Genomic DNA, 57,671 nt, shown 5'->3' on the forward strand with positions numbered 1-57,671 from the left:
CGTCACGAGTGTGTGCTCAGCGTGATAGAAATGCACAATCGGCATGGCGACATGCGCGAGCAGAACGGCGCCAATATACCAGCCCAGAAGTCCACCGCACACGCTGGCGACAGTAGCGATCGCTGCATATTGCCATGCCCTGCTTCGGTTGGCGAGAGCCATGGGAATCAGCAGCGTTTCCGGCGGCAGAGGGAACACACTGGCTTCGGCAAAACACAAAAGTGCAAGCCAGAAGGGGGCCTGGGGGCCGGCTGCGTGAGCTCGCACGCGGGCGTAGAGGCGGTCGAGCATGGCGGTATAGAGATCCTTTATTGAAAGCGGGTGCTGTCCGATGCCATCGGATATATTTCTCCGCAAGAGGCGTGCGCTACCCCAGGGGCATATAGGATTTATGTTAACCTGACGGACAAATTATTTTCGTAATACATCATTTATATATCAATATGAATTCATAATATTGCAACATGAAAAAAGTATAATTTGGTAAATTTTTTTATTTGTATAATATCATCTATAAGTTTGTTTTTGTAATAGTAAAAATATAATGCATTATTTATTATAACAATTACCCATTTCAGGACAGTATTTATTTTTTAACCTGTGCTTTCGGTGTTCGTTGAAGGCGAATGGATTATCTGAGCTGTGCATTTATCATTATTGTCATCTCCGTAATATCTGAGTTTTTTTGATTCATTCAGATCAATCAGAGCATTTATACAGCCGGCCTTAAGTTTTTTTTCAATTTATCGATTGATATTCAACTTTAAATTTATTCGGAACGAAACGTGTATCCGGCGCCTCACGGGTTCCTGGTTTTTTCAGAGGATATGGGTATCCGCAGTTTTGCAGGCGGAAAAACTTCAGTCGTTTCGGTCTGGCCTGGATCCAGTTGAACAAGACGAAGGGCGGTGTACCGCGATTTTCCAAACGGAAAACATGTGGAACGAATTTTAAGCCGTTTGTTGCCGCCGGGGACGACTAAAATTCCCAGTGTTGTGTATAATTGTAGACTATATTAAAAAGAAAGACATGATGTCCAAAATAACGCCATCAAGCCCTTACCGTGAGAGCAGATTCCGGATCATAATGGCGCTTGTGGATGAGATTGTTTCTCAGCATGGGTTTTGTCGGATTATCGATCTCGGCGGCACACCGACTTACTGGGAGACGGCGCCGGCTTTTGCGCAGCGCGCCGATATGTCGGTTCTCATAGTAAATCGTGAATATTTTACAAGTGACGATCCGAGGATAACCTGTATTGTTGGTGATGCTACTGATATGTCATCCTATTCAAAAAATGAATTTGATCTTGTTCACTCCAACAGTGTTATCGAGCATGTTGGATCACAGGAAAATATGGCGAAAATGGCCGAAGAAGTAATGCGCCTTGCCCCGGTTTACTACGTCCAGGCCCCAAATTACTGGTTTCCATATGAATTTCACACCCGGATGATCGGATTTCACTGGTTACCTAAGCGGTTGCGTCTGACACTTATGATGTATCGATCATGCGGGCATTATCCACGGGCCCGGTCACGGGCCGAGGCCCAGCAATATGTCGCCGATGCAAACAGTGTGACCTACCGGCAAATGAGACGCTTATTTCCCGATGCCGCCATTACAGGCGAAAAGTTTCTCGGACTGAACAAGAGCTGGATGGTCGTTAACAGGAGCCGCTGAGCAGACATGGAAGGGATTTATGTAATGTCCTTCTGTCAGTATCACGGGATACGTCTCTGTGAAACGGACTCACACGATTGTCGCATAATATATATTATGCCAACTAGACTGCTGACTTGAGGCTCTTCGACGCAGGTCAGGTGAAGATCACTAATGCGACTACCAACACTACCAGCAAGAAATATCGCAATATTCCGGCGATCACACTCATCCTGGTCTGATGGACAGATCCGGCCAGAGGCTACCCGACCTGCCCCCGATGCCGCAGCTTATGGTCAGCCAGCACGCAGGCCAGCATAGCTTCACCTACCGGAACGGCCCTGATTCCCACGCACGGATCATGCCGTCCCTTCGTTACTACCTGCACATCTTCGCCGGTCACATTCACCGACGGCACAGGGGTCAGCATCGAACTGGTTGGTTTCACAGCAAACCGGGCCATAATCGGCTGCCCGGTAGAAATCCCGCCGAGGATACCTCCCGCATGGTTCGCTTCGAACGCGATTGCCGTTCCATCCATGTGCATCGCGTCCGCATTTTCCGGTCCGGTATACGCAGCTGTCGCGAAACCGTCGCCAATCTCCACGCCTTTGACAGCATTGATGCTCATCAGCGCCGCAGCAATGTCAGAATCGAGCTTACCGTAAATCGGCGCTCCGAGCCCGGGAGGCACGCCGTCCGCCACAACCTCTACAACAGCTCCGACTGAAGATCCGGACTTACGAATCTCTCCGAGATACTGCTCCCACACCGGAACCATCGCAGCATCAGGACAGGAAAACGGATTATTCCCCACCTCCCCCCAGTCCCATCGGCTCCGGTCGATTACATACGGCCCAACCTGCACCAGTGCTCCCCGCACCCGGATTGTCGGTCCGAGCACCCGCCGTGCCACAGCACCCGCAGCGACCCGCATTGCCGTTTCGCGCGCTGAAGATCGGCCGCCACCACGATAATCACGAATGCCATATTTCAGATGATACGTCAGATCCGCATGACCTGGACGAAAGGTCTGTGCGATCTCACCATAATCCTTCGACCGCTGATCTGTATTCTGAATAATCAGCGAAATCGGGGTTCCGGTCGTCAGGCCTTCAAAAACACCGGAATAAATCCTGACCTCGTCCGGTTCCCTGCGCTGCGTCGTAAACGTCGATTGCCCTGGACGCCGCTGGTCCAGAAAAGGCTGAATATCGTCCTCAGTGAGCGCAATGCGTGGCGGACAACCGTCGATCACACAGCCGATTGCCGGCCCGTGACTCTCGCCCCACGTGGTCACACGAAACAGACGACCAAAAGTGTTATGCGACATCCCTCACCTTCTTCCCGTTCAGCCAGTCAGCCGAACCCGTCAGTCGCCGGCTACCGAAATATCCGGTGCCAGCGGGTTCTTCATGCCAACGATATGGTAGCCGCAGTCAACGTGGTGAATTTCACCCGTCACTCCCTTTGAAAGGTCGGACAGCATATACAGCCCGGCCCCCCCGACCTCTTCGAGAGCAACATTGCGCTCCAGCGGCGAGTTATATTGATTCCATTTGAGAATATAACGGAAATCACCAATCCCGCTCGCGGCAAGAGTCTTGACCGGACCTGCAGAAATCGCATTAACCCGAATTCCGTCGCGCCCCAGATCCGCCGCCATATAGCGAACCGAAGCCTCAAGGGCCGCCTTGGCGACGCCCATGACATTATAATGTGGCATCACACGCTCCGCCCCGAGATAGGACAGTGTCAGCAGCGAGCCGCCATTTTTCATCAGCGCCGCCGCCCGGGCCGCCACTGCTGTAAATGAATAACAGGAAATATCCATGGACGTCAGAAACGCCTCACGTGGCGTATCGACGTAGCGTCCGCGCAGATACTTCTTGTCCGCCCACCCAATGGCATGGACGACAAAATCCAGCGCACCCCATTCCTTTTCCAGAACAGAAAACGTCTCGTCGATAGCAGCGTCATCGGCAACATCGCAGGGCAGAACCAGGCTCGATCCGATGCTTTCTGCCAGAGGTCGCACGCGTTTACCCAGAGCTTCACCCTGATACGTAAAAGCGACTTCACCTCCCTGAGCCGCAACGGCCTGGGCGATTGCCCAGGCGATTGAACGGTCATTGGCCACACCCATGATGAGGCCTTTTTTACCCCTCATCAGGGTTCCGGTCACAGGATGTTCACCGGCGGAAGGGGAAGCAGCGCCTTCAGACATGCAGAAACCTCAACTGGCTGGAAAGATGACAAGATGGCACGGGTCGTTGCACAACCAGACAGCAGGAACAACCCCGGAAACGGGCGACAGGCCAGCGCAATGCACACGCACGCACCGGGCCACCCGCAGCCAGCAGGAGAAAAGCCATGACTACAGAAGCGACCGGCGTCACAACCTCCCCTCTGATTGACCTCTCCGCCGACCCGTTCGACCTTTTCAATGCCTGGATGACCGATGCAGAGGCCAGCGAGCCCAATGATGCAAATGCCATGACGGTTGCCACGGTCAGTCCGGAAGGCCGGCCTGACGCCCGTATCGTGCTGCTCAAGGGTGCCGACCGGAACGGCTTTAGCTTCTTTACGAACCTCGAAAGCCGCAAAGGTCATGAACTCGCGGCGACCCCGGCTGCAGCGCTTCTGTTTCACTGGAAAAGCCTGCGCCGTCAGATCCGTATCGAAGGCCCTGTTTTTCCGGTGAGCAAAGAGGAAGCTGATACCTATTTTGCCAGCCGTCGCCGGATGTCCCAGCTCGGAGCCATTGCTTCCAGGCAGTCCAGCCCCCTCCCCGATCGTACCATCTTCGAGCTGCGCCTGAAGCAGGCAGAGGCGAAATATGCTGGCAAACAAGTTCCCCGCCCGGAAAACTGGTCTGGTTTTCGTGTCAGACCAGATCGTTTTGAATTCTGGCAGGATCGCCCGTATCGCCTGCATGATCGGGCCATCTGGGTTACGCGTGGCAAAAACGCATGGGACGTTACGCGCCTCTATCCCTGAAAGTGATTCTGGGCGGGAACCCCGGTGTAACCAAATGCACGCGCAAAGCGTTATTGGCATATAGTTACCGCGATCCGGGTCGTGCTCCCCGCCAGCCCAGGTTTATCATCACGCCGGTCAGGAGAGAGCCATGAAAGAAGTCAGAAAAATACTGCTCCCCATCAGCAGCGCCCGAAATGCGGAAGCGGCTTTCGTCCTCGGACGTAATTTCGCCCGCCGTTTCAATGCCCATCTCGCTGTGCTTCACGTCAGCCCGGATGGCCGTGATATCGCTCCCCTCGCCGGTGAAGGGCTGACCGGCGGCATGGTCGAGGAGCTGATGTCCGCAGCGGAGCGCGAGGGTAGCAAGCGCACCCGTGAAGTTCACCATGCTTTTGAAATGTTTGCTGAACGCAGTGGAATCGCTGTTGTCGCACCACGAATCCCGTTTCCGCAGGAAGAGCCCAGTATGAGCTTTAACATTATCAAGGGTTCGGAAAGCGAAATCGTCCCCTGGCATGCGCGGCTGTCAGACTTCACTCTCGTCCCTCATCCGGATAGCGGGGATGAAGTTTCATCCTCAGAGGCTCTCCACGCCGTTCTGTTCGACAGCGGGCGGCCGGCTGTCATTGCCCCGCGCGCGCCCATGACGCACATGATCAAACGCGTCGCCATAGCATGGAACGGAACGGCTGAAGCCGCCTCGGCTCTGCGTGGGGTTATCGCCTGGGCCAGCACAGCTGAACGTGTCCGTGTGCTTCATTGCGGCGATTACCAGCGCCGTGGCCCTACTGCCCGGGAGGTGGTCGACTACCTTTCGATGCACAACATCACTGCTGATCGCGTCGAGTTTGCGCCAATCGATCGGGATGTTGGCCGTGGCCTTCTTGGTGCATGTCAGGATTTCGGTGCCGATATGCTGGCCATGGGGGCTTATTCCCACTCCCGACTGCGCCAGCTCATCCTGGGGGGCGTCACACGACACGTTCTGGAAGAAGCGACCCTTCCGGTGATCATGAGCCGCTGAGAGTATGACGGAGCATGAGTCGGTCACTCATGCTCCAGGTATCGTGACTCTGCCATCAGCCAGACGAAGAGATCAGGCATGTTCAGCTTCACTGAAGCTGAACATCCGTCACATGGCGATAGGAATGTTCGCCTGTGTTCCAGCGCCAGACAGAATAAGACGATGCGGTTCCTGAAAAACTCAGGTCATATGTCCCGCCATGCTGCGTCTGCAGCACACCGATGCCGGACGCCACTGTTCCTCCAATGACGCGATCAGATCCATCGACAAGTGTCACACGATAACCAGCACTTCCGAAACATACGCCGTGACTGCCGGTAAAGACTGCGCTCACATGTGTCAGCGCGCCATCGAGATGCAGATCCATAATGCGCGGAACCACCTTCTCTCCGCATGAGTTTTTATAATTCCCGCCTTGCTGCGTCAGGGACGTGACGGCGTGCAGAACATTTGCATCCGCTGCCGTTGCCGGGCGAGCCGCACTTTCTCCGAAAAAGCGCGTATTTCCGATCTGAGATTTATAATCCTGGGCATGCAGCGGCTGTCCGGACAGTCCGGACATCAGCAGCCCCACTAAAGTCATGTACTTCATCGTCAGCACTCCCGGCGATGAACAGATTGCATGGCCGGAACGCAGCTAAGCTGCACAATGCGGCCAAATCAGGACATAGTGCTGATACTCTTCGATTCTTAAGGACGTATCCGGGGAGCGGAATATCCCTGTGCAACCCACATGTACGAAAACCTGCATACTCGTTACACGGCCAGGCGTTGTCTCTCTGCTTCTTCGATATCTCAGGCTTTGAATGGAGGACGAGTTGCTCGAAATGGGTATTATCGCACAGAAAGGCAAAACAGATATGATGCCTGATTTACTACCGGGGCAGAAATGACAGGGACTTCAGCAGAACATTGCATTCGTCAGCCCGTGCTGTTCCTTCCTCATGGTGGTGGTCCATGTTTTTTTATGGACTGGCCAGGCTGGGGGAAACTTGAAGCTCATCTGCGCAGCATTGCGACCACGTTACCCCGCAAACCTGATGCCATCCTTGTCGTTTCAGGCCATTGGGAAACGGAAATCCCTGCCGTCACTTCCGGAAAGCTCCCCGAACTTATCTATGATTATTATGGATTTCCGGAGCACACTTACGATCTGAGATACCCGGTCCCGGGTTCACCACGGATCGCGTCCCGCGTTCGCGCCCTGCTCACCGCCGCAGGTATCCCGAATGTCGGGGATGATGTCCGCGGGCTCGATCATGGTGTTTTTATTCCCTTCATGCTGGCCTTCCCGGATGCTGAGATCCCGGTCGTCGAACTCTCTCTCGGTGCCGGAATGAGCCCGACAAAAGAACTGGCAGTAGGGCATGCCCTCAGGCCGCTCCGCGCCGAAAACATTCTTATCGTCGCTACGGGCATGACCTTCCACAATCTTCCTCAGTTTTTATCAAATGATCGCTCGACTGATGCCGCTTCCCGCGCGTTTGATGCCTGGCTCGTCAGTACCATCGAGGCTGCGCCAGACCTGCGCGATGAGGCGCTGAGGCATTGGGACAAAGCCCCTGGCGCACGCATCTGCCACCCGCGTGAAGAACACCTTCTACCGCTTATGATCGCGGCAGGAGCAGCCGGAACTGACAGGGGCCAGCAGTCCTGGCATGACATCATTATGGGCAAGGCTCTGTCAGGTTTCCGTTTCGGCTGACCGACATAATTTTTTTTACAACACAGAGTGAGCAGAAAATGAAAATAGCCATCCGCACCCTGACAGCCGCGACAATGGGCTTTGCTGTCTCTCTCGCAGTCGCGCAAGCCGCGCCAGTCCCTACCGACGTCCCGGGCGGCACCTATAGGGCCGATCCTGCTCACACCCAGGTCGTGTTTTCTGTTCTGCACATGGGTTTCACAAATTATACCGGCCTGTTTTCAGAAGGATCAGGCACTCTGACATTCAACCCTGCCCATATCACCAGTACAAAACTCAACGTTTCCATTAAAATCCACAGCGTCCAGACAACCAGCAATCATCTCACAGAAGAACTTAACAGCACAGACTGGCTCGACGCAGCAAAATACCCGACAGCTACCTTCGTGTCCTCAAAGGTTTTGCCGACCGCGTCAGGTGCCGCTGAAATTGCTGGTATTCTCACTTTTCACGGTGTTTCTCGTCCCGCCACCATAAGCGCTACCTTTATCGGCGCCGGAACAAACCCGATGAACAAAGCCTATACTATCGGTTTTGAGGGTACGACAAAAATCAGACGCAGTGATTTTGGCGTAAGTAAATATGTCCCGCTGGTCGGTGATGACGTCACACTGAAAATAGCAGGCGCCTTCGAAAAACAGAGCTGATTTCGTTAGCCGGACTAGTCGTGGTTCTGCCCGGATACGGGGCAGATCGCCCCCGAGCCTGTCCGGCACGTTTGTCTGTCAGTTAAAGAAGCTCCGCTTTTTACAATAGCCCCTTCTCAGCAAAACTTAGCCACTGGCCGTTTCCTACAATGATGTGGTCCCGAACTGTCAGTCCCAGCACTGCCGCAGCTGAGCTAACCTGCCGCGTCATCGCGACGTCGTCCGGAGACGGTGTCGGATCCCCGCTCGGGTGGTTATGCACCAGAATCAGCGAGGTAGCTTCCAGCTCAAGCGCCCGCCTCACAACTTCGCGCGGATAAACCGGCGTATGATTCACCGTTCCCCTCGCTTGCGCCTCGTCCGCAATTAACCTGTCATCAGGCCCCAGAAATAAAATCCTGAATTGCTCAATAACCTCTCGTGCCAGCACCGCCGACAGATACCCATAAAGTCGCTGTCGATCCGAAAGCACCTCACAGCCCTCCAGTGCTGCCCTGTGCAGTCGTAACGCTGCTTCCTGCATTACCCGGATTGCTGACAGCAGATGCGGGCCTATTCCTGCAATTGCTCGCAAGGCCTGATCCGTCGCGGCTAATGTCCCTGCAAAAGATCCAAACCGGGCGAGTAAAATGGTTGCCAACCCCTCAGCGTCTTCGTGCTTCGGCATTGCGAGATGCACCAGGTAAACAAGCGCCTCCCGATCATCAGCGGATAATTCATCTGACAGCAAAGCCTGAAGTGTATCAGACAACTGCAGCTGCGTGCTGCGCAATGACTGTTCCGACTGCGAGAAACTTGTCGACTTTGAAACCGTGGAAAACCGCTGACGCACCAGTTCGGAAGATATGCCTGCATCAGCAAACCCATCACTCCTCTTATCCAAATCCAGTGGATCCTTAATAAAAAATTGAGTAAATTCAGAATAAGTAGCTTTCCATATGTGGTTTGTTTCATCAATATTTATAAAAATAAAATAAATAATGTTATATAATTTATTATCATAAAAATTATAAATTATAAATTTTTATACAGTATTTATAACGGAATAACTTAAAGTATTATAACCCGCATATCTCACGGGTGAGATGGTCCCTGTATCTGGACAGGCATTGAGCCTGAATAAGCCTGGCTGTCGGGTTACGAGACGTCACTGGGACGGTGCAGGCGCGCACAACACCAGCCGTCCGGGCGGAGATTGCTGACAATGCCGTCGACTTCCTCAAATCTGTTAAAACTGCCTTTCCTTTCCGGATCACCCAGATCCTGACTGGCAGGAGCTCGTGTTTGACGGCGAACGCCTTCGAAAAAGCTTGCCGCGACATGAGTGTCAACCGGCGTCGACCCTATGCACAAACCAATGGAATGGTGAAACGCTTCAATGGCCAGAGGTGCTGCAGGTCTGTGTCGCCAGCCACGACCTGCTCAATGACTTCCGCTTCGCTTACAACCAGCGAAAGCAGCGTGTTCTGGATGGACTATCTCCCGTGGAACACATCGCTTCGTGGTTCGAGGAACATCCCCGATCCCGCAATCCTGATTACATGAAACCAGACAGTCAGGACATGTCGACAAAATTCTCGAATGCGCCAATGACGTCTCGCAACCGGACATTCTTTCAGTCACTCACCATGATCTGGCAAATGCAGATAAATTCAAAATCGATCCGGATAAAACTTAAAAATGTAACGCCCCGCCATAAGCAGAAAGCACTGCTTCGTGCATCGATTCAGAGATCGTCGGATGCGGGAAAATAGTCTCTTTCAGTTCTGCTTCCGTCAGTTCACCAGTCCTCGCGATAACGAATCCCTGGATCATTTCGGTAACCTCAGCGCCGATCATATGTGCACCGAGAAGTTCACCTGTTCTGGCATCAAAGACAGTTTTCACCAGACCTTCAGGCTCCCCCATTGCTATGGCTTTTCCATTTCCTACAAAAGGAAATTTTCCAACCCGAACCTCATAACCAGAAGCTTTAGCCTTAGCTTCGGTATAGCCCACTGACGCTATTTGCGGGCGACAATAAGTGCATCCGGGAATTTTTGTGGGATCAATGGGATGAACTGAGAGACCAGCAATCGCTTCGACGCACATGACAGCCTCGTGGCTGGCTTTATGCGCGAGCCACGGAGCACCCGCGACATCGCCGATAGCATAGACGCCTGGTTCGCCGGTTTTGCAATATTCGTCCGTCCTGATATGCGTCCGGTCGACAACGATTTTAGTGTTTTCCAGACCGAGTTTTTCGACGTTCCCGACGATACCAACTGCTGAGATCACACGATCGACGGTAATTTTCTGAGTTTCGGTCCTGGTCGTAACTTCGACGCTCACCTCATCTTTTGCCTTCGCCAACGGACCCAGCTTAGCATTGGTCAGGATCTTCATTCCCTGCTTTTCGAAGGATGCGTAAGCTAGTTTGCTGATTTCTTCGTCTTCGACCGGCAGGATACGGTCGGCGACTTCGACGAGCGTGACCTCCGATCCCATGTTGCGGTAGAAAGAAGCGAATTCGGTTCCGATAGCGCCGGAGCCGATCACAAGGAGACGGCGCGGCAGGAGATCCGGAACCAGAGCCTCGCGGTAAGACCAGACGAATTTACCATCGGGTTCCAGTCCAGGCAGAACCCGGGCACGGGCGCCGGTGGCGAGGATGACGTGCGCGGCTTTCAGCTCCGTAATGCTGCCATCGACCATGGTAACGGTGATTTTTCGTTTTTTACCATCAGTGCCGCTGAGTTTTCCAAATCCGTTGAAAACCGGCACTTTAGATTTTTTGAGCAGGTGCCCTACGCCGCCGGAGAGTTGTTTTGCAACCCCCCTCGATCTTGCAATGACTTTTTCAAAATCGAAGCGGGGATTGTCGACGGCGAAGCCGAATTGTCCGAGATCGTGCAGGAGATGGTTGATCTCTGAGGCCCGCAGCAGGGCTTTTGTCGGGATACAGCCCCAGTTCAGGCAGATGCCACCAAGGTGGTTACCTTCAACCACAGCGACAGATAATTTGAGCTGTGCCGCGCGTAATGCGGCGACATATCCACCTGGACCACCGCCGATAACAACCAGATCGAACTCGGTTGTGCTCATGTTTCTGCTCCTGCAGTCGTCTCTGGCTTCAGAGCGTAAACCATTCATACAGGTTCAGGCTCTGACACGTTATTATGGCGATTATCTTCTCAGACCACCAGGCTGATGGGGCTCTCGACCACGGAACGGAACACTGACATCCACTGCGCGGCCAGCGCGCCGTCGACAACGCGGTGATCGACCGAGATGGTTGCCGTCATCACCGTTGCGATGGCCAGGCCGTCGCCTTTGACTACCGGGCGTTTCTCACCGGATGCGATGGCGAGAATCCCAGCCTGTGGCGGGTTGATTATGGCGGAGAACTCGCTGATACCGAACATGCCCATATTGGAGATCGAGAACGATCCCCCCTGGAATTCTTCAGGTTTCAGCTTTCCGGCGCGGGCTCGGGAAACGAGGTCTTTCATCTCGTTACTGATCTCACGCAGGCTTTTCTTATCTGCGTCGCGGACAATCGGGGTGATCAGCCCATCCGGGATCGAGACGGCGACGGAGATATCCACGCCCGGGTAATGAACGATGGCATCCTGCGCGTAAGAGACGTTCATATCGGGGATGCGGCGCAGAGTGACGGCCGCGGCTTTGATCAGCATGTCGTTGACGGACAGTTTGAACGCGTCCGCGCCCTCGGCGGGAGACGCAGCGTTCAACTGGCTGCGAAGCGCCAGCAGGGCGTCGAGCTGCACGTCTACGGCGACGTAGAAATGTGGGATTGTGGTTTTGGCTTCCGTCAGACGGCGTGCGATGACTTTGCGCATCGACGACATCGGGATGGTGATCGCTTCGGGCGATATGGCGGCGGGTGCTGATGGCTGTGCGGATGGTTTCGCGGTGCCTTTTGCTTTTGCCGCTTCGACATCGTGTTTAACGATGCGACCGTTGGGGCCGGAGCCTTTGACCATAATGAGGTCGATACCTGCGTCTTTCGCGATCCGCTTTGCGAGCGGAGACGCGATGATTCGGCTGGCAGCAAGGGCTGTACCCGGCTTTACTGGCTCGGTTTTCTGCGAAGATGCAGCGGTCCCGGTTACTGCGGCAGGCACCTCGGGCAGGGCTGGGATATTCTTAGGTACAGCGTCTTTCGGAATTGCACTACCCGAAGCCATATCCGGCACAGCTTCGCCTTCCTCGACAAGGATGGCTATGGGGGTGTTTACCGCGACACCTTCGGTTCCGGCTTCGACGAGTATCCTGCCGAGCAGCCCTTCCTCGACGGCTTCCACTTCCATGGTCGCTTTGTCGGTTTCGATCTCGGCAATGACATCACCGGAGAACAGTTTGTCGCCCTCCGCTTTTAACCAGCGGAGAAGCTTGCCTTCGGTCATGGTCGGCGAGAGCGCCGGCATCAGAATATCAATAGCCATGACGTCCTCCTCAGACCAGCTTGCGGACGGCGTTCACGACCCAGTCGGGCTGTGGCAGCGCCAGTTTTTCGAGGTTGGCGGCAAACGGCATCGGCACGTCTATGCCGGCCACGCGGACGGGCGGCGCGTCCAGCCAGTCGAAGGCGTGTTCGATCACCTGCATGACGATTTCCGCACCGATGCCGGCGAACGGCCAGCCTTCTTCGACAGTGACCAGACGGCTGGTCTTTTTCACGCTCCCGACGATCGTTTCGATGTCCAGCGGACGCAGAGACCGGAGGTTGATCACCTCGGCATTAATCCCCTCCTCTGCCAGGAGATCAGCGGCGGCGAGCGCGGTCCCGACACTGATTGAGAAGCCGACGAGGGTAACGTCTTCGCCCTGGCGTTCAATCTTTGCCTTACCAATCGGCAGAATAAAATCGTCATCGACAGGACAAGAGAATTTCTGTCCATAAAGGATTTCATTTTCGAGGAAGATGACCGGGTTTGGATCGCGGATAGCAGCGCGGAGAAGGCCTTTGGCATCGGCTGCGGACCACGGCGCCACAACTTTCAGGCCGGGGACGTGTGCGTACCAACTTCCGTAACACTGCGAGTGCTGAGCGCCGACGCGGGCTGCGGGACCATTCGGGCCACGGAAGACGATCGGGCAGCCCATCTGACCACCGGACATATAGAGCGTTTTAGCGGCTGAATTGATGATATGATCAATGGCTTGCATCGAAAAATTCATGGTCATGAATTCAACGATTGGTTTCAGACCGGTCAGGGCGGCGCCAACTGCCATCCCGGTAAAGCCATGTTCGGTGATCGGCATATCGAGAACGCGTTTTTCACCGAATTCGTCGAGCAGACCCTGGGAGATTTTATAAGCCCCCTGGTATTGCGCGACCTCTTCACCGAGCAGAAAGACATCCTGATCCCGGCGCATTTCCAGCGCCATGGCGTCACGCAGAGCTTCCCGGACTGTAACCTCTTCAGTCTCGCCCCAGTCTTTTTCCGATTCCGATACTGATTTTTCCGGGACGGCTGGTGCTGTGGTGGCTTCAGGAGCAACTTTTGCTGGCCCGGACTTTGCGGGTTCGGCCGGTGTGGCACTGGCAGCTGTCTCGGGAACGGTTTCGCCTTCCTCTGTGAGAATGGCGATCGGCGTATTGACGGTAACGTTTTCCGTGCCTTCCGGCACCAGTATTTTTCCGATCACGCCGTCATCGACGGCTTCCACTTCCATTGTCGCTTTATCGGTTTCAATTTCCGCGATGACATCGCCTGGCGAAACGGCATCACCTTCCTTTTTCAGCCACCGGACGAGTTTGCCGTCCGTCATGGTGGGTGAAAGTGCCGGCATAAGAATCTGGACAGCCATAATAATTACGCCTCTACGAGCACGTCTGTGTAAAGTTCGGACGGATCAGGCTCCGGGCTCGTTTCTGCGAACTGGCTCGCATCGGCAACGACAGCCTTTACGTCTGTTTCAATTTTCTTCAGTTTTTCTTCCTCAATACCAGCGGCCAGCAACTCATTACGAACATGATCGATCGGGTCGCGCTTCTGGCGGATCTCGTCGACCTCAGTGCGGGCACGATATTTCGCCGGATCGGACATTGAATGACCGCGGTAGCGGTATGTGGACATCTCAAGGAGATAAGGGCCTTTTCCGGCGCGACAATATGCGACGGCTTCTTTCGTGGCGGTGTTCACGGCGGAAACATCCATGCCATCGATCTGCTTACCGGGAATGCCCCATGGTTCGCCGTTGCGCCATAGCTCTTTGGAAGCCGAAGCGCGTTCAACGCTGGTACCCATACCGTAGCGGTTATTTTCGATGACGAAGACGCAGGGGAGCTTATGCAGGGCAGCAAGGTTGAAACTTTCATAGACCTGACCCTGGTTCGACGCTCCTTCACCGAAATAGGCGATCGAAACTTCGTCGGTCCCGCGATATTTGTTTGCAAATGCGAGGCCTATTCCAAGGGCGACCTGGGCACCAACGATGCCGTGGCCACCATAAAAATTCTTTTCACGCGAGAACATATGCATTGATCCTCCCTTGCCGTGGGAGTAGCCGGTGGCGCGACCGGTCAGTTCGGCCATGACACCACGCGGATCCATGCCTGCTGCCAGCATCTGGCCGTGGTCACGATAGGAGGTAATGATTTTATCGCCCTGTTTCAGGGCAAGCTGGACACCAACGACGACGGCTTCCTGTCCGATATAGAGGTGGCAGAAGCCACCGATCAGCCCCATGCCGTAAAGCTGCCCCGCTTTCTCTTCGAAGCGCCTGATGAGAAGCATATCGTGAAAAGCATGCTCCAGTTCTGCAGTTGAGAGACCGGGATCGTTTCGCCCTTTATCGGTCACACTGGCACCGTCGTTCATTAACCGAGCTCCATTTACACACCGCATAAGAAACCCACAGACGCACCCGGAAAAAGTGTTCTGTCTGGTTTCCGTCTGAAATCAGCCCGACTCGCCGGGCGCCACGAAAAATCCGGACCGCCCCCCGGATTTTTGCACAAGACGTATATCTCCGATACGCATCGTTCGATCCAAAGCCTTGCACATGTCGTAAACTGTTAGTGCGCAGACGGTCACGGCCGTCAGCGCTTCCATCTCAACGCCTGTCGGACCAGTTGTTTTCGCCACAGCTTTAATTTCAATACCCGCATCATCCGGCTCAAGAGAAACCTTTAACGACGTCAGGAAAATCGGGTGGCACAGGGGAATCAGATCTGATGTTTTCTTGCCCGCCATCAGACCGGCAATACGGGCAACTGCGATCACATCACCTTTTGGGGTGTCGCCATTCACGATGAGTTGAAGCACTTCAGGCAATATGTCGATACGGCCACGCGCCATAGCAGTTCGCTCTGTGTCTGGCTTTGCCGATACGTCAACCATTACTGCGTTGCCGGCCGCATCAAGATGAGTCAACGACCCACCAGCCTGCATCTGGCTGACTGTGACTTTTTCTTGCGAACGAGTCATTATCGGACGCTCCGTAATTGCCGGTCGAAACAACTTTCAGCTGTTACCAAGCAGGGCCCGGAGAGCTTCACCAGGATCGGAGCTGCGCAGGAGTGTTTCGCCAACCAGAAAACCACTCGCACCGACATCGCTCAGACGTTTAATATCCTCATGCGTCTTTATACCGCTCTCCGACACAATAATCTTATCCGGCGGCACCAGCGGTGCAAGCGTAACAGTCGTTTCCAGGTTGGTCGTGAGCGTCTTGAGGTCGCGATTGTTTATGCCAATCAGAGACGTATCAAGCACAAGCGCACGATTGAGTTCTTCCTCTGAATGAACTTCCACAAGGACGTCCATATCCAGTCCTTTGGCGTGATCGACGAGTTCGGCAGCCTCCTCGTCTTTCAGAATAGCCATAATAAGAAGAATACAATCAGCACCGATCAGACGGGTCTCATAAACCTGCCATGGATTGACGATAAAATCCTTACGCAAAACCGGCAACTGGCAGGCATTACGTGCTGCGACAAGATCGTCGGTCGTTCCGTGGAAGCATGAGTTCTCTGTAAGCACAGAAAGACAGGCGGCACCGGCAGCTTCGTAAGAACGCGCGATAGCAACCGGATCATAAGGATCTCGCAGCAAGCCTGCTGATGGAGATGCTTTCTTAATTTCCGCAATCAGTCCGGGTGTCAAATCAGCTGTTTTTTCTTTCAGAGCACGCCCGAAGCCGCGTGGATGAAACTCAACCTCACGCGCTTTCGCCGAAATTTCTTTCAGATTCATCAGGGTCGAACGATGCGCTACCTCAATCCGTGTACGTGCCACAATACGATCGAGAACGTCCGGAGCAGATTCAGCAGCCGTGTAAGTAGCCGTATCCGGCACCTGAGGTGTCTCGTTCATCATGTTTCTATCTCGCAACCAGATGTGAATGACAACGTACTATGATTCGTGTGCTGCGTTTTCTGCCAGGGGCATCGAAGCAGCCTGACCGGTTACTGTCGATGCGAACATCTCCAGATTCAGCAACATGAGGTTTTATCTTCGACCGACGGTCTCACATGACGGGCACGGATCGCGTTAAGGACAGCCAGCGCGGCACCATTATCCAGAACATGCCCTGCTGACGAAACCAGTTCACGCAGCACAGCGGGGACAATGGCACCATCCTTCAAGAGCGCAGCATGCCCTGCTACATGAAGTGCACAAGCCGCATTCAGTAAGACAGTATCACGATAAGGCCCCATGGCCCCCTTAAGCAAAGCGTCAAGTGCGGAAGCATTTTCCACCGGACCGCCGCCTGCAATAGCTGAAACAGGAGCTTCAGGAAGCCCGGCCATATCAGGAGTGAGCATGATATTTAAGCGCTCACCATTTTCGAGTATCTCAATTCTGGTTGGACCAGCAAGCGTCACTTCGTCGACATAACCAGTAATCTCGCCGGATTTCCCGTCAGAAATTTCACCACAGACACACCAGACACGCTCCGAGCCCAGCTTTTGCAGGGTATCGACTATCGGCTCCATCCATTGCGTGGCAGCCACTCCGATCAACTGCCTTTTCACGCGAGCTGGATTGGCCAGAGGCCCCACGAAATTAAAGAGCGTTCGGATACCCAGAGCTCGTCGCGCCCCGGCTGCATGGCGCATGGCAGGATGGTGATGTGGCGCAGCCAGAAAAGCCAGTCGATGGTCACGCAGATCGGCGCCAAGAACCGTCGTGTCTGAATCCAGTGAAACACCCAGCGCCTCAAGGACATCGGATGCACCGGATTTCGACGACAGGGCGCGATTGCCATGCTTGGCCACCGGCACACCGAGTGCAGCCAGAACAAAGGCTACAGCGGTTGATACATTGAGCGTTCCGTGACCGTCACCGCCTGTTCCGCAGACATCAATCGTGCCAGGGGGCACGTCGTCCACGGATTTCATCCGGGCTCGCACGGCCTTTACGGCGCCAAGCAACTCCCCGGGACGTTCACCGCGCACACGCATAGCCATGAGCAAAGCAGATATTTGTGACTCGCTGGCCACTCCATCCATGATCAGCCCAAAAACCTCTTCCGCATCCTGCTCCGGAAAAATTTTTCCCGTCGCCGCAGCAGACAGAAATTCCCGAAACCGACGGTCGTCAGGCGCCGGACCAGCAGATCCGGACATCAGACTTTGACCCGATTAAAAGTCATCATCAGCTCAGGCTGCCCGCGACAGTTCACGCCACTGACGAGCAGCCGACATAAAGTTCTTCAGAAGATCATGGCCATACTCCGAAGCGATACTCTCCGGGTGAAACTGAACGCCATGCACAGGAAAATGGCGGTGCATCACGCCCATAATGATACCATCCTCCGTCCAGGCAGTGCGCTCAAGAACCGCCGGACACGTCGCCGGATCAATAACGAGACTATGATAACGGGTCGCCATGAACGGATCGGGCAACCCGGCGAACACACTGGCATTCTCATGAAATACGGGACTTAGCTTTCCATGCACAGGCCTGGGGGCCCTGACCACGTCGCCACCATAAACTTTCCCTATGGCCTGATGGCCCAGACAGACACCCAGCAGCGGAATCAGTGGACCGGCAGCCCGGATGAGATCACAGCAGATACCGGCTTCGTCCGGAGTACAGGGGCCAGGCGAAAGCACAATCGCGTCAGGCTTAAGCGAAAGCGCTTCTTCGACACTCAGCGCATCGTTCCGCCGGACATCGCAAACCTCACCAAGCTCACCGAAGTAGTGAACGAGATTGAAGGTAAAACTGTCATAATTGTCGATCAGCAGGATCATGACATTATGATGGCCTTCCCATCGGCTGCGGTCAAACCTTCCTGATAATCTGCACCGGCCTTTCACCCGTTCGTATGAGATCGCATCTATGCCCAGAAATGAAAAACAGCACCCCTCCTCTCCCACTTCCGGAATGAATGACACGCCTCGTTCAGCCAGCCATGAACCACCAGAACAATACTCTCCCCGGAGCCACCAGGGTCAGCGCCCCCGAATCTACCTTGCCGGGGATCTTGTCTTTCGCCCTGACGCGGATCGTCTCTTCATGGAGTTGAAAAAAATTTGCGCAGATGCCGGGCTCGAAGGGGTTGCGCCCCTGGATGGACAGATCGATCTGGACGGATCCACGCCAGGTTTTGAAACCACACTTGCGATTGTTTCAGCGGATCGCAGCCTTATGGACAGCTGTGACGCCGGTCTGTTTTGTCTCGACCCTTTTCGGCGCTCGGCGGACATGGACCCTGGTACGGCTGTTGAAATCGGCTACATGGCAGCGCAGAACAAACTCCTGTGCGGATACACTGTGGACGGACGATTTTACCCTGAGAAAGTCAGGGATTACTGGCGTGCGGCCTGGGGAAAGGAACTCAGGCCCCGGATGACGACCGGCGGCAGCGGCGGACTTGAAGATCAGGATGGCATTATCGTGCACTCAGAAGGCATGATACAAAATGGCATGACAGAGGGTTTCATTCGCCTCTCCGGCGGCACGATCAGCGTAGGTGCCACGCTTCCGGAAGCCAGTGTTCCCGCAGTAAAAGCTCTGGCGGCGGGCCTTCTCCGGGCCTGAATCCGACTCAGGCGCTCTTCTGAAGAATGGCAGCAAAAAAACCATCCGTCCCATTTTTTGCAGGCGTAAGAGACAACGTCGCGGAGCCACGAAACTGCTCCGGCACATCTTCTGTTTCAGGGGTCGCCAGTGAGAAGTCCTCATGACGTTTGAGAAATGCGTCGATCTGGTCGCAGTTTTCGGCGTCGAGGACAGAACAGGTTGCATAGACCAGCCGGCCACCAGGTCTTACCAGTGCAGCGGCACGGTCAAGAATCTGAGCCTGCTTGACTGTCAGTTCCGCAAGATCCTGCTCCTGGAGCCTGACGCGGGCATCAGGATTGCGTCGCCAGGTTCCTGTTCCCGTGCATGGCGCATCGACCAGAACACGATCGAAAGAGCCGGCACGACGTTTTGCCCATTTATCTCCTGCCGTTAACAAATGCCGTTCTACATTATGGGCACCAGCGCGGCGAAAACGCCGGACTGCGCCATCGAGACGAGGCGCTGAAACATCACAGGCTACGATATGCCCCCGATTTTGCATCGTCATTGCAATAGCCAGTGTTTTCCCCCCGGCGCCGGCACAGTAGTCGAGCACGCGCATTTCCGGACTGGCGCCGACCATCGCAACGACAAGCTGACTGCCTTCATCCTGAATTTCGACCAGCCCATCCCTGAACGCGGCGCTCGCTGTCACCGGAACCCTGCCTGACAGGCGGAGCCCCCAGGGTGACAATGGTGTCGGCTCTGCCCGAAGACCATCGCGCAGGAGCATCTTACGGGCCGCCTCACGGTCGCCCTGCAACGTATTGACCCGCAGATCAAGAGTAGCTTCCTGTCCGAGAGTTTCCAGTTCCTTTTCCAGCTCGTTGCCAAATTTTGTCCGGAGATGAGGGAACAACCAGTCAGGAACTTCAAGGCGGACAGCATCCGGCATGGCTTCCGCAGGCTCTGCCTTCGAGAGGCTTTCAAGAGCGTGCCGCTCGTCTGGCGTCAGTGCGCCCGGTGCAAAACGACCTTCAACGAAGGCTTGCGAAACGACGCCCGGGGTGACTCCGGTCAGAATCTGTCTCACCGCGATACGCAGACGGGGCGTTACCTCGCCTCCGACGTGCCCGATCAGCCATTCTGTCCGGCGCCAGTGACGCAGAGTATCCCATACCAGAGCGGAAATCGCACGCCGATCACCTCCACCGATAAAACGACGGTCACGAAAAAAGCTGTTCGCGACCGCATCAGCGGGCCGGCGTGGTGATGCGTCCATCTCCGTCAGCAGATCAATGGCAGCAGCAAGCCGGGCGGAGGGCGTCATAAATGATCCTGAGGTCCGAGAAACGAAAAGCCTGTCCGAACGCGCTGGTCAGACGCGTTCAGGAATGAACGATCAGTCGCGCCGGTAATTCGGCGCTTCGCGCGTGATCGACACATCATGCACATGGCTTTCGCGGAGGCCTGCATTTGTAATGCGCCGGAAGCGGGTTCTGACCTGTAATTCACCAACAGAACCACACCCTGTGTAACCCATTCCAGCCTTGAGGCCGCCAACCAGCTGATGAACCACAGCGCCCATGGCGCCCTTATACGGCACCTGTCCTTCGATTCCCTCCGGCACCATCTTCCGGGAGTCTTTTACTTCCTCCTGAAAATAGCGGTCAGCAGAGCCACGGGCCATGGCCCCCAGACTGCCCATGCCCCGATAGGATTTATAGGACCGCCCCTCATACAGAAAGACCTCACCAGGTGCCTCATCCGTGCCGGCCAGCAGTGACCCCACCATCACGACATCAGCGCCGGCACCGATCGCCTTGACCATGTCGCCGGATGTCCGGACACCACCATCAGCGATGGCAGGAACCCCCAGTTCGTGACATGCGGCAGAGGTTTCCAGGACGGCGGAGAACTGTGGAACACCGACACCGGCGACGACACGGGTGGTGCAGATTGATCCGGGACCAATACCAATTTTCACACTATCAACACCGACATCGATGAGGGCCTGCGCCGCCTCTGGCGTCGCGACGTTTCCGGCAATTACCTGAATCTCGCCATGGGAACTCTTGATGCGTTCTACGGCGCGGAGAACACCCGATGAATGACCGTGTGCGGTATCAACTACCAGGACGTCCACACCGGCTTCGATCAGCAGGCGGGCACGTTTATAGCCATCTTCTCCGACACCGGTCGCTGCCGCGCAGCGCAGGCGCCCCAGGCCATCCTTGACGGCAAGCGGGTGCGTGACAGCCTTATCCATATCTTTCACGGTTATAATGCCGACACATCGACCGGCATCATCCACCACCAGAAGTTTTTCAATGCGGTGCTTATGCAGAAGCTGCCGGGCGGTACCCGGATCCGCTCCATGACGAACGGTGACCAGATTCTCTCTGGTCATCAGATCGCTCACGCGCTGCCTCGGATCTGTGGCAAACCGGACGTCACGATTTGTCAGCACACCGACCAGCTTCTGGGACAGAGGCTCGACAACTGGCAGACCACTTATTCCATGGCTGCTCATAATGGCGCGAACTTCAGCCAGAGTCTGATCCGGTCCGACCGTTACCGGATTCACAACCATACCGGATTCAAACCTCTTGACCCGGCGCACCTGCTCGGCCTGCTCGGCTGGCTCAAGGTTTTTATGGATTACACCAAGACCACCCTGCTGGGCCATCGCAATGGCCATCGCATCTTCAGTAACAGTATCCATCGCTGCCGAGACCAGCGGGATATTGAGATCAATCGTGCGGGTCAGACGTGTACGAGTATCAGCGTGTGCGGGCAGGACATCCGATGCCGCGGGCACAAGAAGCACATCATCGAAGGCCAGGGCCTCGGTGATACGATCGTATAATGAACCTTTTGAAGCCATGGCACAGGACCCCTTTTTTGCGTGATGCGGGTATCCTGATTCCCTTTCCAGGGCGCCAGCCTAGCCCCGCATTCCCCGTGATCGGCAGACCTCTGCATCAGCAGCGCTGACGCAGAACGCGTCTCAGACGGAATGCGTGGAAACGAGCCTCAGGTTCCCGACCGTTGGCGCTTCCTCATAAGAGCAAGGGATACAGCTGACAAGGAAAACACGCATTTTTCTGCACAATGCAATCTGTTTTCCAGCTATAGTTAAAGGCCAGCCGCGCATGGCCAGTGCCATTTTCCGGAAGATTTAATGCTCTGGCTGTGTCACTTTAAAGAAGTATCCCGTTCACGATCAGAACGGACCAAAAAGCAATAACAGGGCAAACAGCCCGGACAGCGCCGGAGGGACGGTGTGACCACACTTCATCACAGCAGGAGCAGGCGCGATGAACCGACCCTGCCATCAGAACGCCCGGACGCGCTGATTGGTGTCGTGCTGGACACTGCGCTTGATCCCGCGACAGATGCCCATCCGGAGCGCCGAAAAGACCGGGAACAGGCCATTCTTGATCTGTGTCAGACCGCGCATTTTCGGCCTGAGGGCCTGACTGGTCCGTTCATTCTCCATATTTCAGTCAGCGGTCATTCAGGTCTCGTGTTCGATGTCCGCAATGAGGAGGATAATCCGCTTTACGCGCATGTCATTTCCCTTTCGCCCTTCGGACGCCTGATCAAAGACTACGCGCTGATGATCGAAAGTTTCGAACTGGCTATGGAAGAAGGCAATCGCACGAAGGTACAGGCCATCGACATGGGACGGCGAGGAGTCCATGACGAAGCCTCTGATCTGCTTATGGCGCGGCTCAACGGAAAAATTGCCATGGACAAGCCCACAGCGCGGCGACTGTTCACACTCATGTATCTGCTGGGCCAGAGACGATAACATTACGGAGCCACTGATCGCCGATGACAGATGCTGATCCCGGCAAAGAGCAGCAAACGCCCTGGTTCCCTGTCACGCTCCGCCTGGATGCCGCTTCAAAGGCGCTCATCATCGGAGGGGGCAATATTGCGGCGAATAAAACCAGTCTGCTGATAACAACTGAAGCGTCTGTAATGCTCATTGCCCCGGCACTGAATGAGGAGCTCACGCGGATTGCCGCAACGGGGCGTATCCGGCATCTTCCTGTTGCAGTCTCTGAGGACATTCTCAAAGAACACCTTCCTGGCAACCGACTGGTGTTCGCCGCGACGAACGACCGGGAAGTCAACCGCATGGTTGCGGCTATCGCTCGTGACATGAATATCCCTGTCTGTGCCGTCGACGACCTGGCGCCATCGACTTTCATCACACCCGCCATAGTCCGCCGCCCACCTGTTCTGGTCGCTATTTCGACAGCCGGTGCAGCTCCTGTTCTCGCCAGACGCATTCGTCAGCAGATTGAAGCACTTTTACCCGCACACCTGGGGCGACTGGCCCGTTTCATGCAGCGCATGCGGCCTTCAGTTGCCACCCTTCATCCGACAGCAGAAACCCGGCGACGGGTATGGGAGCATTTCCTGGACGGCGCCGGAAGTGAACAGGCACTTTCGGGTGATGATGTCAGCGCACAACATACGCTGGAGCAACTGGCACAGGGAAACACAGGAGAGGGTGAAGTCTGGCTGGTCGGCGCAGGTCCCGGGGACGCTGATCTTCTTACATTAAAAGCGCTGCGTCTCATGCAGAACGCGGACAGCGTGCTTTACGATCATCTTCTGCCCCCGGAGATCCTTGACCGGGTCCGGCGTGATGCCGAGCGGGTTTTTGTAGGCAAGCAACGCAGTGACCACGCCCTTCCGCAACCCGCCATCAACAACGAACTGATCCGCCGGGCACGGGCCGGTGAGCGCGTGCTGCGCCTGAAAGGGGGTGACCCGTTTATTTTCGGACGTGGTGGCGAAGAAATCGAAGCACTGATGGCTGCGGATATCCCTTTTCGGGTCGTTCCCGGAATCTCGGCAGCCAACGGATGCGCTGCAGCGGCCGGAATCCCTTTGACACACAGAGACTGCGCGCAATCCTGTCTTTTCCTGACCGGTCACGCCCGCGCTGACGGAACTCTCGATCTGCCATGGGATACAATCGCGCGCCGTGGCCAGACCATCGTAATTTATATGGGGCTTGGCGGAATTGCGATGCTCTGTGAACGACTGGTGCAGCATGGCCTGCCGCCGGACTGGCCTGCCGCGGCTGTGGAGAAGGGCACACAGCCGGATCAGAGAGTCATCGTGGCGGACCTGCGGTCCCTTCCGGAACGTACTGCTACGGAAAAATTTCGCAGTCCGTCACTGATTATCGTTGGGGAAGTTGTGCGTCATCGCGTGATGTCGCGCTCTGTCAAACCCGCCATGTCAGCGAACGCTGGCGGCGATCCACCTGAGGTTGTATAGCCGGATTATGCTCTCGCTTTCCTCTCTGACCGCCCTCCTTCAGGTCGTGCTGATCGACATCACACTGGCTGGTGATAACGCCGTCGTTGTCGGCCTTGCCGTCAGACGCCTTGATCCGGCTCAGCGCAGAATCGCAATGCTTGTGGGTATCGGTGCTGCCGCTGTTATACGGCTGGCACTTGCTGTCGTTGCCACAAAAATGCTCGCCGTCATCGGGCTGCGTTTTGCCGGCGGTCTTTTGCTGCTCTGGGTTTGCTGGAAAATGTATCGTGAGCTCCGGACTTCGGAAGCTCGACATGAGGACAGCGCTCCGGCACCTGGCGCTCTTCGCAGCGCCATCACGCGTATCATTATCGCTGACCTTTCCATGAGTCTGGATAACGTGCTCGCTGTTGCCGGCGCCGCTGGCGAACATATGTGGGTGCTCGTGTCCGGCCTCGCCATCTCGGTTCTGCTTATGGCAGTCGCTGCAACACTCATCGCACGTCTGCTCGACCGGTATCGCTGGATCGCCTGGATTGGCCTTCTGGTTGTTCTCGGTGTCGCCATTGAGCTTATCGTGGGCGGAGGCAATGAGGTTCTGGAACACATCACATGACGTGGTGCCGTTTTCGACTGCTTGCAGTCGCGACACTCGGCATCTCAGCATGTTCCGGCGCGCCGCAGGCGCAGCCTGCGGAATCAGCTGCAACATCGGCCTGGCCAACTGAACAGCAGGCAGAAAGTGCCGGACCGGTGAATGATGTTGCTGGTCGCCTGACCACCTGGCTTCAGCTGACCGGTCCGGTCGGTGCGCCTGTTCCAGCCCGGACATACGCAGATTTTCTGTCGACACGTCCGGTCTGGCCGCGATGGCACTTCATTGAAGCACGTTACCAGCAGGCCCTTGCCCGCGAACCTGATGATACGGCTGCCGCCATCCTGTGCAGGAGACGCCCCCCGGTCAATGCCGCAGCGCTGAAGCGTTGTACCGACGTAATCGGTGCAACCGCGCAGTTGCGATCAGCGGCGCGTGCTGCCTGGCGCGACGGAGCTGACAGCATCACGGATGCCTCACTCCTGCAGTCCATGTTTGCTCCGGACCTTACTACTACGGATAGCTGGGTACGATTTGAACGGGAAGAACGCGCCGGCCAGTTCACTGCTGCAACCCACACCATCAGCACGTTGTCGCCGGACAAGGCGCGGCTGGCAGAGGTGCGGCTGGCTTTACGCAGGAATGACCCGGAGGCAGAAGTCGGTCTTACGGCCCTCACCCCACCGGCTGACAGTGATCCGATGCTGATCATTGATCACGCGCACTGGCTCAGGAAGGCAGAGCGTAACGACGATGCGCTTACTTTGTGGAAAACGCAGGGCTTCACGGCAGAACGAAATGCTCCGGCAACGATCCGCTCTGCCTTCTGGACAGAACGCGAGGCCCTTGCACGCACTCTCCTCGCAGGCGGACATACCCAGGATGCGTTTACGCTCGCATGCGACACAGAACAAAGCGACGAAAACCGTAACAGGAATGCGGCTTTTCTCAGCGGCTGGATCGCATTGCGTCAGTTACATAATCCGGAACAGGCTGAAGGATTCTTCAGAAAATTAGCCGATAGCAACTCTCTTCTGAACCGAAGCGGAGGCTATTACTGGCTTGGACGCGCTCATGCAGAGGAAGGAAATACGGCGTCCGCGATAGCCGACTGGCAGCGGGCAGCGGAGTTTCCGCAGACATTCTACGGTCAGATGTCTGTCGCTGCCCTCTCGCATGCGGGAACAACATTGCTCTCGCCAGCACAATCCACGAAAGCCCTCCGGGACGCATTGCAGCGCTGGCGCGATGCCGCACAGCGCAACAGTGCCGAGGCAACCTCAACAGAGGTCCATGTTGATGGCAGCGATCTCGCACGTGCTGCCCAGATCCTCGTGTCATGGAATGATCGTCCACATGCACGCGAGTTTCTGGCACTGCTGCTGTCCCAGGATACAGAGGCCGCAGATCAGAGAGCACTCGGAGAACTGGCTCAAAAACTGGGGCTTCCCGATATTGGTGTGGCCATTGCGCGACGGGCCAGTCAGAAAGGCATCTCCATGCCGGATATGGGGTGGCCCGCGCCGTTTTCTGAACCGCAATCAGATCTCCCTCCTGGTCTGGCGCTTGCCCTCATGCGTCAGGAAAGCAATTTCAATCCGGATGCGGTCAGTGTTTCGGGGGCTGTGGGGCTGATGCAACTCTTGCCAGGCACTGCGCGGGATATGGCCCGCGGGACCAGGACCGGGCCCGTAACAGTTTCAACGCTCTACACGCCTGCAGAGAACATTCAGCTTGGCACGGCTTACCTTGACCAGGTTTACAGGAAATTTGACGGTATCGTCCCGTACACAGCGGCAGCCTATAATGCAGGCCCCCATCGCGTCAGCCAGTGGTTGCAAACGGGAGGTGATCCGGCGCGCACCGGGGCGGACCAGGATGCACTGATCGACTGGATCGAGCAGATTCCTTATGCTGAAACAAGAAATTACGTAAAACGTGTCTGGGAAAGCATGGCTGTTTATGCCGTTTCGGGGCCCGCCTGAGACGATCTGAACCTTCAGATCGTTCAGACCAGGCAAGAAGTTATGATCATCAATGAAATACCTGTGTCGGGGAGTGAATTTTGAAGACAGAGACTGAGCAGAACGTGCCGCTGAAAACATCCGACAGGCTCTCTCCCGATGGCGCCTCGCCTGCGATGGCTCAATGGTTTGCGCTGAAAGCGGAGAACCCGGAATTCCTTCTGTTCTTCCGAATGGGCGACTTTTACGAACTGTTTTTCGACGATGCAATTGCAGCTGCTTCAGCTCTTGATATCGCACTGACTGCCAGGGGCAATCATGCCGGAGAACCGATCGCGATGTGCGGCGTACCAGTGGCAGCCGCTCCCTCCTATCTTTCACGCCTCATTCGGCGCGGCTTCCGTGTCGCTGTCGCTGAACAGACGGCAACATCTCCATCGAAAAAAACTGGAAAAGGCAGACCGGGACCGGCCCAGAAAGGTCCCCTTCCACGGGCCGTTGTTCGTCTGGTCACGCCAGGTACGCTCACTGAGGACGAACTTCTTGAACCTGGCAGATCCAATCTGCTCGTGGCACTGGCGCAGGAAGGCAACGGACGCGGCAGCACTGATGTCCGGGGAGCGGCGTGGATCGACATTTCCACGGGACAGTTTGAAACGGCGTCCTGTAAAACGAATGATCTCGGGCATTTACTGGCCAGGCTTGATCCGGCTGAAATTCTGGCGCCCCCGGACTGCAATCTTGGTGATTACGAGGCACGGCGTCATCCCGGCGCTATACCACCTGCGGCTCACACCGCCCGGACCCGGCTGGCTGAAATTTTCAATGTTGCCAGCCTTGATGCTTTCGGCACCTTCACGGACGCTGAAGCTGCGGCAGGTCTCATGGCGGTCGAATACATCCGCCGATCGCAGGCGGGTACTATGCCGCGACTATCTCATCCCCGGCCGCAGACCGAACAGGATACGCTGGGTCTGGACCCGGCCACACGAGCCAGCCTCGATCTGTTGCGAGCGCGGGATGGCGGAAGCCAGCACACTCTTTTTTCGGCAGTAAACCGCACCGTCACAGCAGCCGGAGCGCGGCTGCTTTCCTCCTGGATCGCAGCTCCCCTCACCAGTCCGGAACGTATCACGGCCCGGCAGGCCTGCTGGGACTGGCTGCGGCACGACAGTGTCAGTCTTGACGCGTTACGACAGGTTCTGCGCGGCGCTCCGGATATTGACCGTGCACTGGGCCGACTGTCGGTCGGGCGGGGCCAGCCGCGTGATCTCGCTACCCTGCGGGATTCCGTCAGCGCCGCGCACAGTGCAGTCTCGGTGATTGAGGCCGTGCAACACGGGAAACGTCCCGCGCTACTGGAAACGGCACTGAAAGCCCTGCGGGGCGGCAGTCTGCTCGAACGGGAACTGGACCGTGCACTTGCGGATGAGCTGCCGCCACGCGTCGAAGATGGCGGCTTCATCGCATCAGGCTACGATGGAGAACTTGATGCTCAACGTGCCTTACGAGACGATTCGCGCCGTGTGATCGCGGCCCTTCAGAACGAGTATGCTCAGCGCTTCGGCGTAGCGAGCCTCAAAATCCGTCATCACGCACAGCTTGGTTATGTGATGGAAGTGCCATCTGCGGTCGGCGCGCGTCTGCGAACCCGCGGGGATCTCAGTTTCCGACAGGGCACGGCCAGTGCTGCCCGGTTTTCCACAGAGGAGCTCGTTGATCTCGATTCGCGAATTGCCGAAGCCACTGAGCGTGCCACTATCCGTGAGCGGCAGATTTTTACGGCGCTTATCGCCAGAGCACTTGAAGAAAAGGAATTACCCCTGCTGGCAAGAGCTCTTGCCCTTCTGGACGTCGTGCAGTCCAGTGCGAGCCTGGCAACCGGGGGAACGTGGTGCCGTAGTAAAGTCGATGACAGCATGGCGTTCGATCTCAGCGCGTGCCGGCATCCGGTCGTCGAAGCCGCGCTTGGCACCGGCACCCGTTTTACAGCGAACAGCTGCTCTCTTGAGCCCGATCATCGGGTCATGTTGCTGACAGGCCCGAATATGGCGGGCAAGTCGACTTTTCTGCGTCAGAATGCTCTGACTGTAATCCTCGCGCAGGCAGGTCTCCCGGTCCCGGCAAAAACAGCTCACATCGGCGTTGTCGATCGTCTGTTTTCGCGTGTCGGTGCGTCGGATGATCTCGCACGAGGCCGGTCAACCTTCATGGTCGAAATGACAGAAACGGCAGGAATCCTTAATCAGGCCAGTCCCCGGTCTCTTGTCGTGGTGGATGAAATCGGACGTGGAACCTCCACTCTGGATGGACTTTCGATCGCATGGGCCGTTCTGGAAACCATGCATTCGACTCTGCGCTGCCGAACGATTTTCGCCACTCATTTTCACGAACTTGCGCAACTCTCCGAGACGTTACCCCGGCTCTCGCCACATACGATGGCGGTCCGGGACTGGAAAGGGCAGGTCGTGTTTCTCCACGAAGTTGTCCCCGGCTCAGCGCGTCGCAGCTGGGGCGTGCATGTTGCCCGACTGGCCGGGGTGCCACACCCGGTGGTGGAGCGTGCCGCCCGTCTCCTGAAAGAACTTGAGCAGGATCATTCCGCCGGACAGCGCACCCTGCCACTTTTTGACGGACATCAACCGGCCGCCGATATCGCGTGCGAGCCCGATGATCCGAGCAAAAATGTCACAAGGGACATTTTCGAGCAGGTGCTTGGTCTTGATCCTGATTCTTTGTCTCCACGGGAGGCCCTGGCCGCGCTATATCAACTAAAAAGCGTGGCACTTGAAGCCGCAGGCCATTTGACCCGACCATAGACTTTCCTCTCCTCCGGATTTTCGAGCCAGATCTGAACGCAATGCCCAGTCTTCAAACAACTGCCCTTCCTGGCGTTTCAGATGTCCTCCATTTCGGAGCAGCCGAACCGCTATCTCCTGAAAGTCTGGCAGCCGGTCTGTCTGCCGCGCTGCTTGAGGCACGGGGAACGGCTGGTTCTATGCCGGCACGTGATATTGCCCTGGCCATTTTCCGACGTCATCTGGGTCGGTATCAGACCGATGTACGGACGCGATTCGAAAATCGCGAACTCAAGGGCGTAGAAGCGGCCAGAGCTCTTTCAGCTTTTGCCGACGAACTCGTGAAAGCACTTGCCCGATTTGCCGGAGAGGCTCTCGGGGTCGGGCATGAACCACTCGATCAGATCGTGGTTGCAGCTACCGGAGGCTACGGCAAACGTATGCTCGCGCCCTTCAGCGACATTGATCTGTTATTTCTTACTCCTGAACATCCGTCTCGTACGATGCTTAGTCTCGTTGAATATATCCTGTATTTTCTGTGGGATATGGGACTGAAGGTTGGTCATGCGACACGGTCAATCAGCGAATGCGTATCCCAGGCTGAGCAGGATACCACCGTGCGTACAGCGCTGCTGGACGCTCGTCTGTTAATCGGAAGTTTCAGCCTCTTTGCCATGTTTGAGGCACGTTTCATTGTAGCATGCGTCGAAGCGGGCTCGGCCCGTTTTATCGCTGACAAGCGGGCTGAACGGACGGAACGGCATCGCCGGTTTGGCGAAAGCCCCTACCTTGTTGAGCCCAATATTAAGGAAGGCCGCGGCGGCCTTCGTGACATGCAGACGCTTTACTGGATGTGCCGCTACATTTTCGGCACCCGGCATGTTTCAGATCTGCTCGCACCTGAATTCACCCGTCTTGGATTTCTGACTGAGCAGGAGGCCGCCCGTGCCCGCCGCTCGTGGGATTTTCTGTGGACTGTCCGTCTTCACCTGCATTACGTGGCTGGCCGCGGCGAAGACAGGCTGACTTTCGATATGCAGCCAGTTGTCGGCGGTCGCATGGGCTATACGCGGCATGGTCGCCAGAACGGCGTCGAACGGTTCATGCGGCATTATTTTCTGACTGTACGTGAAGTTATGCGTCTTACGCATGTGCTGGAGCCAACGATTATGCGCGTGGCCCAGGGACCCGCCGCGCATGTCATGAAGGCCGATGAGGCGATGCGTGAGGCTGGCTTTACACTGATCGACGGGAAAATACTGCCTGATCGGGGCGTATCATGCGAAGCTACGCCCCTTAAAATGTTCGAACTTCTGGAATGGGCACGGTCCCGCCATCTCGCGCTTCATCCCCTGGCGAGGCAGCAGTTGATTCGCTGGGAGCGTAGGGCCTCTGCTCTTCGGACCAGCCCGAGAGCCGCAGAAATTTTCCTGTCTCTTCTGTGTGATGATCGCCCTGTGAAGTCCCGGCGACTGCATATTAAAGACACGAAGGATGACCTCGCAGCACATGAAATAGAGCAGAACCGCCATCTTGATCATGTGCACTGGCTCCGTGTCCTCAATGAAACCGGCCTGTGGGGAGCACTCATTCCGGAGTGGTCCCGGATCGTTGGTCAGATGCAGTTTGACACCTATCATATTTTCACTGTCGACGAGCACACGATTGAGGCCATCCGCATTCTTCGCTGCGTCGAAAATGGCTCGATGGCAGATGAAATCCCGGTTGCATATGAGCTTGCGCGGGATATCCAGTCCCGACGTGCGCTCTATATGTCGGTCATGCTTCATGATATCGCCAAGGGACGCGGCGGCGACCATTCGGAACTCGGCTCAGAAATCGCCCTTGAACTCTGCCCTAAACTTGGCCTGTCCGGCGAAGAGACCGAAACTGTTTCCTGGCTTGTTCTTCAACATCTGCTGCTTAGTCACACGGCCTTTCAGCGTGATATTGATGATCCAAAAACCATTCTCGACGTCGCTGACGTTGTGCAGTCGCCAGAACGCCTGAGGCTGCTGCTGCTGCTTACCATCGTCGATATGCGGGCTGTCAGTCCGCGCGTCTGGAACGCCTGGAAGGCGACTCTCCTCCGGGAGCTCTATACACGCGTTGCGGAAGTTCTGGAGGGAGGGCTTGCCACTCCTGAACGTGATGTGCGCGTTGCGCACAGCAAGGCCATGCTCGCTGAACTTCTGTCGGAAGAAGGCGCTTCAAAAGCGGAGATCGACCACTTCCTTGAACTTGGCTATGCGGGTTACTGGCTCTCGTTCGATCAGGAAACGCAGCTTCGACATGCGCGCCTGATCAGCGAAGCGGAATCCCGCTCGGCCCCCTTCGTGATCGAGACACAGCCCCTGCCCTCCCGCGGGGTCACCGAGGTCACAATTCATACTCATGATCACCCCGGCCTGTTTGCCGAAATAGCGGGGGCGATGGCGCTGGCGGGAGCATCCATCGTGGATGCGCGCATCCACACACTTACCAATGGCATGGCCCTCGACACATTGTGGATTCAGGATGCTTCCGGAGAGGCTTTTGACGAACCTCATCGTCTCGCTAAACTTTCAGCACTTGCTGAGCGCGCATTACGTAGCAATCTCGACATACAGGCAGAAATCAAAAAAAATAATCCGGTCCAGACAATGTCCCGCACGCGGGCAATTCATGTTCCGCCACGAGTCGTTCTCGATAACCGGGCTTCCAATTCTCATACAGTCATCGAAATCAACGGACGGGACAGGTCCGGACTGCTGCATGATGTCGCCAGCGCCCTCAATGACCTGAAGCTGCAGATCGCTTCCGCTCACATCACAACGTATGGAGTCCGGGCGATTGATGTTTTCTACGTTAAAGATCTTTCAGGCATGAAAATAACAGACGAACGGCGCCTTGCTGAAATCCGTGAGCGACTTCTCGTCGGCCTCAGAAAAATCGAGGAAAAAATCAATCTCAGCCATAGCGAGCCTGAACTGACAGCGGCTTTACCTGAATAAAAGCTGCTTATGAAGCCCGGAGGCGTAACATCAGCGCTGAAGAGCTGAGTGTTCCCTGCCGGTCGGCTGTGCCAGTTGTGACGGTCCGTAAATTTCTCTGGCACGTTTGATGAAAGCGGAAACCATCAACCGGACCGCTTCGTTGAACACAACCCCGATAGCGGCCTGAAGCAGACGTGAACGAAATTCAAAATCAACGAAAAAATCGACCAGGCATCCTTTCGGATCGGGCGTAAAAGTCCAGACGTTATTGAGATAACGGAATGGTCCCTTTTCATAGGTCACCCGAATAACGCGAGGCCGCTCAAGCGCCACACGTGATGTGAATGTCTCGCGAAAAGGCCCGAACCCGACAGTCAGATCTGCGACGAGTTCCGTTGATGTTTTCGACACAACCCGGACATTCGTGCACCATGGCAAAAATTTCGGATAGTTTGTAACATCGGCGACAAGATCGAAAATCTGCTCAGATGTATAATTGAGCACACGACGTTCAGAATGCGTAGGCATCAGAAAGCATCCGTCCGGACTGCTTGCATGGTAACAGAATCCTCTTTCTTCAACTGCAACTCTCTTGCTGCACGAAGAGCGGCGAAATCAGCGTCAGCGTGATAAGATGAGCGGGTCAGAGGGGTGGCGGCGACCTGAAGAAATCCTTTCGCACGCGCCATTGCCGCGTAGTCAGCGAATTCATCAGGAGTCACAAATCTGGCTACTGCTGCGTGCTTTACCGTGGGCTGAAGATATTGTCCCATGGTGATGAAATCGATATCCGCGATACGAAAATCATCCATAACCTGTGACAGTTCGGCTTTTTCCTCTCCCAGACCGAGCATCAGACCTGATTTCGTGAAGATCGACGGGTCAAGCTGTTTAACGCGATCAAGCAGTCTGACAGACTGATAATACCGTGCTCCTGGCCGGATCGTGGTGTAGAGCCGCGGTACGGTTTCAATGTTGTGATTGAAGACATCAGGACGGGCTGCCACGACAATTTCGAGAGCTCCTCGCTTACGCAGGAAATCAGGTGTCAGAACCTCGATCGTCGTCTCAGGCGATGCAGTCCTGATCGCTGCTATGACCTGAGCAAAATGCTTTGCTCCGCCGTCTGCGAGATCATCACGGTCTACCGAGGTGATCACGACATGGCGCAGTCCGAGTTTTGCAACAGCATCTGCAACGCGGGTCGGTTCATCCGCGTCCAGCGCGTTTGGGAGACCGGTCGTCACATTGCAGAAAGAGCAGGCCCGCGTACAGATCTCCCCCATAATCATCATGGTGGCGTGCCGCTGAGACCAGCATTCTCCGATATTTGGACAGGATGCCTCCTCGCAAACCGTGACAAGCTTATTGTCTCGCATAAGCTTGCGCGTCTCGTGGTATACGGGATGATTCGGCGCTTTAACCCGAATCCAGTCCGGCTTACGCGCAATCGGATTATCGGGCCGGTGCGCCTTCTCGGGATGGCGCGCTGCCTGTACATTACTGCGGTGATCAATCAGAACGCGAACGCTCATAGGTTCCTGTCCAGGCGCGAAATTATGTTCCTCCACAAGTGAGACGACCGGGATCAATCGTCAAGCACTGTCTCCGCAGAGCGCGGGCAAGGTTTCGCGAGCAGACATGCAATCCTTGTCATGATACGGGTAAACATCACCGCGCCGGCTATGCGCCTTCCTGCACGTTACCGGTGACCACAAGGTGTCCGGATTTTGCGACGTGCCTTACAGGGCGGCATTCCGGACTATCATTTCAGTCAGTCCGAAGAGTTCCGTGACCACACAATCTCATCTCGAACGCCTTAATCCAGAACAGCGAGCCGCTATCGAGACCACTGAGGGGCCGCTACTCGTGCTTGCCGGCGCGGGCACAGGTAAGACAAGGGTTCTGACAACGCGGTTCGCGCATATTCTGCTTTCAGGCAAGGCAAAACCCTGGCAGATTCTGGCTGTTACCTTCACCAATAAAGCAGCACGGGAGATGAGAGAGCGGATCTCCTTACTGATCGGTGAACCTGCCGAAGGGCTGTGGCTGGGCACCTTCCACGCCCTGTGTGCCCGCATGCTGCGTCGGCATGCTGAATATGTCGGGCTGAGGAGTGGTTTTCTCATCCTGGACACTGACGATCAGTTGCGACTGGTGAAGCAGGTTATCGAGCCCTGGCGGATCGACGTGAAACGCTGGCCATTGCCGGGTCTGCTTGGTGTCATTCAGCGCTGGAAAGATCGTGGCCTGACACCTGATCGCGTAACAGCCGCTGAAGACAACGGGTATGCTGACGGGCATGCCCAGGCCATTTATGCTGCCTATCAGACCCGGCTCCGCGAGCTGAACGCATGCGATTTCGGTGATCTCATGCTCCATATTGTGGAGATCCTGCGCACCCGTCCGGATGTTCTTGAGCAGTATCACCGACTCTTCCGCTATATTCTCGTTGACGAATATCAGGACACAAACACAGTCCAGTATTTGTGGTTGCGCCTGCTCGCGCGACGTAATGATGCACCTTCAAATATTTGCTGTGTCGGGGATGATGACCAGTCCATCTATTCCTGGCGTGGGGCTGAGGTAGAAAACATCCTTCGTTTCGAAAAAGATTTTCCTGGTGCGAAGATCATCCGGCTTGAAAGAAACTACCGTTCGACAGCACAGATTCTTGGCGCGGCCGCAGGTCTGATCGCCCATAACGATGGACGTCTCGGGAAAACCCTCCGCCCCGGGCGGGAAGACGCTGAGGGTGAGCCTGTGCAGATTGTGAGCATCTGGGACTCGGACGCGGAAGCACGGGAAGTCTGCAAACGAATTGAAGCGCTTCGGCGTGATGACCACACTCTCCGGGAAATTGCCATTCTTGTCAGAGCAGGCTTTCAGACGCGTGCTTTCGAGGAACGGCTTGTTCAGTTTGGTATTCCTTATCGCATCGTCGGTGGTCTGCGCTTCTATGAACGTGCCGAAATTCGCGATGCCCTCGCCTATATGCGGGTCCTTGTTAATCCGGTGGATGATCTTGCATTCGAACGCATTGTCAACGTTCCCAAACGGGGCGTCGGCACGGCCGCCCTTCAGAAGCTGCACGCCGAGGCGCGCACAGCGCGATCCGGTCTTGCGGTCGCCGTAGAAAATCTTCTGCAATCAGGCGCATTTCGTGGGAAATCTCAGGAGAAACTTACCTCTCTGATGCAGACATTTGCGCAACATCGCCGGGTTCTTGAACGTGAGGGCCATATTGTTGCTGTTAATGGCCTCCTTGAAGACAGCGGTTACATAGAAATGTGGCGGACAGATAATTCACCTGACGCGCCCGGGCGACTTGAAAACCTTAAAGAACTGGTCCGGGCACTGGCGGATTTTGGCACGCTCGGAGAATTTCTCGAACACGTCGCGCTCGTGATGGATGCTGAAGGCGCAGCAGAAGAAGATCGTGTCTCCGTCATGACGCTGCATGGCGCCAAAGGACTGGAATTCGACACCGTTTTTCTGCCAGGCTGGGAAGAAGGCGTCTTTCCCTCCCAACGGACTCTCGATGAAGGTGGTGATAAAGGCCTGGAGGAAGAACGGCGGCTTGCCTACGTGGGCATTACGCGGGCACGCCATCGGGCGATCATTTTGCACGCTGCAAGTCGGCGGATTTATGCGAACTGGCAGGAATCGATGCCAAGCAGATTCCTTGATGAACTGCCAGATGAATATGTCGAACGTGAAGGTGAGACCGCAACACGACGCGAGAGACAGGATTATTCAGGTTTCTTCCGGAGTAGCGTATTCTCTGACAGCCAGAACAGCACGATGGCTCCTCTTATCGCCAGAAAACGGCGAACCCCCGTTCATGAAGATCTCATAAGCAATACGCCTCAGATCGGTGTCGGCGCACGGGTCTTCCACCAGAAATTCGGATACGGCGTGGTGATCAGCGCTGATCACGGTGCAACTGAGGTTGCATTCGAAGAGGCCGGAACGCGCCGTGTCATGTCATCTTATCTGCAAACAGTATCTGGCTGAGGGATGGATGCCGGAAAGGCCGGCCTCTGGTATTTATTCCCCAAGCCCTGATATTCAGCTGACATTCGTGGCCGGCTCCCGGCTGCGGGACCAGCCCACCGGGAGGATCAGCCTGATGACCGTCACACGTTGCAGACATGCGACTGAACTTGAAACGATTTCCGTGACTGTACCCGAGTCAGGGGTTGAGGCTTATGAAACGGCAATCGGTCTTATCTGCACGACGGTTGGGATTTTTGAATTTGACGAAGCCGAAAAGCTCTGGCGCGTCGAAGGCGTCAAAGATGTCGGTCATGCCGAGGCAGAGTTGGCAGCGGCACTGACGATCGCAGAACTGACCAGCGGCATCGCGGCTGAACTGGAGCGATCTTATACGGAGCCCGAAGGCTGGCTGGCCCGGACCTATGAGTCGTTCCCTGAGCAGAATGTTGGTCGACGATTCACGATTCGGGGCTCTCACCTTAATGAGCAGTCGGCCACGAATCGTATCATCATCACACTTGACGCCGGCATGGCTTTTGGCTCTGGCGAACATGGCTCCACCCGCGGATGCCTTCGGGCTCTTGAGCAGATCGCTTACAGAAATCCGCAGCATATTCTTGATCTCGGCTGCGGTTCCGGGATCCTGGCCATGGCGGCGGCGGCCCTGTTTCACCGCCATGTCCTGGCGACAGACATCGATCCCTGGTCAGTCCGCATCACAGCCGCCAATGCTGCCCGCAATGGCCTTTCCCGACTCGTCGAGGCGCGGCTCGGCAATGGCTGGTCCACTCCGCAGATACGGCGGGAAGCACCTTTCGACCTTGTTTTTGCCAACATTCTCGCCCGCCCACTCTGTTTGATGGCCAGAGACCTGGCAGCAAACCTGGCTCCGGGCGGCACTGCTATTCTCGCGGGACTTCTGAATTCTCAGGTGCGCATGGTGCTTGCCGCGCATCACCGCTGCGGGCTTGTGCTGGAGAAGCATCTGCACGAGGGCGACTGGGGAACACTGATATTTCGTAAACCGCTTCGGATGCACTCCTCATGAGCGTTGTCATCAGGCCAGCCGAAGAATGGGACATTCCGTCAGTCCTCGAAATCACGAATCAGGCTATCCTTGATACAACGGCTCTGTGGGTCTCCAAACCGTATACGTATCAGGAACGCCTTCACTGGTTCCGGCAGCGCCGGGACGATGGCTGGCCGGTTCTGGTCGCGCATGAAGCGGGTCAGGTGCTTGGCTTTGGATCTTACGGCCCGTTCCGTTCCTACGAAGGATACGCAAAGACTGTCGAGCATTCTGTGTATGTCGCGGCAGAAGCCCGAAAAATGGGTGTCGGGCGGGCTCTCCTGGAGGCTCTCGTCGCCGAAGCCACGCAACAATCCATGCATGTCATGATCGGAGCGATCACAGCGGATAATGTGGCGTCCGTTGCCCTGCATGAGCAGTGCGGCTTCCTTAAAGCAGGCATCCTGCCGCAGGTTGGAGCAAAAGCTGGCAACTGGCTCGATCTTCTGTTCATGTATCGTATCCTGAAGCCAGAGGCTGAAACAGCTTATGATTTCATCTGAGTCGGCGACTACGCTCCGATAGCCGATCAATGCAGCTCTCTCTGGTAGCTTTTCGTTACGCGATGCAGTGATGATCTTCTGACGGCAGCAACCGGTTCCATGCCTGCCACGCTATTATTCGAAGACCGCAGGGGACCGCGATCGATACGGAGCAGGAAGGAACATGGCCGGTACCTTTGACGTGTTCCTTCAAAGGCTGCATCAGCCGGAACCTTTCCTGCGGCACTGATCAGGATGGCTTCCAGGGCCTGGAAACGCGCTCACACCTATGTCCAGACCGCTGAAGGCAACCCGGGTTGCGATTCTTGTCCACGCATGGCTTCATCGTCAGGTAGAGGATGTCGGTAACGCCCGTTACTGATACCGACGGTCAGGGCACACCATACCGACACAACCCGTTGAAGCGGCGTGGAATGACATTGTGCCGCTCCTGCTGGCGCATGCTGTTATGGAACAAAATTTATAGAAAATCGGCGCCTATCCCTCCAGTCCCTGGCTCCTGACAAGACGCGCATAGAGACCGTTCGCAGCCACGAGATCAGCATGGTTACCGCATTCGATGGCCTGGCCGCCGTCCATTGCCACGACGATGTCTGCTGACCTTACCGTAGACAGTCGATGTGCTACGACGATCGTCGTGCGACCGGTCCGTAGCTCCGCGAGCGCATCCTGAACCAGAGCCTCGTTCTCGCTGTCCAGAGCGCTGGTCGCCTCATCAAGCAGCAGCAGACGCGGGTTGCGCAGAAGCGCCCGCGCAAGTGCGACCCGCTGACGCTGACCACCGGAAAGCCTCCCGCCACCAGGACCGACTCGTGTGTCAAAACCGTTTGGAAGGTCGAGAATGAAAGCTTCCGCCGCCGCCAGACGAGCAGCCTCGCTCACCTCTCCGTCTGAGGCCGACGGGCATCCCATCAGGATGTTCTCGCGCACCGAAACGTCAAAGAGCAGAGTGTCCTGACTCACATACGCAATCGCATCGCGGAGCGCATCCAGCCTGACGTCACGCAGATCCGCACCATCGAGAGTGATCGCGCCATCTGAAACGTCATGGAGCCTCGGGATCAGCGACAAAGCTGTAGATTTTCCAGCACCTGATGGGCCGACAAGAGCAATTGTCATTCCAGGCTGCGCATCAAACGACAATCCCCTCAGACCCATGCGGCCATCCGGATAGCGAAAGGACACATCCCGGAACTGCAGATGCCCCTGGCCGGGCGGCAGCACGGTGGCATCTGGTCGCTCTTTTACAGCAGGGGGTTCGTCGATAACGGAAAATATCCGTGCGAGACCGGCAAGACCTTCCTGCAATGCCGCATTTAGCGCCCCAAGCGCTCTGAGCGGGCGGGATGCAAGAAGAAGCGCCGCCACAAACCCGGAAAAATCGCCCAGGGTCGCTCCACCCATCGCGGCGCGCCAGCCGGCGAATCCAAGAACCGCCGCGACAGCGGAACCACCAAGCGCCTCCAGGAGCGGATCGACTCTCGCACGTCCTCTGGTGATCTTCACAAACGCCTCGTGCAGAAGATCGAAGGAGCGATCGGCCCGCATCTGTTCGCGGTCCTCCAGACGATACACACGGACAGTGCGGGCCTGAGAAAAACTCTCAGTCAGGAGGGCGGCTGTTTCGCCAATCTGCTCCTGCACATTGCCTGAGGCACGGCGCACACGTTTGCCCAGTTTCTGGATAGGAATAGCCGCTACAGGATAAAGGAGTGCCGCGATCAGACTGAGCTCCCAGTCCATATAGACCATGGCGGCGATCAGCCCGACGACGGTCACGACGTCTCCCAGCGAGTTCACGGCCCGGACCATCGCCTCCCGAATAGACACGGCATCGGTTGTGAAACGCGCTGCAATCGACGCGGGTGCTTCCCGCTCAATACGGGCCACATCGGTTACCATAAGGTGACGGAACATCGTGCCCTGCAGGCTACGAATGACGACGAGCACAAGCCCCTGCGTGGCCAGCGTCTGCCCGTATTGCGCAGCTGATTTCGCCAGCGTAATAGCGACCACGAGCAGCGGGACCTGGTACAGGATGCGCTCATCATGTGTGGAAAACATATCCAGAGCCCGTTGGATAACCAGCGGATACAGCGCGGTAAGCCCGGCTGTCAGCACTGTCAGACCGATGACCGATCCAATCCGGCCGCGATGACATTTCACCTGCTCGCGCCAGAGCCGGCCAAGGAGAGTTCTGCTGTCATCAGGGAGTAATTTGCGCCCGGAGCGCGTGGCTGAAGACTGAGCTGGCGACACGACATTCATTCGCGTCCTCTACCAGCGACACCTGCCCACGCAAAGACGGCAACACTGATGACGGCGCGAACTGAAATCCGGGATATTGGGAGATGTCGGACCATTACGCATTGAAATCAATAAAAATTTTAATTTTTATCTTTTAAAACCATTATCTTAGACAAGATTTCTTATGATCGCGTCCAGGAAACTCACCTACCCGTGGCCAGTTCGTATTTCGCGAATGTAAGGCAGGCTTTTTTTCCTTCGTGACAACCGCCGTCCAGCCACCACTGGCGGACAACGCTCAACACTTCCCCAACCCGAGGACCCGCCAGGACACCCAGAGCGACGATATCCCGGCCGGCAAGAGGAAAATGCGGTTGTTCCCGCATCTTCAGGCGACATAGTAAAGCGACCCAGTCTTCGCGGGCAATTGATGTCAGACCATGCTGTTCTGCTTCAGCCCGAGCCAGCCACGTCCGGCCCGTCAGAGAGCTACGCGGGGTGTTGGCGAGCAGGCGGGCGATGTCATCATCGTCCTTCGCGTTTTGAGGCGTCGGAATGGGATATCCGGACATAGAAATCACCTCCGTTGCCCCGGATCGGGAGAGGCGCAGTCGGTGAACACAACGTTCGATCATATCCAGGGTGGCGCCAGCACCTTTTAGCAGCGCCGCAAGACGCAGCGATTCGTCACACGGCCCACCGCAAGCTATCAGCGATGCAAGAAGAGCGATGGCGGTATCATCCCGGCCGGTCAGTTCAGGAAAGCACTCACCCAGCACTCCACTTCGGGCCATCAGTTCGAGCATTTGCACGACATGGGGTCCGACCAGAATTCGTCGTAATTCGGCCCACACACGTTCTGCTGACAGTTTCCTCACCAGGACGGCGCAATCAGAAATTGCATCCAGAGTTTCCTGATCGGGCTCTGTACCACCAAAACGTCCCTGAAACCGAAAAAAACGAAGAATTCTAAGCGCGTCTTCCCGTATTCGCTCTCGTGCATCACCGACAAATCTTATGCGCGACATCCTCAGGTCATGCTGGCCACCAAAATAGTCATGGACCTGCCCGTTCAATCCGCACGACATTGCATTAATCGTGAAATCCCGGCGTGCTGCGTCTTCTCTCCAGTTTCGCGTCCACGCTACCTGCGCATGGCGGCCATCGGTCTGCTCGTCCCTTCGCAAAGTGGTAATCTCAAAGTTATTTCCCTCAATCACAGCCGTCACAGTGCCGTGCGAAAGCCCGGTGGGAATGACTTTGATGCCACCATTCCGCAAAATTGAAGAAACCTGTTCCGGCGGCTCAGGGGTGCCAAAATCAAAATCCGCAACATCGGTATTCAGCAGAAGATCCCGAACAGCCCCACCCACGAGGCGCGCTTCGGGCAGGAATTCCCATATTTTTTTTAAGGCCGGAAAAACGGATAAGTCCTCAAGGAGTATGTGCTGCCCGTTACTCACAGGAACACGTCTTCACCATCAGAATGGTCCTCATCCTTACGGTCGCACGGGGCACGCGCGAGCGGGAAAAAAACTCCGCTGCTCCAGACACCCAGACAAGGCTCGCCACGGCAACATCCCGGTTCTGCCAGTGCGGCCAGTTCATACCAGACGGACCGCGACACCCGTGCTTCGACCGGAAACTCACCATCACCCGCACGAACCGTCAGATACGGCGGCGATGCATTGTCACAGGCGTCAAACGGCACATCCCACCGGGCTCGCAAAGGATGATCCGGCCCGGCAACCACAACAGCATCTACATTGGTTCTGAAACACAGCACCTGTTGACGACCTGATCCGCGCCAGTCCATTTCAATGGCGACAAAAGGAGCATCTTCTACGTCAATCGTGCCTTCTTCGACCGGCGTTCGAAGCCAGAAAACGCCATCGGCGGCACGTCGCAGCGCGGACGCAAACAGGCAGACCATTGGCTTGCGGCGAATGAGGCTGCCCTTGTAAAGCCAGGCTCCGTCTCGCCGGATCAGAAACGGCAGCTTTCCGCACTGATGCGGCGATCGTTTTACGCCTTCTGCCTGAACCTCTCCGCTGAGGCCAGACCCACATTCTTCTGGAAAACTGTCTCGCGTCACGATCCATTAACTCACATCTGTTTGCCTTGGCGCCATACGGATATAGGGTTGCCCCCCGGCTTGATGTAAGCCCCGGACATGTCAGACTGGACCCATGACGCCAGATACAATGCCGATTCAAACGATCTCTTTCTCACCGGACGCAGGTTCCGGTTCACCGGGTCTCGCGCCGGACATAGCCGCAGCCGCCCTGCGGGCAGACCGCGTTACTGAGCAGTTACAGGCTGTCCGCCAGGAAATTGGTCAGGTTGTGTTCGGACAAAATGAGGTCGTGGAGCAGGCGCTCGTCAGTATTCTGGCCGGCGGTCATGCCTTGCTGGTTGGTGCCCCCGGGCTCGGAAAGACACTGCTCGTTACCACATTTGGAACGGTGCTTGGGCTGGACGCACGTCGCGTGCAGTTTACGCCTGATCTTATGCCATCTGACATTACTGGCAGCGAAATCCTCGACGAAGATTCGGGTGGACACCGTAGTTTTCGTTTTGTCCCTGGTCCGGTGTTCTGTCAGTTGCTGATGGCCGATGAGATCAATCGTGCGAGTCCACGCACGCAGTCCGCTCTGCTCCAGGCGATGCAGGAACACCGCGTCACCATAGCGGGCACAGAGTATGCGTTACCTTGTCCGTTCCATGTTCTGGCGACACAGAATCCGATTGATCAGGAAGGCACATATCCCCTTCCTGAGGCGCAGCTCGACCGCTTCATGCTGCAGATCCAGCTGACTTTCCCGGAAGCTTCCGACGAGCGCGCGATGCTTCTGGCGACAACCGGTGCTGCGCAGACCGCAGCCCGGCAGGTTCTGACCGTGGAGGAATTGCTTGCTGCGCAGGCAATGGTTCGCCAGTTACCGGTAGGCGACCGGATTGTAGATGCCATTCTGACGCTCGTGCGGTCGGCTCGCCCGGAAACAACAGATGTGGCTACAGTCCGCGATGCTATCGCCTGGGGTCCGGGTCCGCGGGCTGCACAGACGCTCATGCTGGCGACACGTGCCCGGGCACTGCTTGATGGCCGGCTGTCACCGGATCTTGATGACATTGCGGCTCTCGCACGTCCCGTGCTGGCGCATCGGATGGCGCTGAGCTTCGCCGCCAGAGCCGATTCGGTGCGCGTCGAGGACGTGATCGACAACCTCGTCGAACGTCTGGGCTGATTTTGGCTCCTGAAACGCCGCTTACGGGACGTCGGTCCGGCATTTTTTCCCGCATCTTTTCGGGTCTGCGTAGCGGGGTTGCGCCCACGCAATCCCGTTCTGCGTTCTTTCACAATCCGGATGATGGAATAACAGGATCAATCGCGCCACTGGCCAGTGGCGCAGCTCAGCTTGCGGCGCGCCTGCCTGGACTTGTCGTTCACGCTGAACGGATTGCCGCAACTGTCGCTGCCGGACAGCATGGCCGCCGCCGCGCAGGACCGGGCGAGACGTTCTGGCAATATCGTCCGGCGCAACCCGGAGAGCCTGTCACACGCATTGACTGGCGGCAGTCCGCGCGAAGTCACCGTGCCTATGTCAGAGAGACTGAAGCAGAAATCGCCCAGACTGTATGGCTGTGGTGTGATCTCAGTCCTTCTATGGCCTGGTCGTCATGTCCGGATGACGGCCAGACCCAACATCCACAAAAGCGAGACAGAGCAATCCTCCTTCTTCTGGCGCTCGCTACTCTTCTGGAAAATGGCGGCGAGCGAGTGGGTTTACTGACGTCTGACGGCCCGGCCATGCTACCGCCGGACGCAGGCCGTATTGCGACCAGACTGGCCCTGTCGCTAGGTACACTCGCCGGGCGTCCCTCACAGTCGCTCCCATTGGCAGCGATGCTTCCCCGATTTGCGAAACTAATTATCGCGAGCGACTTTCTCGGAGCCCGGACCGGGTTGCCGCATTTGTTTCGGCATCTTGCCGCCCGTCCGGTATCGACACAACTTTTACAGATAGTCGATCCAGCCGAACGGGATCTTCCTTATGCGGGACGTATCCGCTTTGTGGGCACGGAAGATGAGCCTGATCTCACCCTGCCACGTGTAGAAGCTCTGAGACAGGATTACGGAAAACTCTTTTCTGAGCGGCAACAGTATCTTCGCACGCTTGCAGACGCCAGTGGTCATGCACTTCTGACGCATGTCACTGATCAGTCACCAGCGACCGCGCTGCTAACGCTCAGCAGTTCTCTCACCGGGCAGATCCGCCCGGGGATGAGAGGGTAATGAAATGATTTTTCATTCCCCTGCCCTCCTCGCGGCATTTGTTCTGCTTCCGGCTGTATGGTGGCTTCTGCGAGCCCACCCCCCCGCGCCTCGTACGCAGATTTTCCCTCCGATCGATCTTCTGCGCCGCCTGAAGCCGGAGCAGAACGATGCCGCCACACCACCGCTGTGGCTCCTGTTACTTCGTCTTCTGGCTGTTGCGCTTCTGATTACCGGACTGGCTGGACCGGTTCTGCCCGGTCAGCCTGTAGCGCTTCCTGGAAATGGAACGCTGCTTCTGGTAATCGATGACGGACTGATGTCAGCCTCAGACTGGGCTGAGCGAAACAACGCCGCTCATGCAGTTCTTGATGCGGCCTCACATGCCGGACGCCAGGTAATCTTTCTGCGTACTGCTCATGATGACGGCTCCGACTCCCGAACCGGCAATGCTTCGGGTCTGCTTCCTGTCGCATCGGAACGCGCCACAACAGTGCTGGATGCGACACGGCCTTCTCCATGGAACCCTCGCCGTGCCCGGGCCGCGCAGCAGTTGCAGGCTCTCGCGAAAACAGGGACAGCAATTGGAGCAATAATTTATATAAGCGATGGTATCGCTTCATCCGGACCGAATGGAAAACAGGCCGACGATGCCTTTGCCACGGCTCTTCGCGCATCAGGTCCGGTCCGGGAAATCCGCTTTCATTCCGACAGCCCCGTCGTCCTTGTGTCCGCAAGAGATACTGTCGTCTCCCAATCCTCCGACGCTCCGGCGACCGCAGCAACCGCTTCAAAGCAGAATACACCAGGGGTCATGGCGCGTCTCGTCACTGTTGCGGCAAAGACACCTCGCAGAATGCGTATACGGGCACACAGCCAGGACGGCGGCACGCTTGCGCTGACAGATGTTACGATCCCGGCGGGAGAAGAAAGCGTTGCGGTTCCGGTTACTCTGCCTGTCGCGATGCGCAATCGCATCGATATGCTTTCTGTTGACGGCTCCCCGTCTGCCGCTGCGACACTATTGCTGGACGAAGGAGATCGTCTTCGTCCGGTTGGTCTGATCTCTACCGGAGCCAGTGACACCCCCCTGGTGGGATCATTGTTCTATCTGCGACGTGCGCTTGCTCCGACAGCTGATCTTCGTGAAGGCATTACGGCAACGCTCCTTACACAGCCTTTGTCAGTGCTGATTGCACCGGACGGTTCTCTTGCGGATGCAGATACGCGTCACCGGGTTGCTGAATGGGTGCGTAATGGCGGCACGCTCATTCGTTTTGCCGGACGTACAATAGTGGGGCATGAAGACGAAGCCACTGAGGCTGATCAGCCGGATACGACGCTGCCAAAAGAGACCCCGGTTGAAAATACCCTTCTTCCGGTTCCTCTGATGCCGACCGCACGACAACTCGGTGGCACCATGTCCTGGGGCAAGCCGCAAAATCTCGCGGCATTTTCGTCTGACTCTCCTTTTCACGGTCTGACAATCCCGAAGGACGTCACTGTTTCACGACAGGTTCTGGCTAAACCGGCAGCAGATCTCCCGATGCATAGCTGGGCACGGCTGGCTGACGGCACGCCTCTTGTCACTCACGCTATGTATGGGAAAGGTGACATTGTCCTTTTTCATGTGACGCCTACTGCCGACTGGTCAGATCTGCCTCTTTCGGGCCTGTTCGTTGACATGCTTGATCGCCTCGTTGAACACGCAGCAGGTGTGGATGCTCCGGTTGATGACACCATTCTTCCGCCGGTGCTCACGCTTGACGGAGATGGTGTTCTCGGGCCACCGCCGCCGTTTGCGCGTGGGCTTACTGCGAGCAGGTTCGGGACTGAGCCACCATCACCGGAACACCCGCCCGGTCTGTATGGCTCGCGGGCCAGTCGCCGTGCGCTTAACGTTGGTGATACTACGAGCCACCTCATCCCTGCCGTTCCGGTTGGTACGGTAACGGATCCGGCCGGGCATCGGCCTGACCGCGCTCCCGGACCTGCTCTGCTGGCCGCTGCGCTGATTCTTCTGAGTGTTGATGCAGGGCTGACCCTGTTTTTGCGGAGGCAATCTTCCCCCTGGGGCCTTACTGGTCGACGGAATGCTGACAGGCAGAAAAGAGTGCTTCAGATATTTCTGATTACCAGCTCACTCTCCTTCTTTGTCAGGCCTGTGCAGGCTCATGCGCAGGAAAGTGGCACTTCGCAGCAGCATGCCAACGGATCTGTGGGTGAGCAAAACCCGGCTGTTCCAGGGGCGGCTCTTGAAACCCGTCTGGCTTACGTCATTACCGGAAATAGCGAGGTCGATACTGTGTCGCGGGAAGGGCTTCAGGGTCTTTCCGGCTATGTAAACAACAGGACATCGGCTGTTCTGGGGCACCCGGACGGCGTGAGACCGGGTATCGACAATCTTTCTTATTATCCTCTTCTCTACTGGCCGATCGTTCCCGGAACACAGACGACGCAGGTCATGACATCTGCGCTGACATCTTTTATGGCACATGGCGGTATGATTATCATCGACACACAAGGGGTCGACACCACCGCAACTGCCGATAACGATGGTCCATCGGCAGCAGCCGGCGAAGCACCAGGCAGTGCGACAGCGCTCCGGCGCGCGACATCCGGGCTACCTGTCCCGCCACTCACCAGGCTCAACGATCATCACGTTCTCAGCCATACATTCTATCTCCTGCATGACTTTCCGGGCCGTTACGCCGGTCTGCCTGTCTGGGTCGCACGTGAAGGCGAAGCTGAAAATGACGATGTCAGTCCGGTGATTATTGGATCATCCGACTGGGCGCATGCCTGGGCCGTCGACGAGAACGGAGATACCCGCTTCGCCGTTATTCCCGGCGGCGATGATCAGCGTCGTACGGCTTATCGATTTGGCGTCAATGCCGTCATTTATGCCCTGACTGGCAATTATAAGGCTGACCAGGTCCACGTTCCGGCTATCCTGAAGCGTCTCGGACAGTGAACGCGACATGATCGTTACTTTCATCCACAGCCTTGGCTTTGCACCGCTTTTGCCGCGCTGGCTCCTGCTTATTCTTACAGGACTTTGCGCCATTGCTGTTATGGCCGGGCTGGCAGCGCATATACGTGGAACGCTTTTGCGAGGGCTGGCAGCGACAGTTGTGCTGCTCTGGCTGTCCGGACCACAGACACTGCACGAAACGCATCGTGATCTTCCCGAAACTGCGCTGGTCATCGTTGACCAGACCGACTCAATGTCGATCCGCAACCGGGCTGCTATTTCACGGGCGGCTGCGCGTATCCTTGGTGAACGGGCGCGCGACGGGCTTGCACTCCGCGTCGTCACAATCCACGGCGAACGAACAGGCGGCACACATCTGTTCGATGCTCTCTCTCAGGCTGCTGCTGATATTCCACCGGAACAATTCGCCGGCGCTGTCATGATCACGGATGGTCAGACGCAGGATGTCCCGAATGATATTCCTGAGCGGCTGGCACCACGCGACGAACATGGCACTATCCCGACTTTACCTCTGCATGTACTTCTGGCCGGGCATGGCGAGGAAACTGACAGACGACTCAGGATTTTGCAGGCACCGCCATACGCAATCGTCGGGCAGACAGCTTCTCTGCGCGTGCAGGTTGATGACCTGGGACCAGGCACGCACCCCGGAACGCAGGCAACTGTCACTCTGACCCAGGATGGGGGCGATAAACTGGAGGTGCCTGTTCAGACTGGCATGCCTCAGGATATTTCACTTCCGGTCTCGCACCCGGGCGAGATTCTTGTCGGTCTTTCCGTCTCTGCGCTACCAGGCGAGGTCTCGACTGTAAACAATCAGAATGTGGTCAGCATTAACGGCGTTCGGGACCGGTTACGGGTTCTTCTGGTGTCCGGAACACCGAATCAGGGTGAGCGCGTGTGGCGCCGTCTGCTCAAGGCCGATCCGTCTGTCGATCTGGTTCATTTTACCATTCTGCGTCCCCCGGACAAGGATGATGGCACGCCGATGTCCGATCTGGCCCTGATCGCTTTTCCAGTGCAGGAGCTGTTCCAGAACAAGATCGGTCAGTTTGATCTCATCATTCTGGATGGCTTTGAAAACCGGCATATTCTTCCACCTGTCTATCTGCGCAATATCGCGCGCTATGTGCGTCGTGGCGGTGGTCTGTTTCTAATCGCCGGTCCTGAATTTACAGGCCCGAATTCGCTCCAGGATACGGTCGTAGGCGATGTTCTCCCTGCGCATGTACCGTCTCTGGCTCCTGTGGACCCCATGGAAAGTTCCGGTGGGATTGTTGTACGACGTTTCCGTCCACAACTTACGGATGAGGGACGCCGCCATCCGGTGACGGCGGAGCTGCCCGGAGCGCCGCCGCACGCGTCTGTTGATGTGCCGGACCAGCTCACGCCGGCGCGCGAAATACCAGGAGAATGGGGTCCCTGGTATCGTGCTCTGCGGCCAGATTCATCGCATGGTGAAACCTTGATGAGCGGACCGGACAAATCACCATTGCTTATTCTGGATCATGTCGATCAGGGCCGGGTCGCGCTGCTGCTTTCCGATCAGATCTGGCTCTGGTCACGCGGGGAATATGGTGGTGGGCCACAGGCTGAATTACTGCGCCGTATCTCACACTGGCTGATGAAAGAGCCCGATCTTGAGGAAGAACGCTTGGAGGCACGGATCAGCGATGGCACACTGACCATCACGCGTCATAGTGAAACGGCCGCAGCGCTCCCGGCAATCACCGTTACGGCTCCTGATGGTGCGAAGATATCTCTGCAGTTGCATCAGATCTCTCCCGGGGTTTCGCAAACACAAACAGCTGCGGCACAGCCCGGAATCTGGCAGGCTGATGACGGCACTCATCGGGCATTCGCAGCTCCAAAACTGACAGACCCGCAGGAGTTTGCTGATCTGCGTCTTACTGCCAGCCACGTCGCATCAGTCGTTGCACGCACGGGCGGAGAAATTGGATGGCTGGGAGATAATCCTGACAAGCCTGAAGTACCGGCCTTACAAATCGGAACCGTCCCTGCCGGAACCATGAATAGCGCGCCTGTTACGAGCGGGACATTCTCGTTTCCACAACGACATGCTCATGTGCTGACCGGCACCAGTGCGACGCCGCTTTTGCCAGCGTGGCTGATATTGATGCTGGCCGTCCTTGCGCTGGGTTCCGGATGGTACCGCGAAAGCCGCTGACCTGAATCAGTCTCTTTTGGAACTATCTTTATTTTCAGGCATTGCGTGCCTACTTCGCGGGGACGTCATTTTTTGGTGGCACATGGCCGCTTACACTCGCGCCTGCATTACGAGCCAGCATGGCAGCCGATGGCACAGCAAGCAAAGAGATCGCGCCCGTGACGAGAAGTCCGGCATCGAAATCGAAAGCGTTTACCTGAGTATGTCCGCAAACAATTCTCGAAACAGTGACAGCCAGCGCAGCGATGCAGATCCCGGCTGACAACATGATTTGCTGGAATGTTGAGTAGAAGCTCGTTGCAGCACTCATTCGGCCTTCGGAAAGATCGGCGTAAGCGATTGAGTTATAAGCGGAAAACTGAACTGCCTGAATGGCTCCTGAGCATATCAGCACAATCGTTAGCGGCCAGACCGGCCATCCAGGCCTGATGGCGGCAATAAGAGTAAATGTAACGGCTGCGCTACATCCGGTCAGCATCATCACATTGCGGAATCCGAAGCGCCGAAAAAGGTGCGTCACATAAAGACGCGAGCAGATTGCCCCGACAGGCGCGGCGAAGGCCACAAGGCCACTCTGCGCAGGACTTAGCCCGAAACCGATCTGCAATAACGATGGCAACAAAAACGGCAATGCGCCAACGGCAATGCGACTTGCTGCACCTCCTATTACCGACAGCCGGAAGGTCGGAACGGTCATCAGACTGAAATCCAGCAACGGATTGGGGCAATGCCGCATATGGTGGAAATAGGCCCCGAACAGTCCCATACCAGTCAGCGACAACCCCGCAGAGAGCCAGTACGGCCGTGTATTATGACTGATCATCTCTGCACCGAAAGACATCAATGCGAGGCCGCCGCCGGCCAGCAGCATCCCCAGCCAGTCAAACGGTTTTACATTCATTTCTCTGATCTGTGGGATATGGCGCCAGGTCGCAAAAAGCCCCACCACCCCGACGGGAACATTGATGTAAAACGTCCAGCGCCACGACAGTGCCGATGTGATGAAACCACCGAGAACCGGTCCCAGCATGGGGCCAAGCGTGGCGGGTAACATCATCCACATCATCGTTTTCAGAAGCTCTGACCTTGCCACACTGCGGAGAAGCACGAGGCGTCCGACAGGCACCATCAGAGTCCCCCCGATGCCCTGAAACATCCGGCCCGCAGCGAGCATAGGCAGATTTGTCGCCTGCCCGCACAGCACCGAGCAAATTACAAACAAGGTTATAGCGGCTATCAGCGTGGTCCGGCTGCCGAATTTATCGGCAACAGCACCGGAAGCAGGAATAAAAATGGCCAGCCCGATAATATAAGATGTCAGAGCGACAGATGCCGAGACCGGATCAACATGAAGGGACTGCGCGATTGACGGGAGAGCCGTTGCCAGAATCGTTCCGTCAAGCTGTTCCATCAACAGCAGGCTGGAAATGGTCAGGGCTATAATCTGCGATCGTCCCAAGGGTAGCATGACTGGCCAGAAACCTTGTTTTCAATCTGAGCGCAACAAAACTCCAGCCCATATCGCCCTCGGGTTCTCAACTCTGCGTTTCGATCCTGGTAGCGTCTTTCCGGAAACGGAACCAGCATCTCCGCGTTACAGAACCAGTGGACAAGGCCGGGACCTGCTACACGCATGACAACATGACTTCGCCCGGAAAAACTTGCATCCAGATGGATGTATGGTTCCAAATAGCAGTGTTGACTCCTCGCATCGGAATTCGTCTTTCTGCTGCGTCAAAAAAGAAAAGGGTAACCTTATGGCTGACGATAAAATCAATCCAATCAAAGAGAAGCTGGAAGGCGCTGTCGATCAGGCTAAAGGCCACGTGAAAGACGCGGCGGGTGGTCTCACGGGTGATTCCAGCCTTCAGGCGGAAGGTAAAGTGGACCAGCTCGCGGGCATGGCACGCGAGGAATTTGCCGATCTCTATGAAGAAGGCGAAGGGCTGATCGAGAAAGGGACTACATTCATTCGTGACAAACCTCTTCTGTCACTCGGAATTGCCTGGTTCGCTGGCACCCTGTTTGGCTGGTGCCTGATGCCTCGTCGCCGGAAGGCCTGATTGCAGCCAGAAATCTGACCAGCCGGCGGTATCTGCAACGCCACTTTCTGTTCCCGGATCCGGGTTTCCAGTAGTTTACTGTCATATATTTCTGCTGACGTCCGTCAGCAGAAATATATGCTTCATTTTGTATTATACTCAGTCCTGACTCACAATATTTACATTCGGGCCGTCAGCCCCTGGAGCCTTCAACATAATTTTTTGTCTCTCCGACTCTTGCGTCCACCCCCCATATAATGGTTTTCCTTTCTTACGAGTCGCAGATCAAACGACTCGTCGATTCAAAGCGAGTCGCTTGAAGACCGAGGAAGGGACGCCATGCCGGATTTCACACTGGAGACGGGATATGGTGGTCGCGTGGCTGGCGTGGACGAGGCCGGTTGCGGCCCCCTCGCAGGTCCGGTCGTCGCGGCCGCTGTCGTCTTCGGTGCTGGTGTGCCCGATGATCTTGCTTCGATCATCGACGATTCAAAAGCGATCAAACCGACACGACGTGAAGCTATTGCCCGACGCCTGACGTCTGTCCCGGGAATCGAAATCGGGATTGGTGCGGCTTCGGTCGCTGAAATTCTTCGACTAAACATTCTTCGTGCTGCCCACCTCGCAATGCGGCGTGCCGTCAATCGTCTTCCGACACCTCCTTCGCTTGCTCTTGTTGATGGCAACAAAGCTCCCGCCCTTGAGGTGCCAGTCCGTACACTGGTGGGTGGAGACGCAATCAGCCTGTCGATCGCCGCAGCATCCATCCTGGCCAAAGTAACCCGAGACCGGATCATGGTGCGCCTTGATCTGCGCTGGCCAGGCTACGGATGGGCCCGCAATGCCGGATATGGCACGGCCGCACATCGAACAGCCATTACCACACAGGGCTGCACGCCCCATCATCGTCGCGATTTTGGCACGGTCCGTAAACAACTTGCACTCACCATTGCCCACGGAGACTCAGTATGAGCGGTGCTACCACCCCCATGGAACTGCCGCTTGACCAGATTCTGCGAGGCGAATGTATCGACGTTATGAAAATGTTACCAACAGCCAGCGTTGACTGCGTCTTTGCTGATCCACCGTATAATCTGCAGCTTCGCGGAGAGCTTCGCCGTCCTGATGATACTGTTGTAGACGGCGTCGATGATGACTGGGACAAATTTTCAGATCTTGCAGCTTATGACCGGTTTACCCGCGACTGGCTGAGTGAGGCACGACGACTGTTACGTAAGGATGGAACGATCTGGGTCATCGGTTCATATCACAATATCTTCCGTATTGGCGCCATTCTGCAGGACCTCGGATTCTGGATCCTCAATGACATCGTTTGGCGCAAATCCAATCCGATGCCCAACTTCCGCGGTCGGCGCTTCACGAATGCTCATGAGACGCTCATCTGGGCAGCTCGCAGCCAAAACAGTCGCTATCGGTTCAACTACCAGGCCATGAAAGCCCTGAATGACGATGTGCAGATGCGGTCGGACTGGTATCTTCCCCTCTGCACTGGCGGCGAACGCCTCCGCAATGACCACGGACTGAAACTCCATCCGACGCAAAAACCCGAAAGTCTGTTACACCGCGTCCTGATCTCGTCCACATCTGCTGATGATGTCGTGCTTGATCCTTTTACGGGCACGGGCACAACTGCCGCGATGGCGAAACGCCTCCGTCGACGTTTTATCGGGATTGAACGTCATCCTGACTATGTTGAGGCTGCAATAGGTCGGGTTCGACGCGAGAAGGCTCTTCCGCTCGATGCCATCGCCACGACGCCAATGAAACGAGAAGCACCGCGCGTACCATTCGGCAGCCTGGTCGAACGAAATTTTATTACGGTTGGAACGATTGTCTGCGATAAAAACCGTCGGATTTTTGCAACCGTTGCACCTGACGGAACATTAATCAGTGGCAGCAAACGCGGCTCGATTCACAAGCTGGGCGCCATGATGACCAGCGCGCCTTCCTGCAACGGATGGACGTTCTGGCATCTGGAGCGTGAAGGACAACTGATTCCTCTGGACGCACTGCGCAGCGAAAGCCTCGCTGCGGAAGCCGCAGAACTGATCGCCCCGTCCACGAATATCCCGATCGCCGCGCAATAAAAGCCTGAACGTCGCGACGATGTGCTCTGCCTGTATCGGCGCGCAGCGACAGAGCCCTTTAGCTTCCCCCGAAGCCAAGGAAGCCAACGGAAGGTTGCGGACGTCCTCCTGACACATCGTAGCGCGGGTCCACAACTTTTCCGGCTCGGGATGCCTTGCCGCCTATACTCAGATACCCTGTTCCGCCCTGCATACTCACACCGGAACTCGCGACCGATGTTGTTGTCTCTCCTGGCGAAGATTCGAGACTGCGCATCGAAAGCAGGAAAAACATGATGTCATTGCGATTAAGATCGATAGCCATATCGAGTGGCGTCTGTCCGAGCACATTATGACCACTCAGATCTGCACCGCGATTAACTGCCTCCCTTGCACCTCCGAGGCTACCCCGATTGATTGCATCAAAAAGCGCGGAGGTCGGTTCGAGGTCCATATTAGAATGCCCCCCCTCCTCTTCATTTGACTGTGCTCCCGGAAGCGCAGCCGGCGGCGCTGCCCGCTTTGCCGCACGCCTTTCCTCAGATTTCTTGGCGGCATCTTCAGCATCGGCTTCAGCTTCCGCCTGATCCGCATCCTGGGCGTGCGCGTGACGCGGCGAGACCGTTCCGGCGGCCAGACCGCCAAGGAAAATCGCGCAAGACAGATGAAGACCAAACCTGCGCTTCTGGACAAATCTGCGGTGGGACATGATGCAACAATACTCCGTAGCAGATCATTTAATAAAATTTACAGGATTTTGCCAGATCCGGAAGCCGAATCTCTTTGCGGAATATCGTGGTTAAGAACTGCGAGCTAACTGAGGTTTCTCCGGGAACGAAATCGGAGGCCAGCAGGGAAATGTTACTATTTCGTTTCGGTTTGTAGGGAATTCCCTCCATTTTTCGTTTCGCGGCAACTTAAATATTCATTCATTGAACCGGATCACAGAGCATGAGAATACGCTCCGCAGGAAAAAAATATCTTTTTATTTCAATGCACAACGATGAAATCACGGCCAGTATCGCTGCTCATTTTCCTGTGCTCAGGTGACCATGACCGGCTAGTGGCGCAATCGGATTTTACTGCTATCACGAGCGTGCCAGAGAGGTTTCTGTTTTCATGACCATGAGTTGTCATAAATAACTGAGGCCACAACTGGCACGACCATCATCCCCGCCCACAGGTCGTAAAACCGGAGCAGGGCCAGACAAAATTTGGCGGACGGAAACCGGCAGGACATGGACGAACAGAATACAGGTAACCCTCCGCTTTCGGATCAGAAAAAACTTCCGTCCCGCAAACGCCGACGTCTCTGGGTCATTGTGGGGATGCTTTTGCTGGTAGTACTGACGATCGTATTTTTCGCGTATCGCAGCCATAAATCAGGCAGCCGGCGACAGGGAGCGACTGGGTCGGATGCTCCGCAGCCAGTTGCTGTAGAAACAGTGACGACCGGAGATATGCCGGTGGTGCTCACTGAACTCGGCACAGTTATCCCTATCACCACTGTGACGGTTATGCCGCGCGTCGAAGGTTACCTGACCGATGTGAAGTTCATTGAGGGACAGCATGTCAAAAAAGGAGACCTGCTCGCCGTGATTGATACGCGTCCGTATGACGTGGCTCTGGCGCAGTATGAGGGGCAACTGGCTCAGGATAAGGCGCAGCTGGAAAAGGCGCGCGTCGATAATGCGCGTTATCAGAAGCTCATCAAACAGGACAGCGTGGCAGCAATGACTGCGCGGGATCAGGAGTTCACGGTCGAGCAGCTTGAGGGTACGGTGAAGGTCGATCAGGCTCTGGTCGACAATCAGAGGCTCCAGCTTGTGTATTGTCATATTGTCGCACCAGTGGATGGCCGGGTCGGCATTCGCGTGGTTGACCGAGGCAACTACATTACGGCGGGGCAGTCGGGCGGCCTTGTCATTCTGACGCAGATGCAGCCGATTTCAGTCATTTTCACTTTACCACAAGATCAGCTTGCTCAGGTTGCTGATCGTCTGCGGGCTGTCGGCTCTTTGCCGGTCGAAGCGTGGAACAGTTCCAACACGCAGAAAATTGCGACCGGCGCAGTCAGTACACTGGACAGCCAGATCGATACCTCTACCGGCACGGTGCGTTTGCGCGCCATCTTCACCAATGAAGATGAGCATCTGTTCCCGAATCAGTTCGTTAATGCCCGCCTTCTGGTGGACACTCTGCATAACGCAATCATTGTCCCGGGTAATGCGCTCCAGACCGGACCGAACGGGCAGTTCGTCTATGTTGTGAAGAGTGACAACACGGTCGATGTCCGTAACGTCAAGCCGGGCATTACGGACGGAACCCGAACGGTCGTCGCCAGTGGGCTCTCCGCCGGAGATAAGGTAGTCACGGATGGGACCGATCATCTGCGTGCGGGTGCGAAGGTCACGATCCCGGCCGATCACCCTGTAGCGGACGCAGATACTGCGCAGCCTGCGCAGCGTCATCACCGCCATGCGAACTGATATCCGCCAGTGAATCCATCACGCATCTTCATTGAGCGCCCGGTTGCCACAACGCTTCTGATGTTTGCCATTCTGATGGCGGGCCTGCTGGGCTACCATTTCCTGCCGGTCTCGGCTCTTCCTCAGGTAGAATATCCGACGATCACGGTTGAGACATTCTATCCAGGCGCGGGTCCGGATGTGATGGCGACATCCGTGACAGCCCCTCTCGAGACACAGTTCGGCCAGATGCCAGGGCTGGACCAGATGACGTCGCGATCATCAGGTGGAGCATCAGTCATTACACTCCGGTTCGGGCTGTCCATGTCGATGGATATTGCCGAGCAGGAGGTGCAGGCGGCGATCAACCAGGCCAATTCTCTGCTACCGACAGATCTGCCAGCCCCACCTATTTATGCGAAGGTGAATCCCGCCGATACGCCAGTGCTTACTCTGGGAATCACGTCGAAAACCATTCCGCTGCCAGAAGTTGAGGACTACGTCGACACGCGGCTTGAACAGAAAATCAGTCAGATTTCAGGCGTTGGACTGGTGACGCTATCGGGTGGGAACCGGAAGGCGATTCGCGTTCGCGTGAACATTCCGAAGCTGACATCCTATGGCGTGGATCTGGATACGCTCCGGACGACGATCGGCAACGTCAATGTCAACTCACCCACAGGAACATTCGACGGAGCGCAGCGAGCTTCCACACTACGGGTCGACGGGCAGATTACCGGGACCGACCAACTGCTGAATCAGGTGATTGCTTATCAGAATAATGGGCCGATCCGTATTCGGGATGTCGCGACTGTTGTAGTCGGAGCTGAGAACGATCAGCTTGCGGCATGGTCAAACACAACGCCGGGCCTTGTGCTCAATGTTCAGCGTCAGCCCGGCGCGAATGTCATTTCCGTTGTTGACAATATCAAGGCTGCGCTGCCGCGACTAAAGACATCGCTGCCTCCGGGCATCGACATTGTTCCGCTGACGGACCGGACCACGACTATTCGTGCTTCGGTGGCGGATGTCGAATTCGAACTGTTTCTCGCACTTATTCTCGTCGTTGCAGTCATTTTCGTTTTTCTGCGCAATGTTCCGGCAACGATCATCCCGAGCCTGTCTGTACCGCTCTCGATCGTCGGCACTTTTGCAGTAATGGATCTGCTGGGCTTTTCGCTTGATAATCTGT

47 protein-coding genes (2 of these 47 only partly in view) are annotated in these 57,671 nt (G+C 56.2%); 25 read left to right on the top strand and 22 right to left on the bottom strand.

Annotation, left to right across the window (positions count from 1 at the left end; genetic code table 11):
- Positions 1 to 291: the 5' portion of a YqaA family protein gene (locus GOB85_RS00815; RefSeq protein WP_173575710.1), read on the bottom strand. The gene continues 288 nt to the left of window position 1, outside the view; the window shows 291 of its 579 coding nt (coding positions 1-291); the start codon lies at positions 289 to 291; the stop codon falls past the left edge of the window.
- 804 nt (positions 292 to 1,095) lie between these two features.
- On the opposite strand from GOB85_RS00815, the gene GOB85_RS00820 reads away from it, so the two are divergent.
- Positions 1,096 to 1,680 (top strand): methyltransferase domain-containing protein, encoded by a 585-nt coding sequence (locus GOB85_RS00820; protein WP_173575711.1) that lies wholly within the window; start codon positions 1,096 to 1,098, stop codon positions 1,678 to 1,680.
- A gap of 241 nt (positions 1,681 to 1,921) precedes the next feature.
- On the opposite strand, the gene aroC is transcribed toward GOB85_RS00820, so the two are convergent.
- Both aroC and fabI read right to left on the bottom strand, forming a co-directional pair.
- Positions 1,922 to 2,992: a chorismate synthase gene (gene aroC / locus GOB85_RS00825; protein WP_173575712.1), complete on the bottom strand. Its 1,071-nt coding sequence runs from the start codon at positions 2,990 to 2,992 to the stop codon at positions 1,922 to 1,924.
- 39 nt (positions 2,993 to 3,031) lie between these two features.
- A complete protein-coding gene (gene fabI, locus GOB85_RS00830) occupies positions 3,032 to 3,886 on the bottom strand; it encodes an enoyl-ACP reductase FabI (protein ID WP_173575713.1) in 855 nt (284 codons plus the stop codon).
- A gap of 146 nt (positions 3,887 to 4,032) precedes the next feature.
- Between fabI and pdxH the strand changes: the two genes are divergently transcribed.
- Both pdxH and GOB85_RS00840 read left to right on the top strand, forming a co-directional pair.
- The gene (pdxH, locus tag GOB85_RS00835) at positions 4,033 to 4,659 is read left to right on the top strand and encodes a pyridoxamine 5'-phosphate oxidase (protein WP_173575714.1); all 627 of its coding nucleotides are present in this window, start codon (positions 4,033 to 4,035) and stop codon (positions 4,657 to 4,659) included.
- A 130-nt stretch (positions 4,660 to 4,789) separates the two neighbouring features.
- On the top strand, positions 4,790 to 5,665 hold the full coding sequence (locus GOB85_RS00840; RefSeq protein ID WP_173575715.1) for a universal stress protein: 876 nt from the start codon (positions 4,790 to 4,792) through the stop codon (positions 5,663 to 5,665).
- Between the two features lie 88 nt (positions 5,666 to 5,753).
- Here the strand turns inward: GOB85_RS00840 and GOB85_RS00845 are convergent, their stop codons facing one another.
- Entirely contained in the window at positions 5,754 to 6,257 is a 504-nt protein-coding gene (locus GOB85_RS00845; protein ID WP_173575716.1) for a hypothetical protein, read from the bottom strand.
- Between the two features lie 297 nt (positions 6,258 to 6,554).
- Between GOB85_RS00845 and GOB85_RS00850 the strand changes: the two genes are divergently transcribed.
- Both GOB85_RS00850 and GOB85_RS00855 read left to right on the top strand, forming a co-directional pair.
- Complete coding sequence (locus GOB85_RS00850) at positions 6,555 to 7,370, top strand: DODA-type extradiol aromatic ring-opening family dioxygenase (protein WP_173575717.1); 816 nt, start codon at positions 6,555 to 6,557, stop codon at positions 7,368 to 7,370.
- 38 nt (positions 7,371 to 7,408) lie between these two features.
- The gene (locus GOB85_RS00855) at positions 7,409 to 8,017 is read left to right on the top strand and encodes a YceI family protein (protein WP_173575718.1); all 609 of its coding nucleotides are present in this window, start codon (positions 7,409 to 7,411) and stop codon (positions 8,015 to 8,017) included.
- A 100-nt stretch (positions 8,018 to 8,117) separates the two neighbouring features.
- Here GOB85_RS00855 and radC read toward each other — a convergent pair whose 3' ends face one another.
- The 9 genes from radC to GOB85_RS00900 all read right to left on the bottom strand — a co-directional run bounded on the left by radC (position 8,118) and on the right by GOB85_RS00900 (position 18,230).
- Positions 8,118 to 8,768, bottom strand: a complete 651-nt coding sequence (radC, locus tag GOB85_RS00860; RefSeq protein ID WP_242011184.1) for a RadC family protein — start codon at positions 8,766 to 8,768, stop codon at positions 8,118 to 8,120.
- Positions 8,769 to 9,691: 923 nt separating this feature from the next.
- Positions 9,692 to 11,101 carry a dihydrolipoyl dehydrogenase gene (gene lpdA, locus GOB85_RS00865; RefSeq protein WP_173575719.1) on the bottom strand — a complete coding sequence of 470 codons (1,410 nt, stop codon included), beginning with the start codon at positions 11,099 to 11,101 and terminating at the stop codon, positions 9,692 to 9,694.
- Positions 11,102 to 11,190: 89 nt separating this feature from the next.
- Positions 11,191 to 12,465, bottom strand: coding sequence for a pyruvate dehydrogenase complex dihydrolipoamide acetyltransferase (locus tag GOB85_RS00870; protein WP_173575720.1), 1,275 nt, complete (start codon positions 12,463 to 12,465; stop codon positions 11,191 to 11,193).
- Between the two features lie 10 nt (positions 12,466 to 12,475).
- Positions 12,476 to 13,834 carry a pyruvate dehydrogenase complex E1 component subunit beta gene (locus GOB85_RS00875; RefSeq protein WP_173575721.1) on the bottom strand — a complete coding sequence of 453 codons (1,359 nt, stop codon included), beginning with the start codon at positions 13,832 to 13,834 and terminating at the stop codon, positions 12,476 to 12,478.
- A gap of 5 nt (positions 13,835 to 13,839) precedes the next feature.
- The gene (pdhA, locus tag GOB85_RS00880; protein ID WP_173575722.1) at positions 13,840 to 14,847 is read right to left on the bottom strand and encodes a pyruvate dehydrogenase (acetyl-transferring) E1 component subunit alpha; all 1,008 of its coding nucleotides are present in this window, start codon (positions 14,845 to 14,847) and stop codon (positions 13,840 to 13,842) included.
- A gap of 81 nt (positions 14,848 to 14,928) precedes the next feature.
- Positions 14,929 to 15,420 (bottom strand): cyclic pyranopterin monophosphate synthase MoaC, encoded by a 492-nt coding sequence (moaC, locus tag GOB85_RS00885; protein WP_173575941.1) that lies wholly within the window; start codon positions 15,418 to 15,420, stop codon positions 14,929 to 14,931.
- A 72-nt stretch (positions 15,421 to 15,492) separates the two neighbouring features.
- Complete coding sequence (gene trpC, locus GOB85_RS00890) at positions 15,493 to 16,344, bottom strand: indole-3-glycerol phosphate synthase TrpC (protein WP_173575942.1); 852 nt, start codon at positions 16,342 to 16,344, stop codon at positions 15,493 to 15,495.
- A gap of 119 nt (positions 16,345 to 16,463) precedes the next feature.
- On the bottom strand, positions 16,464 to 17,600 hold the full coding sequence (gene trpD / locus GOB85_RS00895; protein ID WP_173575723.1) for an anthranilate phosphoribosyltransferase: 1,137 nt from the start codon (positions 17,598 to 17,600) through the stop codon (positions 16,464 to 16,466).
- Positions 17,601 to 17,633: 33 nt separating this feature from the next.
- Positions 17,634 to 18,230 (bottom strand): anthranilate synthase component II, encoded by a 597-nt coding sequence (locus GOB85_RS00900; protein WP_173575724.1) that lies wholly within the window; start codon positions 18,228 to 18,230, stop codon positions 17,634 to 17,636.
- Between the two features lie 137 nt (positions 18,231 to 18,367).
- On the opposite strand from GOB85_RS00900, the gene GOB85_RS19125 reads away from it, so the two are divergent.
- Complete coding sequence (locus tag GOB85_RS19125) at positions 18,368 to 18,505, top strand: hypothetical protein (protein WP_242011185.1); 138 nt, start codon at positions 18,368 to 18,370, stop codon at positions 18,503 to 18,505.
- Positions 18,496 to 19,020: a nucleoside 2-deoxyribosyltransferase gene (locus GOB85_RS00905; protein WP_242011186.1), complete on the top strand. Its 525-nt coding sequence runs from the start codon at positions 18,496 to 18,498 to the stop codon at positions 19,018 to 19,020. The genes GOB85_RS19125 and GOB85_RS00905 overlap by 10 nt, the downstream gene beginning before the upstream one ends.
- 7 nt (positions 19,021 to 19,027) lie before the next feature.
- Here GOB85_RS00905 and GOB85_RS00910 read toward each other — a convergent pair whose 3' ends face one another.
- A complete protein-coding gene (locus GOB85_RS00910) occupies positions 19,028 to 20,314 on the bottom strand; it encodes an RsmB/NOP family class I SAM-dependent RNA methyltransferase (RefSeq protein WP_173575725.1) in 1,287 nt (428 codons plus the stop codon).
- A gap of 72 nt (positions 20,315 to 20,386) precedes the next feature.
- Complete coding sequence (gene guaB / locus GOB85_RS00915; RefSeq protein ID WP_173575726.1) at positions 20,387 to 21,871, bottom strand: IMP dehydrogenase; 1,485 nt, start codon at positions 21,869 to 21,871, stop codon at positions 20,387 to 20,389.
- Between the two features lie 399 nt (positions 21,872 to 22,270).
- On the opposite strand from guaB, the gene GOB85_RS00920 reads away from it, so the two are divergent.
- The 6 genes from GOB85_RS00920 (at position 22,271) to GOB85_RS00945 (ending at position 32,623) form a co-directional block, all read left to right on the top strand.
- A complete protein-coding gene (locus GOB85_RS00920; protein WP_173575727.1) occupies positions 22,271 to 22,801 on the top strand; it encodes a UPF0262 family protein in 531 nt (176 codons plus the stop codon).
- 23 nt (positions 22,802 to 22,824) lie between these two features.
- Complete coding sequence (cysG, locus tag GOB85_RS00925) at positions 22,825 to 24,291, top strand: siroheme synthase CysG (protein WP_173575728.1); 1,467 nt, start codon at positions 22,825 to 22,827, stop codon at positions 24,289 to 24,291.
- 7 nt (positions 24,292 to 24,298) lie between these two features.
- The gene (locus GOB85_RS00930; protein ID WP_173575729.1) at positions 24,299 to 24,889 is read left to right on the top strand and encodes a YjbE family putative metal transport protein; all 591 of its coding nucleotides are present in this window, start codon (positions 24,299 to 24,301) and stop codon (positions 24,887 to 24,889) included.
- On the top strand, positions 24,886 to 26,853 hold the full coding sequence (locus GOB85_RS00935; protein WP_173575730.1) for a lytic transglycosylase domain-containing protein: 1,968 nt from the start codon (positions 24,886 to 24,888) through the stop codon (positions 26,851 to 26,853). Before GOB85_RS00930 ends, GOB85_RS00935 begins: the two co-directional genes overlap by 4 nt.
- Before the next feature lie 155 nt (positions 26,854 to 27,008).
- On the top strand, positions 27,009 to 29,651 hold the full coding sequence (mutS, locus tag GOB85_RS00940) for a DNA mismatch repair protein MutS (protein WP_173575944.1): 2,643 nt from the start codon (positions 27,009 to 27,011) through the stop codon (positions 29,649 to 29,651).
- A gap of 41 nt (positions 29,652 to 29,692) precedes the next feature.
- The gene (locus tag GOB85_RS00945) at positions 29,693 to 32,623 is read left to right on the top strand and encodes a [protein-PII] uridylyltransferase (RefSeq protein ID WP_173575731.1); all 2,931 of its coding nucleotides are present in this window, start codon (positions 29,693 to 29,695) and stop codon (positions 32,621 to 32,623) included.
- A gap of 30 nt (positions 32,624 to 32,653) precedes the next feature.
- Here GOB85_RS00945 and GOB85_RS00950 read toward each other — a convergent pair whose 3' ends face one another.
- Both GOB85_RS00950 and lipA read right to left on the bottom strand, forming a co-directional pair.
- Positions 32,654 to 33,133, bottom strand: coding sequence for a type II toxin-antitoxin system RatA family toxin (locus GOB85_RS00950; RefSeq protein ID WP_173575732.1), 480 nt, complete (start codon positions 33,131 to 33,133; stop codon positions 32,654 to 32,656).
- Positions 33,133 to 34,140, bottom strand: a complete 1,008-nt coding sequence (lipA, locus tag GOB85_RS00955) for a lipoyl synthase (RefSeq protein WP_173575733.1) — start codon at positions 34,138 to 34,140, stop codon at positions 33,133 to 33,135. Before lipA ends, GOB85_RS00950 begins: the two co-directional genes overlap by 1 nt.
- A 256-nt stretch (positions 34,141 to 34,396) precedes the next feature.
- On the opposite strand from lipA, the gene GOB85_RS00960 reads away from it, so the two are divergent.
- From GOB85_RS00960 to GOB85_RS00970, 3 genes are all read left to right on the top strand, one after another.
- Positions 34,397 to 36,622, top strand: a complete 2,226-nt coding sequence (locus tag GOB85_RS00960; protein WP_173575734.1) for a UvrD-helicase domain-containing protein — start codon at positions 34,397 to 34,399, stop codon at positions 36,620 to 36,622.
- Positions 36,623 to 36,737: 115 nt separating this feature from the next.
- Complete coding sequence (locus tag GOB85_RS00965) at positions 36,738 to 37,652, top strand: 50S ribosomal protein L11 methyltransferase (protein ID WP_173575735.1); 915 nt, start codon at positions 36,738 to 36,740, stop codon at positions 37,650 to 37,652.
- Positions 37,649 to 38,176, top strand: coding sequence for a GNAT family N-acetyltransferase (locus GOB85_RS00970; RefSeq protein WP_173575736.1), 528 nt, complete (start codon positions 37,649 to 37,651; stop codon positions 38,174 to 38,176). Before GOB85_RS00965 ends, GOB85_RS00970 begins: the two co-directional genes overlap by 4 nt.
- Positions 38,177 to 38,653: 477 nt before the next feature.
- On the opposite strand, the gene GOB85_RS00975 is transcribed toward GOB85_RS00970, so the two are convergent.
- The 3 genes from GOB85_RS00975 to GOB85_RS00985 form a co-directional block, all read right to left on the bottom strand.
- Entirely contained in the window at positions 38,654 to 40,444 is a 1,791-nt protein-coding gene (locus tag GOB85_RS00975) for an ABC transporter ATP-binding protein (RefSeq protein WP_173575737.1), read from the bottom strand.
- A gap of 182 nt (positions 40,445 to 40,626) precedes the next feature.
- Positions 40,627 to 41,796 (bottom strand): CCA tRNA nucleotidyltransferase, encoded by a 1,170-nt coding sequence (locus GOB85_RS00980; protein ID WP_338421600.1) that lies wholly within the window; start codon positions 41,794 to 41,796, stop codon positions 40,627 to 40,629.
- An 86-nt stretch (positions 41,797 to 41,882) separates the two neighbouring features.
- The gene (locus GOB85_RS00985; RefSeq protein WP_173575738.1) at positions 41,883 to 42,518 is read right to left on the bottom strand and encodes a DUF1285 domain-containing protein; all 636 of its coding nucleotides are present in this window, start codon (positions 42,516 to 42,518) and stop codon (positions 41,883 to 41,885) included.
- Positions 42,519 to 42,627: 109 nt separating this feature from the next.
- On the opposite strand from GOB85_RS00985, the gene GOB85_RS00990 reads away from it, so the two are divergent.
- The 4 genes from GOB85_RS00990 to GOB85_RS01005 are packed head-to-tail and all read left to right on the top strand — an operon-like array spanning position 42,628 to position 49,882.
- Positions 42,628 to 43,671: an AAA family ATPase gene (locus GOB85_RS00990; protein WP_242011187.1), complete on the top strand. Its 1,044-nt coding sequence runs from the start codon at positions 42,628 to 42,630 to the stop codon at positions 43,669 to 43,671.
- 2 nt (positions 43,672 to 43,673) lie between these two features.
- On the top strand, positions 43,674 to 44,720 hold the full coding sequence (locus GOB85_RS00995; RefSeq protein ID WP_242011188.1) for a DUF58 domain-containing protein: 1,047 nt from the start codon (positions 43,674 to 43,676) through the stop codon (positions 44,718 to 44,720).
- 4 nt (positions 44,721 to 44,724) lie between these two features.
- Positions 44,725 to 47,673: a DUF4159 domain-containing protein gene (locus GOB85_RS01000; RefSeq protein WP_173575740.1), complete on the top strand. Its 2,949-nt coding sequence runs from the start codon at positions 44,725 to 44,727 to the stop codon at positions 47,671 to 47,673.
- Between the two features lie 7 nt (positions 47,674 to 47,680).
- Positions 47,681 to 49,882 (top strand): VWA domain-containing protein, encoded by a 2,202-nt coding sequence (locus GOB85_RS01005; RefSeq protein WP_173575741.1) that lies wholly within the window; start codon positions 47,681 to 47,683, stop codon positions 49,880 to 49,882.
- Between the two features lie 49 nt (positions 49,883 to 49,931).
- Here GOB85_RS01005 and GOB85_RS01010 read toward each other — a convergent pair whose 3' ends face one another.
- On the bottom strand, positions 49,932 to 51,350 hold the full coding sequence (locus GOB85_RS01010) for an MFS transporter (protein ID WP_173575742.1): 1,419 nt from the start codon (positions 51,348 to 51,350) through the stop codon (positions 49,932 to 49,934).
- 289 nt (positions 51,351 to 51,639) lie between these two features.
- Between GOB85_RS01010 and GOB85_RS01015 the strand changes: the two genes are divergently transcribed.
- The 3 genes from GOB85_RS01015 (at position 51,640) to GOB85_RS01025 (ending at position 54,032) form a co-directional block, all read left to right on the top strand.
- On the top strand, positions 51,640 to 51,945 hold the full coding sequence (locus tag GOB85_RS01015; RefSeq protein WP_173575743.1) for a CsbD family protein: 306 nt from the start codon (positions 51,640 to 51,642) through the stop codon (positions 51,943 to 51,945).
- Between the two features lie 318 nt (positions 51,946 to 52,263).
- A complete protein-coding gene (locus GOB85_RS01020) occupies positions 52,264 to 52,896 on the top strand; it encodes a ribonuclease HII (protein ID WP_173575744.1) in 633 nt (210 codons plus the stop codon).
- Positions 52,893 to 54,032 carry a site-specific DNA-methyltransferase gene (locus tag GOB85_RS01025; protein ID WP_242011189.1) on the top strand — a complete coding sequence of 380 codons (1,140 nt, stop codon included), beginning with the start codon at positions 52,893 to 52,895 and terminating at the stop codon, positions 54,030 to 54,032. Before GOB85_RS01020 ends, GOB85_RS01025 begins: the two co-directional genes overlap by 4 nt.
- 58 nt (positions 54,033 to 54,090) lie before the next feature.
- On the opposite strand, the gene GOB85_RS01030 is transcribed toward GOB85_RS01025, so the two are convergent.
- Complete coding sequence (locus tag GOB85_RS01030; protein WP_242011190.1) at positions 54,091 to 54,720, bottom strand: ankyrin repeat domain-containing protein; 630 nt, start codon at positions 54,718 to 54,720, stop codon at positions 54,091 to 54,093.
- A 529-nt stretch (positions 54,721 to 55,249) separates the two neighbouring features.
- Between GOB85_RS01030 and GOB85_RS01035 the strand changes: the two genes are divergently transcribed.
- Positions 55,250 to 56,500: an MdtA/MuxA family multidrug efflux RND transporter periplasmic adaptor subunit gene (locus GOB85_RS01035; protein ID WP_173575745.1), complete on the top strand. Its 1,251-nt coding sequence runs from the start codon at positions 55,250 to 55,252 to the stop codon at positions 56,498 to 56,500.
- A 9-nt stretch (positions 56,501 to 56,509) separates the two neighbouring features.
- Positions 56,510 to 57,671, top strand: the 5' portion of a protein-coding gene (locus tag GOB85_RS01040) for an efflux RND transporter permease subunit (protein ID WP_173575746.1). Its footprint extends 2,024 nt past the window's final position; 1,162 of the gene's 3,186 nt are visible here — the first part of the coding sequence; its start codon is at positions 56,510 to 56,512; its stop codon lies beyond the right edge, outside the window.

This window comes from Acetobacter fallax (assembly GCF_011516735.1).
GTDB lineage: Bacteria > Pseudomonadota > Alphaproteobacteria > Acetobacterales > Acetobacteraceae > Acetobacter > Acetobacter fallax.

What these genes read in the sequence shown, in the direction of transcription:
- aroC (WP_173575712.1), bottom strand. Translation starts at nt 2,992, where the DNA reads ATGTCGCATAACACTTTTGGTCGTCTGTTTCGTGTGACCACGTGGGGC.
- fabI (WP_173575713.1), bottom strand. Translation starts at nt 3,886, where the DNA reads ATGTCTGAAGGCGCTGCTTCCCCTTCCGCCGGTGAACATCCTGTGACC.
- pdxH (WP_173575714.1), top strand. Translation starts at nt 4,033, where the DNA reads ATGACTACAGAAGCGACCGGCGTCACAACCTCCCCTCTGATTGACCTC.
- GOB85_RS00840 (WP_173575715.1), top strand. Translation starts at nt 4,790, where the DNA reads ATGAAAGAAGTCAGAAAAATACTGCTCCCCATCAGCAGCGCCCGAAAT.
- GOB85_RS00845 (WP_173575716.1), bottom strand. Translation starts at nt 6,257, where the DNA reads ATGAAGTACATGACTTTAGTGGGGCTGCTGATGTCCGGACTGTCCGGA.
- GOB85_RS00850 (WP_173575717.1), top strand. Translation starts at nt 6,555, where the DNA reads ATGACAGGGACTTCAGCAGAACATTGCATTCGTCAGCCCGTGCTGTTC.
- GOB85_RS00855 (WP_173575718.1), top strand. Translation starts at nt 7,409, where the DNA reads ATGAAAATAGCCATCCGCACCCTGACAGCCGCGACAATGGGCTTTGCT.
- lpdA (WP_173575719.1), bottom strand. Translation starts at nt 11,101, where the DNA reads ATGAGCACAACCGAGTTCGATCTGGTTGTTATCGGCGGTGGTCCAGGT.
- GOB85_RS00870 (WP_173575720.1), bottom strand. Translation starts at nt 12,465, where the DNA reads ATGGCTATTGATATTCTGATGCCGGCGCTCTCGCCGACCATGACCGAA.
- GOB85_RS00875 (WP_173575721.1), bottom strand. Translation starts at nt 13,834, where the DNA reads ATGGCTGTCCAGATTCTTATGCCGGCACTTTCACCCACCATGACGGAC.
- pdhA (WP_173575722.1), bottom strand. Translation starts at nt 14,847, where the DNA reads ATGAACGACGGTGCCAGTGTGACCGATAAAGGGCGAAACGATCCCGGT.
- moaC (WP_173575941.1), bottom strand. Translation starts at nt 15,420, where the DNA reads ATGCAGGCTGGTGGGTCGTTGACTCATCTTGATGCGGCCGGCAACGCA.
- trpC (WP_173575942.1), bottom strand. Translation starts at nt 16,344, where the DNA reads ATGAACGAGACACCTCAGGTGCCGGATACGGCTACTTACACGGCTGCT.
- trpD (WP_173575723.1), bottom strand. Translation starts at nt 17,600, where the DNA reads ATGTCCGGATCTGCTGGTCCGGCGCCTGACGACCGTCGGTTTCGGGAA.
- GOB85_RS00900 (WP_173575724.1), bottom strand. Translation starts at nt 18,230, where the DNA reads ATGATCCTGCTGATCGACAATTATGACAGTTTTACCTTCAATCTCGTT.
- GOB85_RS19125 (WP_242011185.1), top strand. Translation starts at nt 18,368, where the DNA reads ATGACACGCCTCGTTCAGCCAGCCATGAACCACCAGAACAATACTCTC.
- GOB85_RS00905 (WP_242011186.1), top strand. Translation starts at nt 18,496, where the DNA reads ATGGAGTTGAAAAAAATTTGCGCAGATGCCGGGCTCGAAGGGGTTGCG.
- GOB85_RS00910 (WP_173575725.1), bottom strand. Translation starts at nt 20,314, where the DNA reads ATGACGCCCTCCGCCCGGCTTGCTGCTGCCATTGATCTGCTGACGGAG.
- guaB (WP_173575726.1), bottom strand. Translation starts at nt 21,871, where the DNA reads ATGGCTTCAAAAGGTTCATTATACGATCGTATCACCGAGGCCCTGGCC.
- cysG (WP_173575728.1), top strand. Translation starts at nt 22,825, where the DNA reads ATGACAGATGCTGATCCCGGCAAAGAGCAGCAAACGCCCTGGTTCCCT.
- GOB85_RS00930 (WP_173575729.1), top strand. Translation starts at nt 24,299, where the DNA reads ATGCTCTCGCTTTCCTCTCTGACCGCCCTCCTTCAGGTCGTGCTGATC.
- GOB85_RS00935 (WP_173575730.1), top strand. Translation starts at nt 24,886, where the DNA reads ATGACGTGGTGCCGTTTTCGACTGCTTGCAGTCGCGACACTCGGCATC.
- mutS (WP_173575944.1), top strand. Translation starts at nt 27,009, where the DNA reads ATGGCTCAATGGTTTGCGCTGAAAGCGGAGAACCCGGAATTCCTTCTG.
- GOB85_RS00945 (WP_173575731.1), top strand. Translation starts at nt 29,693, where the DNA reads ATGCCCAGTCTTCAAACAACTGCCCTTCCTGGCGTTTCAGATGTCCTC.
- GOB85_RS00950 (WP_173575732.1), bottom strand. Translation starts at nt 33,133, where the DNA reads ATGCCTACGCATTCTGAACGTCGTGTGCTCAATTATACATCTGAGCAG.
- lipA (WP_173575733.1), bottom strand. Translation starts at nt 34,140, where the DNA reads ATGAGCGTTCGCGTTCTGATTGATCACCGCAGTAATGTACAGGCAGCG.
- GOB85_RS00965 (WP_173575735.1), top strand. Translation starts at nt 36,738, where the DNA reads ATGACCGTCACACGTTGCAGACATGCGACTGAACTTGAAACGATTTCC.
- GOB85_RS00970 (WP_173575736.1), top strand. Translation starts at nt 37,649, where the DNA reads ATGAGCGTTGTCATCAGGCCAGCCGAAGAATGGGACATTCCGTCAGTC.
- GOB85_RS00975 (WP_173575737.1), bottom strand. Translation starts at nt 40,444, where the DNA reads ATGAATGTCGTGTCGCCAGCTCAGTCTTCAGCCACGCGCTCCGGGCGC.
- GOB85_RS00990 (WP_242011187.1), top strand. Translation starts at nt 42,628, where the DNA reads ATGCCGATTCAAACGATCTCTTTCTCACCGGACGCAGGTTCCGGTTCA.
- GOB85_RS01000 (WP_173575740.1), top strand. Translation starts at nt 44,725, where the DNA reads ATGATTTTTCATTCCCCTGCCCTCCTCGCGGCATTTGTTCTGCTTCCG.
- GOB85_RS01005 (WP_173575741.1), top strand. Translation starts at nt 47,681, where the DNA reads ATGATCGTTACTTTCATCCACAGCCTTGGCTTTGCACCGCTTTTGCCG.
- GOB85_RS01010 (WP_173575742.1), bottom strand. Translation starts at nt 51,350, where the DNA reads ATGCTACCCTTGGGACGATCGCAGATTATAGCCCTGACCATTTCCAGC.
- GOB85_RS01015 (WP_173575743.1), top strand. Translation starts at nt 51,640, where the DNA reads ATGGCTGACGATAAAATCAATCCAATCAAAGAGAAGCTGGAAGGCGCT.
- GOB85_RS01020 (WP_173575744.1), top strand. Translation starts at nt 52,264, where the DNA reads ATGCCGGATTTCACACTGGAGACGGGATATGGTGGTCGCGTGGCTGGC.
- GOB85_RS01025 (WP_242011189.1), top strand. Translation starts at nt 52,893, where the DNA reads ATGAGCGGTGCTACCACCCCCATGGAACTGCCGCTTGACCAGATTCTG.
- GOB85_RS01030 (WP_242011190.1), bottom strand. Translation starts at nt 54,720, where the DNA reads ATGTCCCACCGCAGATTTGTCCAGAAGCGCAGGTTTGGTCTTCATCTG.
- GOB85_RS01035 (WP_173575745.1), top strand. Translation starts at nt 55,250, where the DNA reads ATGGACGAACAGAATACAGGTAACCCTCCGCTTTCGGATCAGAAAAAA.